The sequence below is a fragment of the Rhizobium sp. YTUHZ045 genome, assembly GCF_051124255.1.
In the GTDB taxonomy this organism is placed as follows: Bacteria; Pseudomonadota; Alphaproteobacteria; order Rhizobiales; family Rhizobiaceae; genus Rhizobium.
The window spans coordinates 3,477,803-3,535,473 of the sequence record NZ_CP101432.1 but is presented as its reverse complement, the minus strand read 5'-3'; the positions used below and the strand labels follow the sequence as shown (position 1 = coordinate 3,535,473).

General features: G+C 61.7%; 44 protein-coding genes and 1 tRNA gene (2 of these 45 running past the window's edge). 17 read left to right on the top strand and 28 right to left on the bottom strand.

The features are described 5' to 3' along the window. The 12 genes from NMA58_RS17510 to NMA58_RS17455 all read right to left on the bottom strand — a co-directional run. Positions 1-933 carry the 5' portion of an alpha-D-glucose phosphate-specific phosphoglucomutase gene (locus tag NMA58_RS17510; protein ID WP_085779474.1) on the bottom strand. The gene continues 699 nt to the left of window position 1, outside the view, so only the first 933 of its 1,632 coding nucleotides appear in the window; it begins with the start codon at positions 931-933; its stop codon lies beyond the left edge, outside the window. Between the two features lie 6 nt (positions 934-939). Then, positions 940-2,382, bottom strand: a complete 1,443-nt coding sequence (gene glgA, locus NMA58_RS17505) for a glycogen synthase GlgA (RefSeq protein ID WP_434711462.1) — start codon at positions 2,380-2,382, stop codon at positions 940-942. 3 nt (positions 2,383-2,385) lie between these two features. Further along, complete coding sequence (gene glgC, locus NMA58_RS17500) at positions 2,386-3,648, bottom strand: glucose-1-phosphate adenylyltransferase (RefSeq protein ID WP_085779472.1); 1,263 nt, start codon at positions 3,646-3,648, stop codon at positions 2,386-2,388. Positions 3,649-3,666: 18 nt separating this feature from the next. Next, positions 3,667-5,874 (bottom strand): 1,4-alpha-glucan branching protein GlgB, encoded by a 2,208-nt coding sequence (glgB, locus tag NMA58_RS17495; protein ID WP_434711461.1) that lies wholly within the window; start codon positions 5,872-5,874, stop codon positions 3,667-3,669. Beyond that, on the bottom strand, positions 5,871-8,333 hold the full coding sequence (locus NMA58_RS17490) for a glycogen/starch/alpha-glucan phosphorylase (protein ID WP_183698709.1): 2,463 nt from the start codon (positions 8,331-8,333) through the stop codon (positions 5,871-5,873). The genes glgB and NMA58_RS17490 overlap by 4 nt, the downstream gene beginning before the upstream one ends. 275 nt (positions 8,334-8,608) lie before the next feature. Further along, a complete protein-coding gene (locus tag NMA58_RS17485) occupies positions 8,609-9,856 on the bottom strand; it encodes a vWA domain-containing protein (protein ID WP_434711460.1) in 1,248 nt (415 codons plus the stop codon). 114 nt (positions 9,857-9,970) lie between these two features. After that, positions 9,971-10,858 (bottom strand): transglutaminase family protein, encoded by an 888-nt coding sequence (locus NMA58_RS17480; protein WP_434711459.1) that lies wholly within the window; start codon positions 10,856-10,858, stop codon positions 9,971-9,973. After that, entirely contained in the window at positions 10,855-13,272 is a 2,418-nt protein-coding gene (locus NMA58_RS17475) for a circularly permuted type 2 ATP-grasp protein (RefSeq protein WP_183698714.1), read from the bottom strand. Before NMA58_RS17475 ends, NMA58_RS17480 begins: the two co-directional genes overlap by 4 nt. A 37-nt stretch (positions 13,273-13,309) precedes the next feature. Then, the gene (locus NMA58_RS17470; protein ID WP_434711458.1) at positions 13,310-16,633 is read right to left on the bottom strand and encodes a DUF2126 domain-containing protein; all 3,324 of its coding nucleotides are present in this window, start codon (positions 16,631-16,633) and stop codon (positions 13,310-13,312) included. 110 nt (positions 16,634-16,743) lie between these two features. Continuing rightward, a complete protein-coding gene (locus NMA58_RS17465; protein ID WP_434711457.1) occupies positions 16,744-18,126 on the bottom strand; it encodes a sensor histidine kinase in 1,383 nt (460 codons plus the stop codon). Continuing rightward, the gene (locus NMA58_RS17460) at positions 18,123-18,800 is read right to left on the bottom strand and encodes a response regulator (RefSeq protein WP_085779464.1); all 678 of its coding nucleotides are present in this window, start codon (positions 18,798-18,800) and stop codon (positions 18,123-18,125) included. The genes NMA58_RS17465 and NMA58_RS17460 overlap by 4 nt, the downstream gene beginning before the upstream one ends. A gap of 93 nt (positions 18,801-18,893) precedes the next feature. Further along, positions 18,894-20,762 carry a TPR end-of-group domain-containing protein gene (locus NMA58_RS17455; RefSeq protein ID WP_434711456.1) on the bottom strand — a complete coding sequence of 623 codons (1,869 nt, stop codon included), beginning with the start codon at positions 20,760-20,762 and terminating at the stop codon, positions 18,894-18,896. 322 nt (positions 20,763-21,084) lie between these two features. Here NMA58_RS17455 and NMA58_RS17450 point away from each other — a divergent pair, with 322 nt between their 5' ends. From NMA58_RS17450 to NMA58_RS17430, 5 genes are all read left to right on the top strand, one after another. Beyond that, entirely contained in the window at positions 21,085-22,131 is a 1,047-nt protein-coding gene (locus tag NMA58_RS17450) for an ABC transporter substrate-binding protein (protein WP_434711455.1), read from the top strand. Between the two features lie 293 nt (positions 22,132-22,424). Next, positions 22,425-23,369, top strand: coding sequence for a Bug family tripartite tricarboxylate transporter substrate binding protein (locus NMA58_RS17445; protein ID WP_434711454.1), 945 nt, complete (start codon positions 22,425-22,427; stop codon positions 23,367-23,369). After that, the gene (locus NMA58_RS17440) at positions 23,366-23,857 is read left to right on the top strand and encodes a tripartite tricarboxylate transporter TctB family protein (protein ID WP_097597242.1); all 492 of its coding nucleotides are present in this window, start codon (positions 23,366-23,368) and stop codon (positions 23,855-23,857) included. The genes NMA58_RS17445 and NMA58_RS17440 overlap by 4 nt, the downstream gene beginning before the upstream one ends. A gap of 87 nt (positions 23,858-23,944) precedes the next feature. Continuing rightward, entirely contained in the window at positions 23,945-25,462 is a 1,518-nt protein-coding gene (locus tag NMA58_RS17435; RefSeq protein ID WP_011426797.1) for a tripartite tricarboxylate transporter permease, read from the top strand. Positions 25,463-25,619: 157 nt separating this feature from the next. Continuing rightward, positions 25,620-25,790 carry a hypothetical protein gene (locus tag NMA58_RS17430; protein WP_183698724.1) on the top strand — a complete coding sequence of 57 codons (171 nt, stop codon included), beginning with the start codon at positions 25,620-25,622 and terminating at the stop codon, positions 25,788-25,790. A gap of 114 nt (positions 25,791-25,904) precedes the next feature. Here the strand turns inward: NMA58_RS17430 and NMA58_RS17425 are convergent, their stop codons facing one another. Then, entirely contained in the window at positions 25,905-26,996 is a 1,092-nt protein-coding gene (locus NMA58_RS17425) for a DUF475 domain-containing protein (protein ID WP_434711453.1), read from the bottom strand. Between the two features lie 349 nt (positions 26,997-27,345). Between NMA58_RS17425 and NMA58_RS17420 the strand changes: the two genes are divergently transcribed. From NMA58_RS17420 to NMA58_RS17410, 3 genes are all read left to right on the top strand, one after another. Beyond that, positions 27,346-27,576 (top strand): hypothetical protein, encoded by a 231-nt coding sequence (locus tag NMA58_RS17420; RefSeq protein WP_176536215.1) that lies wholly within the window; start codon positions 27,346-27,348, stop codon positions 27,574-27,576. 59 nt (positions 27,577-27,635) lie between these two features. Beyond that, the gene (locus NMA58_RS17415; RefSeq protein WP_085779457.1) at positions 27,636-27,815 is read left to right on the top strand and encodes a hypothetical protein; all 180 of its coding nucleotides are present in this window, start codon (positions 27,636-27,638) and stop codon (positions 27,813-27,815) included. Between the two features lie 148 nt (positions 27,816-27,963). After that, positions 27,964-28,689, top strand: coding sequence for a hypothetical protein (locus NMA58_RS17410; protein ID WP_183698727.1), 726 nt, complete (start codon positions 27,964-27,966; stop codon positions 28,687-28,689). A gap of 6 nt (positions 28,690-28,695) precedes the next feature. On the opposite strand, the gene NMA58_RS17405 is transcribed toward NMA58_RS17410, so the two are convergent. From NMA58_RS17405 to cpdR1, 5 genes are all read right to left on the bottom strand, one after another. Further along, the gene (locus NMA58_RS17405) at positions 28,696-29,190 is read right to left on the bottom strand and encodes a hypothetical protein (protein ID WP_183698729.1); all 495 of its coding nucleotides are present in this window, start codon (positions 29,188-29,190) and stop codon (positions 28,696-28,698) included. 445 nt (positions 29,191-29,635) lie between these two features. Then, positions 29,636-30,679 (bottom strand): porin, encoded by a 1,044-nt coding sequence (locus NMA58_RS17400; protein WP_434711452.1) that lies wholly within the window; start codon positions 30,677-30,679, stop codon positions 29,636-29,638. A gap of 505 nt (positions 30,680-31,184) precedes the next feature. Further along, the gene (locus NMA58_RS17395) at positions 31,185-31,379 is read right to left on the bottom strand and encodes a hypothetical protein (protein WP_434711451.1); all 195 of its coding nucleotides are present in this window, start codon (positions 31,377-31,379) and stop codon (positions 31,185-31,187) included. Between the two features lie 172 nt (positions 31,380-31,551). Continuing rightward, positions 31,552-31,626 (bottom strand) — tRNA-Val (locus NMA58_RS17390). An 84-nt stretch (positions 31,627-31,710) separates the two neighbouring features. After that, positions 31,711-32,073: a response regulator CpdR1 gene (cpdR1, locus tag NMA58_RS17385; RefSeq protein ID WP_003542883.1), complete on the bottom strand. Its 363-nt coding sequence runs from the start codon at positions 32,071-32,073 to the stop codon at positions 31,711-31,713. A gap of 188 nt (positions 32,074-32,261) precedes the next feature. Here cpdR1 and NMA58_RS17380 point away from each other — a divergent pair, with 188 nt between their 5' ends. Both NMA58_RS17380 and hisN read left to right on the top strand, forming a co-directional pair. Further along, the gene (locus NMA58_RS17380) at positions 32,262-33,143 is read left to right on the top strand and encodes an N-formylglutamate amidohydrolase (protein ID WP_085779417.1); all 882 of its coding nucleotides are present in this window, start codon (positions 32,262-32,264) and stop codon (positions 33,141-33,143) included. Between the two features lie 267 nt (positions 33,144-33,410). Then, positions 33,411-34,184 (top strand): histidinol-phosphatase, encoded by a 774-nt coding sequence (hisN, locus tag NMA58_RS17375; RefSeq protein ID WP_430957994.1) that lies wholly within the window; start codon positions 33,411-33,413, stop codon positions 34,182-34,184. 68 nt (positions 34,185-34,252) lie between these two features. On the opposite strand, the gene NMA58_RS17370 is transcribed toward hisN, so the two are convergent. Continuing rightward, positions 34,253-35,227, bottom strand: a complete 975-nt coding sequence (locus NMA58_RS17370; RefSeq protein ID WP_097597248.1) for an alpha/beta fold hydrolase — start codon at positions 35,225-35,227, stop codon at positions 34,253-34,255. Positions 35,228-35,625: 398 nt separating this feature from the next. Here NMA58_RS17370 and NMA58_RS17365 point away from each other — a divergent pair, with 398 nt between their 5' ends. Then, complete coding sequence (locus NMA58_RS17365) at positions 35,626-36,096, top strand: Hsp20 family protein (protein ID WP_097597249.1); 471 nt, start codon at positions 35,626-35,628, stop codon at positions 36,094-36,096. Between the two features lie 71 nt (positions 36,097-36,167). On the opposite strand, the gene NMA58_RS17360 is transcribed toward NMA58_RS17365, so the two are convergent. Continuing rightward, the gene (locus tag NMA58_RS17360; RefSeq protein ID WP_434711450.1) at positions 36,168-37,172 is read right to left on the bottom strand and encodes a bile acid:sodium symporter family protein; all 1,005 of its coding nucleotides are present in this window, start codon (positions 37,170-37,172) and stop codon (positions 36,168-36,170) included. A gap of 92 nt (positions 37,173-37,264) precedes the next feature. On the opposite strand from NMA58_RS17360, the gene NMA58_RS17355 reads away from it, so the two are divergent. Beyond that, positions 37,265-38,119 (top strand): LysR substrate-binding domain-containing protein, encoded by an 855-nt coding sequence (locus NMA58_RS17355; protein ID WP_430957992.1) that lies wholly within the window; start codon positions 37,265-37,267, stop codon positions 38,117-38,119. 40 nt (positions 38,120-38,159) lie between these two features. Here NMA58_RS17355 and NMA58_RS17350 read toward each other — a convergent pair whose 3' ends face one another. Further along, positions 38,160-39,212 carry a threonine aldolase family protein gene (locus NMA58_RS17350; RefSeq protein ID WP_430957991.1) on the bottom strand — a complete coding sequence of 351 codons (1,053 nt, stop codon included), beginning with the start codon at positions 39,210-39,212 and terminating at the stop codon, positions 38,160-38,162. Positions 39,213-39,752: 540 nt separating this feature from the next. On the opposite strand from NMA58_RS17350, the gene gltB reads away from it, so the two are divergent. The 3 genes from gltB (at position 39,753) to NMA58_RS17335 (ending at position 46,990) form a co-directional block, all read left to right on the top strand. Next, positions 39,753-44,474, top strand: a complete 4,722-nt coding sequence (gene gltB / locus NMA58_RS17345) for a glutamate synthase large subunit (protein ID WP_434711449.1) — start codon at positions 39,753-39,755, stop codon at positions 44,472-44,474. A 220-nt stretch (positions 44,475-44,694) separates the two neighbouring features. Beyond that, entirely contained in the window at positions 44,695-46,149 is a 1,455-nt protein-coding gene (locus NMA58_RS17340; protein ID WP_434711448.1) for a glutamate synthase subunit beta, read from the top strand. A gap of 214 nt (positions 46,150-46,363) precedes the next feature. Beyond that, positions 46,364-46,990, top strand: coding sequence for a hypothetical protein (locus NMA58_RS17335; RefSeq protein ID WP_434711447.1), 627 nt, complete (start codon positions 46,364-46,366; stop codon positions 46,988-46,990). A 20-nt stretch (positions 46,991-47,010) separates the two neighbouring features. On the opposite strand, the gene NMA58_RS17330 is transcribed toward NMA58_RS17335, so the two are convergent. After that, positions 47,011-48,228, bottom strand: a complete 1,218-nt coding sequence (locus NMA58_RS17330) for an SGNH/GDSL hydrolase family protein (RefSeq protein WP_430957988.1) — start codon at positions 48,226-48,228, stop codon at positions 47,011-47,013. 64 nt (positions 48,229-48,292) lie between these two features. Beyond that, positions 48,293-49,516, bottom strand: coding sequence for a lytic murein transglycosylase (locus tag NMA58_RS17325; protein WP_085779407.1), 1,224 nt, complete (start codon positions 49,514-49,516; stop codon positions 48,293-48,295). Positions 49,517-49,720: 204 nt separating this feature from the next. Here NMA58_RS17325 and galU point away from each other — a divergent pair, with 204 nt between their 5' ends. Beyond that, positions 49,721-50,608: a UTP--glucose-1-phosphate uridylyltransferase GalU gene (gene galU / locus NMA58_RS17320; RefSeq protein WP_430957987.1), complete on the top strand. Its 888-nt coding sequence runs from the start codon at positions 49,721-49,723 to the stop codon at positions 50,606-50,608. A 56-nt stretch (positions 50,609-50,664) separates the two neighbouring features. Here galU and NMA58_RS17315 read toward each other — a convergent pair whose 3' ends face one another. Continuing rightward, positions 50,665-52,197 carry an outer membrane beta-barrel protein gene (locus NMA58_RS17315; RefSeq protein WP_434711446.1) on the bottom strand — a complete coding sequence of 511 codons (1,533 nt, stop codon included), beginning with the start codon at positions 52,195-52,197 and terminating at the stop codon, positions 50,665-50,667. Between the two features lie 140 nt (positions 52,198-52,337). Here NMA58_RS17315 and NMA58_RS17310 point away from each other — a divergent pair, with 140 nt between their 5' ends. Next, on the top strand, positions 52,338-53,333 hold the full coding sequence (locus NMA58_RS17310) for a KpsF/GutQ family sugar-phosphate isomerase (RefSeq protein WP_430957985.1): 996 nt from the start codon (positions 52,338-52,340) through the stop codon (positions 53,331-53,333). On the opposite strand, the gene NMA58_RS17305 is transcribed toward NMA58_RS17310, so the two are convergent. The 4 genes from NMA58_RS17305 to NMA58_RS17290 form a co-directional block, all read right to left on the bottom strand. Continuing rightward, entirely contained in the window at positions 53,334-53,789 is a 456-nt protein-coding gene (locus NMA58_RS17305) for an NfeD family protein (protein WP_085779403.1), read from the bottom strand. A gap of 3 nt (positions 53,790-53,792) precedes the next feature. Then, a complete protein-coding gene (locus NMA58_RS17300) occupies positions 53,793-54,824 on the bottom strand; it encodes an SPFH domain-containing protein (protein WP_085779402.1) in 1,032 nt (343 codons plus the stop codon). Positions 54,825-55,009: 185 nt separating this feature from the next. Continuing rightward, positions 55,010-56,044, bottom strand: a complete 1,035-nt coding sequence (hemH, locus tag NMA58_RS17295; protein ID WP_221112620.1) for a ferrochelatase — start codon at positions 56,042-56,044, stop codon at positions 55,010-55,012. 123 nt (positions 56,045-56,167) lie between these two features. Next, positions 56,168-57,671 carry the 3' portion of a 5'-nucleotidase C-terminal domain-containing protein gene (locus NMA58_RS17290; protein WP_434711445.1) on the bottom strand. The gene runs 494 nt beyond the window's last position, so the window shows 1,504 of its 1,998 coding nt (coding positions 495-1,998); the start codon falls outside the window, past its right edge; the stop codon is at positions 56,168-56,170.

Below are 57,671 nucleotides of genomic sequence, written 5' to 3'. Positions count from 1 at the left end.
ATAGCCGGGGGCGAGATTGGCGTTGGCGGCAAGGATCGCCAGGCTGTCGGAAGGGGTGACGAAGATGCCGCGGCCGATAATGAGGTTGCGGTCGCCGTCGCCGTCGGACGCGGCGCCGAAATCGGGGGCGTCCTCGCCCATCATCTCATCGAAGAGTTCCTTGCAGTGGACGGGGTTCGGATCGGGGTGATGGCCGCCGAAATCCGGCAGCGGCATGAAATTGCGCACCGAACCGAGGGGAGCACCAAGACGATTTTCGAAGATTTCCTTGGCATAGGGTCCGGTGACGGCGCTCATGCCGTCGAAGGCGATGCGGAAACCGAGGCTGATCAGATTGCGGATGGCGCCGAAATCGAACAGTTCTTCCATCAGCGCGGCATAGTCCTCGACCGGGTCGATGACCGAGAGGATCATGCCGCCGGGAAGCTCGTCCTTGCCGATGCGGTCGAGATTGACGTCGGCGAAATCGGCGATCTTATAGCTGTCGATTGTCTTGGAGCGCGCATAGATCGCGTCGGTGATCTTCTCCGGCGCCGGGCCGCCATTATTGATATTGTATTTGATGCCGAAGTCTTCGGTCGGGCCGCCGGGATTGTGGCTGGCGGAGAGGATGATGCCGCCGAAGGCCTTGTACTTGCGGATGATGTGGGAGGCGGCCGGCGTCGACAGAATGCCGCCCTTGCCAACCATGACCTTGCCGAAGCCGTTGGCAGCGGCCATCTTGATCGCCTTCTGGATGACTTCGCGATTGTAGTAACGTCCGTCGCCGCCGATGACGAGGCACTTGCCCTGATAGCCTTCCAGCGAATCGAAGATCGCCTGGATGAAATTCTCGGCATAATTCGGCTGCTGGAAGACCGGAACCTTCTTACGCAGACCCGACGTGCCGGGTTTCTGGTCCAGATAGGGCGTGGTGGGTACGGACTTGATCATTTTAGGTCACATGCCTTTCGAGACGAGGCTTGAATAGAGGGCAGCGTAGCGTTCGGCGCTCTTCTCCCAGGAGACATCCGATTTCATGCCTTGCTTTTGCAATTGGGTCCAGAGTTTTCGGTCCGCGTAAAAATGCATCGCACGGCGGATTGCCTGTAGCATGCCCGTTTCGGTCACGGGTGAGAATTGTATGCCGGTTGCCACTTTCGCCGCAAGTGCGGCGTGATTGGCGTCGATCACGGTGTCGTTCAATCCGCCGGTGCGGGCGACGATCGGCACGCAGCCATAACGCAGGCCGTAAAGCTGGGTGAGGCCGCAGGGTTCGAAGCGCGACGGAATGATGATGGCGTCGCAGCCGGCCTGCATCAGGTGCGACATCGGTTCGTTATAGCCGATCGAAACGCCGATCCGGCCGGGATGGCGGCTGGCGGAGGCAAGCAGCGCGCCTTCGAGCGCTGCTTCGCCGGAGCCGAGCACGACGAGTTTGCCGCCCATGGCGACAATCTGGTCGGCGACGTTGGCGACGATATCCATGCCCTTCTGCCAGGTGAGGCGGCTGATGACGCAGAAGATCGGCGCATCGTCATTGTCGAGGTGGAAGAACTCTGCGATCGACCGGCGGTTTTCCTCGCGGTTCTTCAGCGTCGTCGGGCCGTAATGGGTGTGGACGACGGGATCGGTCGCCGGGTTCCAGACATCGGTGTCGATGCCGTTGACGATTCCATGCAAATCGTCGATGCGGGTGGCGATGACGCCTTCGAGCCCCATGCCGAATTCCGGCGTCAGAATTTCGTCGGCATAGGTGGGGCTGACTGTCGTGACCGCATGGGCAGTCTGCAGGCCGCCCTTGAGGAAGCCGACGGTGCCGTAATATTCGATGCCGTCCATGGCGAAGGCATGACCTGGCAGACGCAGACCGGCAAAAATCTCCGGGCCGAACTGGCCCTGGAAGGCGATATTGTGAATTGTCAGCACGCTCGGCAGTTCCGGGGTCGGATAATAGCGCATGTAGACCGAGGTCAGCGCCGCCTGCCAGTCATGGGTGTGGACGAGATCCGGCCGCCAGCCGGGCAGCAGACCGGCTGCGATTTCGGAAGCGGCGAGCGACAGCGCGGCGAAACGGCGCCAATTGTCGGGATAATCCTTGCCAAGCGGATCAAGATAGGGACCGCCCGGCCGCTCGTAATAGGCGGGCGCGTCGAGGACGAGCAGATCGAGACCCTCATGTTCAACCTCGAGCACGGTCGCCCGCTCACCGAGCAGGTCCGGGAATTCGAGTCTGACGACAGGGTCGCGAATGACCTTCATGACGGCAGGGTAGCCGGGCAGGAGGGTCTTGGTCTCGACCCCGAAGGCTTTCAGAGCAATTGGCAGGGCACCTGACACGTCGGCCAGACCCCCTGTCTTGATCAAGGGGAAGACTTCGGACGAAACCGAAAGAACTTTCATACGTCAGATATCCAGCTTGTCGATCATCGGTTGGGTGATCAGGCAGATGCCCCCTTCCGACCGCCGGAAGCGTTTGGCGTCGAGCTCGGGATCCTCGCCGACGACCAGCCCTTCCGGAATGACGACACCATGGTCGATCACGACGTTCTTGAGCTGCGCCCGCCGTCCGATCTTCACATTCGGCAGGATGACCGCCCCTTCCAGCTTGGAAAAGGAATTGGCCCTGACGCCGGTGAAGAGCAGGCTTTTGTTGAGGCTGGCGCCTGAGATGATGCAGTCGCCTGACACGACCGAGGAGGTGGCCGAACCGCGGCGGTCGTCGTCGTCATGGACGAACTTCGCCGGCGGGGTGATCTCGGCATAGGTCCAGATCGGCCAGGACTTGTCGTAGATATCGAGCTCCGGGACGATGGCCGTCAGATCGATATTGGCCTGCCAGTAGGCGTCGATCGTGCCGACGTCGCGCCAGTAGGGCTCGTGCTCGAAATCGGAGCGGACACAGGATTTGGCGAAGCGGTGGGCGACGGCCTTCCCGTTTTTGACGATATAGGGGATGATATCCTTGCCGAAATCGCGGCTCGATGTCGGGTCGGCGGCGTCGCGGCGCAGCGCATCGAGCAGGAACTTAGTGTGGAAGACGTAGATGCCCATCGAGGCGAGCGCGAAATCCGGCTTGTCGGGAATGCCGGGGGGATCCGCCGGCTTTTCGATGAAAGCGAAGATCTCATCCTTTTCGTTGACATGCATGACGCCGAAGCCGGTCGCTTCCATGCGCGGCACTTCCAGGCAGCCGATCGTCACGTCCGCGCCGGAATCGACATGCTGCTGGAGCATGTATTCATAGTCCATCTTGTAGACATGGTCGCCGGCGAGAATGACCATGTATTCGACGCCGTAATCCTCGATAATATCGATGTTCTGATAAACGGCGTCGGCGGTGCCTTCATACCATTGCGTTTCGGAAACGCGCTGCGAGGCAGGCAGGATGTCGAAGCTTTCGTTTCGCTCCGGGCGGAAGAAGTTCCAGCCGCGCTGCATGTGACGGATCAGCGAATGCGCCTTGTATTGCGTCGCGACGCCGATGCGGCGAATGCCCGAATTCAGCGCGTTGGACAGCGCGAAATCGATGATGCGTGCCTTGCCGCCGAAATAGACGGCGGGCTTGGCACGCCGGTCGGTGAGTTCCTTGAGACGGCTCCCCCTGCCGCCCGCCAGAACGTAAGCCATTGCGTCGCGGGCAAGTGGCTGAATACGCTTCTCTACCATTTTCTCCTCCCACCAGTCTTAATTTTCAGGTTCAAGCATGATTGTCGCCAAGGGCGGCAGCGTGATCGAGCAGGTGATATTGCCGCCGGCATCGACGGCCTGCACGCGCCCGCCATTGCCCTTCCCGCTACCGCCATAGATGTCGGCATCGGTATTCAGAATCTCCCGCCAGCGGCCTGCGGAAGGCAGGCGTAACAAGTAGTTCTCGCGGTAGACGGGAGTAAAGTTGGTGATGACGACGATCGGCTTCTGGCCCGGCGCCTTGCGCTGCCAGGCGAAGACGGAATTCTCGCCGTCGTCGGCAATCAGCCATTCGAAGCCGTCGCCCTCGCAGTCACGCTCATGCAGGGCGGGCTTGCTGCGATAGGTGAAGTTGAGGTCGCGCACCAGGCGCCGCATGCCCTCGTGCATACGATATTGCAGCAGGTTCCAGTCGAGCGACCGATCCTCGCTCCATTCGCTCCACTGGGCGAATTCCTGGCCCATGAACAACAGCTTCTTGCCGGGATAGCCCCACATGTAAGCGTAGTAGGCGCGCAGATTGGCGAACTTCTGCCAGTCATCGCCCGGCATCTTGGCGATCAGCGAGCCCTTTCCGTGAACGACCTCGTCGTGCGACAGCGGCAGGACGAAATTTTCCGAATAGGCATAGAGGAGGCCGAAGGTGAGCTCGTTATGATGGTGTTTGCGGTGCACCGGGTCGCGCTTCATATAGCTCAGCGTGTCATGCATGAAGCCCATGTTCCATTTGAAACCGAAGCCGAGCCCGCCTTCATGCACGGGTTGCGAGACTTTTGGCCAGGAGGTCGATTCTTCGGCGATGGTCATGACGTTGGGGTGCTGGCCGTAAATGCGGATGTTGAGGTCCTGCAGGAAGCGGACGGCTTCGAGGTTCTCGTTGCCGCCATATTCATTCGGAATCCATTCGCCGTGCTTGCGGGAATAATCGAGGTAGAGCATCGAGGCGACGGCATCGACGCGCAGGCCGTCGAGATGGAATTTCTCGGCCCAGTAGAGAGCATTGTTGACCAGATAGGAAACCACTTCGGTGCGGCCGAAATTATAGATCGCCGTGTTCCAGTCCGGATGGAAGCCCTTGCGCGGGTCTTCGTGCTCGTAGAGCGCCGTGCCGTCGAACCAGCCGAGGCCGTGTTCGTCGGTCGGGAAATGCGCCGGTACCCAGTCGAGGATGACACCAATGCCCACCTTGTGGCAGCCGTTGACGAAGCGGGCAAAGCCTTCCGGCTCGCCGAAGCGGGCGGTCGGCGCATAAAGGCCGGTCGTCTGGTAGCCCCAGGAGGGGTCGTAGGGATGCTCGGTGATCGGCAGAAATTCGATATGGGTGAAACCCATGTCGACACAATAGGGGATGAGACTGGAGGCAAGTTCGTCCCAAGATAGCATGGTGCCGTCCTGCCGGCGCTGCCAGGAGCCGGCATGCACCTCATAGATCGAGATCGGCTGTCGGCGCTTGTCGGTTTCGCGCCAGTGCTTCAGATGGGCCTCATCCTCCCAGACCTGCTCCAGCTCGGCAGCGGCGATCGAGGCGGTCTTGGGTCTGAGCTCGCTGCGGCGGGCGAAGGGATCGGCCTTCAGCGGCAGCAACACGCCGTCGTGGCCGCGAATCTCGAACTTGTAGGCGACGCCGAGCGGCACATCGGGAGCGAAGATTTCCCAGATGCCGCTGTCGGCGCGAAAGCGCATGACATGGCGGCGGCCGTCCCAACCGTTGAAATCGCCAACCACGGAAACGCGCTGGGCGTTCGGCGCCCAGACCGCGAAGTGGATGCCCTGCGCGCCGTCATGTTTGATGAGATGCGCGCCCATCTTGTCGAACAGGCGCAGATGCGAACCTTCACGGGCGAAATAATCGTCCATCGGCCCAAGCACCGGCCCGAAGCTGTAGGGGTCGGTGACTGCCCATTCGGCGTCACCGCGCCGGGCGCGGTAGCGCACCGGCTGCAGCTTCGCGAGCGAAACCGGCCCGGCGAAGAGCCCATCGGCGTGGAGTTGATTCAATTCGCCGATGATGCCGCCATCGAGGGTCATGGCGGTCACTTCCTCGGCACCCGGGATGAAGCACCGGGCAACGAAAGCGTCGTCGGCTTGGTGCACACCTAGGATGGCAAAGGGATTGGAATGCGAGCCGGCAAGGATCGCCGTGATTTCATCTGCCGAAATTTCCCAGGAAAGCTTTACTTCAGGGAGGGTTTTCGGCGTTTTCATCCGGCTCTCCAGATTTCGTCTGCATATTGCCTGATCGTGCGGTCGGAGGAGAACCAGCCCATCCGTGCGGTATTGTTGATCGTCTTCGTGTACCAGGCCGCCTGGTTGGTCCAGATCTGGTCGACGTCGCGCTGGGCCTGGGCATAAGCGTCGAAATCGGCGGCGACCATGAACCAGTCATGCGAATAGATGCCGTCGATCAGCGCCGTGTAGCGATTACGGTCATCGGGCGAGAAGACGCCGGAACCGATGGCTGAGAGCGCCTGGGAGAGTTCGCGGGAGCCTTCGATAATGGCGCGGGGGTTGTGGCCATCACTGCGGACCTTGGCGACCTCGTCGGCCCTAAGGCCGAAGATGACGATGTTATCCTCGCCGACATTGTCACGCATCTCGACATTAGCGCCGTCGAGCGTGCCAATCGTCAGCGCGCCGTTGAGGCCGAACTTCATATTGCCGGTGCCGGAGGCTTCCATACCGGCGGTCGAAATCTGCTCGGAAAGGTCGGCGGCGGGAACCATGACCTCGGCGAGCGAGACATTGTAATTGGGCACGAAGACGACCTTCAGCAGGCCGCGCACCGACGGGTCGTTGTTGATGGTGCGGGCGACGTCGTTGATGAGTTTGATGATGAGCTTGGCGTTGTAATAGCTCGGCGCCGCTTTGCCGGCGAAGAGTTTTACGCGCGGCACCCAGTCCAGTTCCGGATGCGAGCGGATCTGGTCGTAAAGCGCGACGGCTTCGATGATGTTCAGAAGCTGGCGTTTGTATTCATGGATGCGCTTGATCTGGATGTCGAACATCGCCGACGGATCGAGCTTCACGCCCATGCGGCTGGCGACGAGATTGGAAAGGGCCACCTTGTTGGCCCGCTTCACTGCGGCAAACTTCTGCTGGAAGCTCGGGTCGGAAGCATGCGCCTCGAGCGGGCGCAGCTTCTCGGCGTCATCGAGGAACTCATCGCCGATCGCCTCGCGGATCAGACCGGTGAGGCTGGGATTGCACTGCTGCAGCCAGCGGCGCGGCGTTATGCCGTTGGTCTTGTTGTTGATGCGGTCGGGGTAGAGCTTGTGCAGGTCGGCGAACACCGTGACCTTCATCAGGTCGGTGTGCAGGGCCGAGACGCCGTTGATCGAGTGCGAGCCGATGAAGGCGAGATTGCCCATGCGCACGCGGCGGTCGCCGCTTTCCTCAATCAGCGAAATCGAGCGGATTTCGCTGTCGGAGAAGTTCTTGCCCTTGCGGGCATCGAGCAGGATCTTGGCATTGATCGCGTAGACGATCTGCATGTGGCGCGGCAGCAGGCGCTCGAAGAGCGGAACGGGCCAGCTTTCCAAGGCTTCGGGCAGTAGCGTGTGGTTGGTGTAGGAAAAGGTGCGGCGGGTAATATCCCAAGCCTGGTCGAAATCCATACCGTGCACGTCGCAGAGCAGGCGCACCAGTTCGGCGACCGAGACGGCTGGATGGGTGTCGTTCAGCTGAATGGCCACCTTGTCAGGCAGCGAGGTGAAATCGTCATATTGCTGCAGGTGGCGGCGCAGAATGTCTTGCAGCGATGCCGACGAGAAGAAGAACTCCTGGCGCAGGCGCAGTTCCTGGCCGGCAGGGGTGGCGTCGGCGGGATAGAGGACGCGGGTCAGGCTTTCGGCCTTGTTGCTTTCGCGCAGCGCGCCGATGTGGTCACCGGCGTTGAAAGCATCGAGCAGGATCGGGTCGATCGGCTGCGCCGACCAGAGGCGTAGCGTGTTGACTCGTTTTCCCCGCCAGCCGACGACCGGAGTGTCGAAGGCGGCGGCGATGACGCGCTCGGCCGGCTTCCAGACGTATCGCGGCTGGTCGTCATGGGTGGTGATGAATTCGACAGAGCCCCCGAAACCGATTTCATAGGAGCTCTCGCGGCGCTCGAATTCCCAGGGATTGCCGTGGGCGAGCCAGTTCTCGGGCAGTTCCACCTGCCAGCCGTCGGCCATCTGCTGCCGGAATAGGCCGTGGACGTAACGAATGCCGTAGCCATAAGCCGGAACATTGACCGTGGCCATGCTCTCCATGAAACAGGCGGCGAGGCGGCCGAGGCCGCCATTGCCGAGCGCTGCGTCCGGCTCCAGGCCGGCAATGACATTGACGTCGACGCCGAGCGAGGCCAGCGCATCGCGAACCTCTTCCATCAGGCCGAGATTGGACACGGCATCGCGCATCAGCCGGCCGATCAGGAATTCGAGCGAAAGATAATAGACGCGCTTGGCGCCGGTCGCATAGACCTCGCGTGTGGAGGCCATCCATTTGTCGATGATACGGTCGCGCACCACGAGGATCGTCGCCGTCAGCCAGTCATGCGGCTTTGCCACCTTGGCATCCTTGCCGATGCGATAGGTCAGACGTTCGATGATTTCCTCAGCGAGAATTTCCGGCCTTGAGCTGCGGGGAGCGGGAGAGGGGATAACCGGCTTGGAAACGGTATTCATGGTCAGATCTCGCCAATTTTAATTTTGTATCAGGCTGTTATGCCTGATTTAATCGATTTGTCGCCTGCGCTTGCGACAGTTTATGCATCGTTAGGAAGCACTTGCAACAAAGGATTTGGACAAACGAAAAATTTGCGAAACCTTCATGTTCGCGCGAATTGAGGGGGTTGATTTCAATTGCTTTTCCCGATCTGATGTGAGGATAGGGATAGCAAAAAGCCGCGCCGGTTTGCTCCGGCGCGGCTTTTTGTTCGGCATTTCACCTGGCGGTATCGCTAGTTAGTCAGACGCGTCAGTTGTGTGGAAGCCTTCGCTCCGATCGCCTTGAACGCGGCCAGGAGGTCTTCCATTTGTTCCGCCTGGAAATAATGGGCAGCATCGGAGGCGCAATACTGCAGCAGCGCCTGACCGCCCGGCGGCGCCATGAAGGCGATCGTATAGATTTCGATGCCCTTCGACTTGGCGATGTCACATGTCGCCTTGGTCAGGGTGTCATAGGAACGGCCGCCGCTGCTATCGTCGTTATTGTCGCCGTCCGTCATGAAGACGATGTACTTTTTGGGTATCTGCCCGGTCTTCAGCGTATGGGCGGCGTCCTCGGCATCGTTACCTGCGGCATTTTTTGCCGTCAAGGATGAATACGCCGTGCTCATCGCCCCGCTCGAATTGGTGCCACCTCCTGCCTGAAGCGCGTTGACGTAGCTCGAGGCACCGGCAGTTCCCCAGGCAAGAGTGCTGGGTGTGTATTGAACGATATCATAAGAGACTGCGCCGGTGCGTACGTATTGGGCGTTGGGATCGGCGCTGGTGAGCTGGCCAAAAAGATTGCCAGCGGCCATCTTCAGCGCCTCTATCTTCGTATAGTAGTTGGTGCGGCTGCCGGTGCAGGTGTCGTAAACCCACTTGCCCTTCTTGTTGAGGTGGGGGTTGCAGTCATAGGTGAAGGTTTCCGTCGGATCATCCTTGTTGACGGTTTCAGTAGGGTCTCCCATCGACCCTGACTTATCGAGCGCGAGAAACATGGAGATGGAGCCCTGGGAATTGGAGCCCGGGGTTTGAGAAGGACCACTGACCGTCGTGCTTGACGTCGAAAGATGCTGCGTGCTGAAGCCGACCGCCTGCATGAGCGGATTGACCGTGAGGTCGTAGCTCGGTGTAACCGTTACCTGGTAGGATGTCGAGCCGCCCGATGTACTCGTTTGGACATTGACGGCAGTCGCGTTCTTGATATCGACGCCGTCCTGCAGGTAATTCGCCATTTGCCCGGCGATGAAATTCCGCGCGAAGGCTTCCGCCTGAGAGGTTTGGATCGTGCCGTTCCCCAGCGCAGTCGCAGTTGCCAGCGCGGCTGAATCGGCCGCCTCCTGCAATTGCTGTTTCGAGAGCAGCATATCACCGACCTGGATTGCCATGCCGGCAGCGCCGAGCAGAACCGGCGCCAAGATCGCCGTCATGATACCGAAATTTCCGCCTCGATCGCTGAACATGCGACGCAGGCAGGGACGCAAAATGGATGTGCTCATCATGTTCACCCAACTGGAAACCCTGTGAGGTGATTTACGCACGCGGCTTCTTTACGCAGTCCTTACGGCGTCAATAGAATTTTAACGAATCGGCTAATTTTTCCAATTTTGGGATCATTTCAGCGGGATGACGTCGACCGCCTGAACGGCGCGCTGGCCGCCATAGCTTTTCAACACGCCGATGACGGGAACGACGTCGGAATAGTCACGGCCGTAGGCGACGACAATGTGGTCCATGCCGGCGGGGATGTCGTTGGTGGGGTCGAGTTCGATCCAGCCGATGGTCTCGCCGCACCAGACCCGCACCCAGGCATGCATGGCGTCCGCCCCTTCCAGCCGTTCCTTGCCGGGGGGCGGAATGGTGCGCAGGAAACCGGAGACGTAGCCGGCCGGAATGCCGAGGCTTCTAAGCGCCAGGATCATGACATGGGTGAAATCCTGACAGACGCCGCGCTTCAGCCTGAACGCTTCGAGGGGGGTCGTGTCCACCGCGGTTGCGTCGGAATCGTAGGTGAAATCCTTATTGATGCGGGCGCAGAGCGCATGGGCGATCTGCATGGCTGTCAGCTGGGGCGTGACGCAGCTTCGTGCGTAATCGCCAATCTCGCGCGTCTGCGTCAGGCGCGGGCTGTCGCCGAGAAAGTGATGCGGCGAATCCGGCGCAAGTGACCAGACGCCGGATATTTCCTCGGGCAAGTCGGCAAGCAGCGGCGAGAAATCTGCTGCGATCGGCAGGCTTTCGACCTGCACACGCGCCTGCATGCGAATGTCGAGCGTCTCATGCGGCGTCCGCAGCATGAAGGAGGTGGCGGGATGTTGGAAGAAATCGACGAAATGAGACTGCTCGTCCGGCGTCGGCGAGATGGTGATCGAGCCGGCGACCAGGCGTTGCCGATTGCTCAGCGACAGCGGCATCAATCGCATGATATGGCGAGCGCCGGAGGCCGGCACGTCGTAGCTGTAACCCATGCGGAGCGATAGATCGTAAAGCACTGCCGTCACCCGAGATAGGTCTGGGCGAGCAGATCGGAAAGCTGCTCCAATTCGCGTTCGAGCCGCTGGTAGACCTCGACCCCCATGCCCTCCGGCGTCATTACCGCCAGACCGGAATGAAGCCGCATCGCCTCGCGGTAGAAGGGCGACATCTGGCCGTTGATCAGGGCGTTCGGCAGTTGCTCGACCTCATGATGGATCTCGTTCACCTGGAAGAGAACCGAGCGCGGGTTGAGGGGGTCGAGCGCAAGCAGGTCAGTGACGGTCAGCCGCGCGGTGTTAACGTTGTAGCGTCGGCGATGGGTCATGACGCTGTCGCCGATCTCGAGCAGCATGTCGAGCGCGCCGTCGGGCGCTTCCGGGCCGGACATGTGCCCGAGCAGGCGCGTCATGTGCAGGCCGCGCTCGATATAGCGGCCGAGGGAGAGGAAACGCCAGCCCATGAAGCGGTACATGTTCTCGTGCACGAGGCCGGCAAAGCCCGCGAGCTTGCGCAGGAGGATCGTCATCGCATGGCTGGCGTCATCGCCGGCAGTGACGGTGGCGTGAAAGCGGCGGGCGGTCTTGGCGAGATCGTTGAGGGCGAGCCAACCATCGGGCGAGAAGCGGTCACGGATGTTGCTGGCGGAATAGACGGCGCTGTCGATGTTGCGCAGGAGCCTCTCGGGCACGGGCTCGGCGGTATCGATATCGACGGCCGCGAGATAGGCGGAGACGTCGGCGAGCAGCGGCTGGCTCGGATCGGCGGCTTCGGCATAACGCGCATGCCAGGCGCGCAGGATCCGCAACGCCCCTTCGGCGCGTTCAATATATCGGCCGAGCCAGAACAGATTGTCGGCCGCCCGGCTCGGCAGGCTGCCCGGCATGTTGCGGGTAAAGCTGCCCTCGGCCGGCAGCAGGGTGTGGCGCTCGACCGGCTTGTCGCTGACGATCCAGACGTCGGCGGCTGCTCCGCCGGACTGCATGGCGATCGCCGAGACGTCGGCGCCGGAGCCGATGCGGGCAAAACCGCCGGGCATGATCTGCCAGCCGTTTGCCGTGCGGGCAGCGAAGACGCGCAGCGACATCGGCCGCGGCATGAGTTTGCCATTCACCCAGGCGGGCGTCGTCGACAACGTGACGACTTCCTGACCGACCAGTTTCTGACCGTCCGAATTCAGCCAGTTGGCGATGGAATCTTTGGCCGTTGCCCGCAGCGACGAGCCGAGCACGGATTCGCCGTTGTCGTCGAAGAAGGGCGCACGGGAATAGGCCGGGCCGATCACCATTTTTTCGATGTTCTTGGCGACCTGTTCGCGCTCTTCCTTCTGGCCGCACCACCAGGTGGCAATCGACGGCAGTTTCAGATCCTGCCCCAGCAGATGCCGGCAGATGGTCGGCATGAAGGCGAGAAGCGCCCGGGTTTCGAGAATGCCGGTGCCGAGCGCGTTGACGATGGTGACGCTTTCGGCGCGCAGCGCTTCCACGAGACCGGGCGTGCCGATATGCGAATTCTGGTTCAGCTCCAGCGGGTCGGCAAAGGCCGAATCGAGGCGGCGCCAGAGCACGCCGATCGGCTTCAGGCCGGCGACGGTGCGGACCATCACGCGGCCCTTGACGACGGCGAGATCCTCGCCCTCGAGCAGCATGAAGCCGAGATAGCGGGCAATGTAGGCGTGTTCGTAATAGGTCTCGTTGGCAGGACCTGGCGTCAGGACGGCGATGCGGTCGTCGCCTGAATGTTTCATGTCCTGCAGCGCATCGCGGAAGGCGCCGAAGAACGAGGCGAGGCGGTGGACGGGCGTTTCGGCATAGATGTCGGAGAAGGCGCGGGTCGTCGCGACGCGGTTTTCAAGCGCGAAGCCGGCGCCGGAGGGAGCCTGGGTGCGGTCTGCCAGCACCCACCAATTGCCGTCAGGCCCGCGGCCGATTTCGAAGGCGCAGAAGTGCAGATAGTGGCCGGATGCCGGCCGGATGCCGGCCAGCGGGCGCTGAAATTCGGGATTGGCGGCGATCAGCGCCGGCGGCAGGAATCCTTCCTCGACCAGCCGGTTCTCGCCGTAGATATCGGCAATGATCGCCTCCAGGAGGTCGGCGCGCTGGACGAGGCCTGCCGACAGCGCCTGCCATTCGCGCTCGTCGATCAGCACCGGGATATGCGAGATCGGCCAGGCGCGTTCGCCGGCTCCCTTGCTGCCATAGGCACGGTAGAAGACGCCGGCGTCTCTGAGGTAGCGGTCGGCGCGGGCGAAACGCTCCGCGAGATCCTTTTCCGGCATTGCGCCGAGATGCGAGAGGAAACGCTGCCAGACGGGGCGGACCGTGCCTTTATTGTCGACCATCTCGTCGGCGGTGCCGGGAAGCGGCGCATAGCCGAAGGCCGCATCCTTGCCGATGCTGCTCTCCGCCTCTTGCCTGCGCTCCACTGCCGGTCTCTTACCCATCAAACCCAACCTCACCCTCGGCCTCTGCCCCCGGGTCTCAAATGCCGGCAGGCCGCCTCAGATCCAGCGTCAGCGGGAATTCCGGCGAACCCGTCTCGGCGCGCGGGATGAAACCGCCCGCCGTATGCCCCCACGGCTCGAAGCGGGCCAACCGCCTTGCTTCCGCCTCGTTGCCGTTGACCGGGAAGGTGTCATAGGTCCGGCCGCCCGGATGGGCAACATGATAGATGCAGCCGCCAATCGAACGCTTCGACCATGTATCATAAATGTCAAAAGTCAAAGGTGTGTTGATCGGCAGCACCGGATGCAAGCCCGAAGCCGGCTGCCATGCCTTGTAGCGAACGCCGGCGACCGATACGCCCGACGTGCCGGTCGGCGTCAGCGGCAGGACGCGGCCGTTGCAGGTGACGGTGTAGCGCGCGGTATTGCTGGTTTCGAAGCGTACCTGCAGGCGTTCGACGGACGAATCGACATAGCGAACCGTGCCGCCGATCGCGCCTTGCTCACCCATGACGTGCCAAGGTTCCAGCGCCTGACGCAGTTCCAGCTTCGATCCTTCATAGTCGACCTCGCCGCAGAAGGGGAAGCGGAATTCGAGCTGGGCCTTGAACCATTCAGGGCTGAGATCGAAGCCGTTTTGACGCAAGTCCGCCAGCACATCGAGGAAGTCGGCCCAGACATAATGCGGCAGCATGAAGCGGTCGTGCAGCGAGGTTCCCCAGCGCACGAACTTGCCGTCGGCCGGTTTCATCCAGAAGCGGGCGATCAGCGCACGCACCAGCAGCTGCTGGGCCAGCGACATGCGGGCATTCGGCGGCATTTCGAAACCGCGGAACTCCACCAGGCCGAGGCGGCCCGTCGGGCCATCGGGGGAGAAGAGCTTGTCGATGCAGATTTCGGCGCGATGGGTATTGCCGGTCACGTCGATCAAGAGGTTGCGGAACAGGCGGTCGACGAGCCAGGGCAAAGGCTGCTGGCCGCGGCCGGGCGCCGGGATCTGCGCCAGTGCGATTTCCAGCTCGTAGAGGCTGTCGTGGCGGGCTTCATCGATGCGCGGCGCTTGGCTGGTCGGGCCGATGAACAGCCCGGAGAAGAGGTAGGAAAGCGAGGGATGGCGTTGCCAGTGCAGCACGAGGCTCTTCAGCAAATCCGGGCGGCGCAGAAAGGGGCTGTTGTTCGGATTGCTTCCGCCGACGACGACATGGTTGCCGCCGCCGGTGCCGGTATGGCGGCCGTCGATCATGAACTTGTCGGCGCCGAGACGGCTTTGGCGGGCCTCCTCGTAGATGGCAGTGGTGATGTCGACCGTCTCTTTCCATGTCGAGGACGGATGAATGTTGACTTCGATGACGCCGGGATCCGGGGCGACGCGGATGACGTTGATGCGCTCGTCTTGCGGCGGCGGATAGCCTTCGATGTGAACGGCGAGACAGAGAGCGGCGGCCGCTCGTTCGGTCGAGGCGATGAGATCGAGATAATCTTCGAGCGTTTCTGTGGGCGGCATGAAGACGCAGAGGCGGCCGTCGCGCGGCTCGACGGAAATCGCGGTGCGGACGTGGCCGCCGATCTCGTTCGACGATTGAGGTGCCGCCGGTTGCTGGCCGGTGAAGGGCTGGAAGTGCGCGGCCAGTAGCGGACGCCCGCTATCCTCGGCGAAATCCGGCAGTTCCGGGCGCTGCACAAACGGATCGAGCGGGTTGATATAGGGATATTGCGAGGGCGGGATATAGGCGAGCGAATTGAGCGGCAGACGATAGCCGACCGGGCTGTCGCCCGGCACGAGGAAGATGCGGCCGCGCCGCGTCGACCATTTCTCGCTCGTCCAGGTGCGGCCGCTGGCGCGCGCGTTCCAGGCCTGAACAGGCAGGACATAACCGGTCGGCCGGGTCAGTCCGCGATTGAAGACACGGGCGATACGGCTGCGCTCCTCGGCGTCCTTGAGCTTGGAATTCGCCGGATCGACATTCTCCGGCAGGTTCGCTTCCTTAGTAAGCCATTCGGCGGGATCCTCGAAGGCCGGCGCGACATATTCCGGGGACACATCCAGCTCGCCGGCAATCGCCGTGAGCAGCCGGCCGGCATCATCCTCCGTGACCTCATAATTGCGGCCCTCGGTGGCGACGAGATTGTCATCGGACCAGATCGGCAAGCCATCTTTGCGCCAGTAGAGCGAGAAGGTCCAGCGCGGCAGGCTTTCGCCCGGATACCATTTGCCCTGGCCGTAATGCAGAAAGCCGTTCGGGGCGAAGCGGGTGCGAAGCCGGCGGATGAGCGCGTCCGCCTTTTCGCGCTTGGTCGGGCCGACGGCCTCGGTGTTCCATTCGGCGGATTGAAAATCGTCGATCGAAACGAAGGTCGGCTCGCCGCCCATGGTGAGGCGCACATCCTCGGTTTCGAGGATACGATCGACTTTCTCGCCGAGTTCGTTGAGTTCGTTCCAGCTGTCATCGGAGAAGGGCTTGGTGATGCGCGGATGCTCGGCAACGCGCGAGACCTTCATATCGAAGGCGAATTCGGTTTCGGCCTCGCCGAAATAGCCGCCCGAGATCGGCGCAGCGTTGCGGTAATGCGGCGTCGCTGCAAGCGGGATATGGCTTTCGCCGGTCAGGAGGCCGGAGGTCGGATCGAGGCCGACCCAGCCGGCACCCGGCAGATAGACCTCGGCCCAGGCATGCAGGTCGGTAAAATCGACTTCGGTCCCGGAGGGGCCATCGAGCGCCTTTAGGTCAGGCGTCAGCTGAATGAGGTAGCCGGAGACGAAGCGCGCGGCAAGGCCGAGATGGCGCAGGATCTGGACGAGCAGCCAGCTGGTGTCGCGACAGGAGCCTTTGGCGTTTTCCAACGTCTCTTCCGGCGTCTGCACACCGGCTTCCATGCGGATGACATAGCCGATCTGCCGCTGCAGGCGGGCGTTCAAACCGACGACCATATCGATCGTCGGCTGGCCCGGCGACCAATCGAGCGTCGGCAGCAGTGCCTTGAGACGCGGGCCGGCGGGCTCCGGCGTCATGTAGATCGACAGATCCTCACGGATGGTTTCAGGATAGTCGAACGGCCACTTGGTCGCCTCCTCCTCTACGAAGAAATCGAAGGGATTATAGACCGTCATGTCGGCGACCAGGTCGACCTCGATCTTGAACTCGGTCACGGGATCGGGGAAGACGTAGCGGGCGAGGTAATTGCCGTAGGGGTCCTGCTGCAGGTTGACGAAGTGGTTGGAGGGCGTGACCTTCAACGAGTGGCTGAGCACCCGCGTCTTCGAATGCGAGGCCGGTTTCAATCGGATGATCTGTGGGCCGAGGCGGACCGGTTTGTCGTAGGTATAATGCGTCAGATGATAGATGCTGGCTTTGATCGACATATTTCTCTTTTTATCCGGCGCGCATCATTGTGCGGCTTGCTGTTCCCGAAGTCAGTGTGTGCAATGCAGCGAAAGAAAGCAAGGGCCGAACTTCGAGGACGCGGCGGCTTTTAGGCCGCTTTGGCGAAGGTGACCGCCGCCTTCAGACCCTTGCCGCCCGCGCCCGGTTCCAGCGTCAGAGCCGCGTTGAAAAGATTGGCGATTTCTTCGACGATCGGCAGGCCGAGGCCGGCGCCGGGCGCGCCGGAATCATTGCCGCGCGAAAAGCGCCTGCGAACCGCCTCCAGCTTCTCGCTGGGAATACCGGGACCATTGTCCTCGACTTCGAGGCGAACCGTGTCGGCGGCTGCGATGATGCGGACGGTGACCTCAGCCCCTTTGCCGGCATAGGCGATGGCGTTGCCGGCGAGATTGCGCAGCATCTCGCCGATCAGCAGCGGCTCGGCGCGGATCATGGCCGGGCTTTCGCCTTCGAAGCCGAGATCGATGCCGGCGACGCCGGCCGCCGGGATCTGCTCGCCGGTGATTTCCTGAGCGATTGCCGCAAGGTCGATGGCGGAGGCGGTCAGCGCCTCCTTGGCCGTGGCGGCGTCGATCTTCGCCATCAGGAGAAGCTGAGCAAGCATGCGCTCGGCATGCGCCACGGCCTGGTCTCCCTTCAGCGCCGCCGCCTGGGCTTCATCGAGCGTGCCGGCGCGGGCGGAAAGGGCGAGCTGGGTGCGGATGATCGCTAAGGGCGTGCGCAACTGATGGCTGGCGTTGCCGGTGAAATTGCGCAGCGCATCGAGGGCCGACTGCAGGCGGACCATGAAAGAGTTCACCGTATCGACCAGCGGCTCGACCTCGCTCGGCACGGTTTGTTCGATCGGATGCAGATCGTCAGGGCTGCGTTCGCCGATAGCGTCGCCGAGCTTGTAGAGCGGGCGGAGCGCCACCGTGACCGATATCCAGACGATCACCGCCGCGCCCAGGATCATGAAGGCGAGACGTAGCGCCGAACGTACGAGAATCGCCTGCGTCAATTGCCGACGGGCGATGGTGGTTTCGGCGACCGTCACGACGAAGGGCACGGAGCGGATGCCCGTCGAGGCCGAGCGCTCGAGAGTGGCGATGCGGATCGGTTCGCCGCGGAAGCTGTCGTCGGCAAAGGCCGCTGCATTGCCGGGCGTTTTCTTCAGGACCGGCAGGGATTGATAGCCGGTGATGAATTGACCCGGAGGGCCGTCAACACGGTAGAAGACCCGGTCCTGCGCCGCCGAGGTCAGCATTTCAAGAGCGACATAGGGAATGTCGACCTGCAATGTCCCGTCTTCGGCGACGACGACGCGTTCGGCAATTGCCAGAGCGGAGCCGGCGAGCACGCGGTCGGAGACGATATTCGACGTCTGGACCGCTTCGCGATAAGTATCGGCGAGCGCCAGCGTGCCGATGACGGCGGTCGAGATCAGCAGCCAGAAGAGCAGCCGGCGCCTGAGGGAGTAGGCGGCTTTCATGAGGCCCCGGGCAGCTTGTCGAGATAGTATCCGATGCCGCGGGCGGTCTTGACCGTCAGGCCGTGCGGCGAGAGGCGTTTCCTCAGCCGGCTGACATATTGCTCGATCGCGTTTGCGGAAATATCGTCGTCGAAGGCCGTCAGCGACTGGATGATCGCCTCCTTGGCCACAACCTTGCCGGCCCGCATGAAGAGGATTTCGAGCAAGCCGAGTTCGCGGGCGGGAATATCGAGCGGGGTATCGCCTGATGAAAAGGTGCGGGAATTGAGGTCGAAGGAAATGCCGCCGAAACCGACGGTCGCCGAACGCAGCCCGGCCTGGCGGCGCAGCAGCACGCGTACGCGGGCCTCGAATTCGGTAATATCGAACGGTTTGATCAGATAATCGTCGGCGCCGAGATCGAGACCCTTCACCCGTTCTTCCGGCGTGCCCCGCGCCGTCAGGATCAGGACGGCTGCTTGGTTCTGCCGGGCGCGCATGGCGCGCAGCACGTCGAGCCCGTCCATCTCGGGCAGGTTGAGGTCGAGAATGACAAGATCGAAATTTTCCGCGGCGATAACCGCATTTGCGGATGCGCCGTCATGGACGACATCGACGGCATGGCCCGTGCCGCGCAAAATCGCCGACAGGCCGTCGGCCAACGCGATATTATCTTCTGTGAGGAGGATGCGCACGGATGTTCCCTCTGTTTTCAAAGGAGATTACAGAGGTGACCGAGCGATGTCATAGCGATTTTCAAAATTAAGTGAATGGCCGGGGACGAGATTTCAGCTCCCGGTCCTCTCGACCCGTTCACGTTCCGTCATTGCGATCGCCAACAATTTCCGGAAGCGGGGCTCCTCGCGGATGTTGTCGAGGTCGGAATCATTGTCGAACCATTTGATATGATAGACGGAGCTGTGCGGCAGCAGCTTCTCGAGCAGGTCGATTGCTCGGTCGGTATCGCCGAGGACGGAATAGACGCAGGCAAGATTGTACTGGGCGACAATGTCGTCGGGATCGATGGCGATCGCGCGGGCGGCCCAGTCGCGCGCCCGCTTCGCATCGCCGAGATGGGCAAGCGCCAGCGCGCCGCGATGGGCCGGGCCGGAGTTTTCGGGATTGAGATTCAGCGCACGTTCGGCGCGCAGCAGGCCGAGTCGTGCCCAGTTTTCCGTATCCACCGGACGGCCGAGGGAGCGGTAGGCCGACATCAGATGGATCGGCGAGACGTAGTCGTCAGGGCGGATTTCGGCGGCGCGGGTGAAATATTGAACGGATTTGGCAAAGTTGCCGCGCATGAAGAAGAACCGGGCGTAATGGAAATTCGCCTCGAAAAGGTTCGGGTCGAGCGTGAGGGCACGTTCGAAAGCGGCCGCCGCACGATCATCGAGGCCGCTCTGATGCAGGGCCAAGCCATGCGAGGCGTGGGCCTCGGGAAGATCGGGGTCGAGCTGAAGGGCCCGTGCGCTCATATCGAGAATGCGCCTCAGCGGCACATCGTCGGGCGCCCAGTCGCGGATCGCAGCGTCGCAATCGGCGATGCCGGCATAGGCCCGGGCATAATCAGGGTCAAGTTCTACGGCCTTGCAGAACATGCGCCTTGCGAGCTCGAGGTAGGATTTTGTCCAGGTGTGGGAGAGCTGGCGACCCCTGAGATAATAGGTATAAGCCTCGACATTGGCCGTCGGTTCGTTGGCGATTGCCTTCTTCTCCTCCGGCAGCAGGCGCACCTTCAGCTGACTGACGATCGCCTGTGTGATCTCGTCCTGGATGGCAAAGATGTCGGTAAGGTCGCGGTCGTAACGTTCGGCCCAGAGATGGTCGCCATTGGCAGTGTCGATCAGCTGGCCGGAGATGCGTACGCGCTTGTCGAAGATGCGTACGCTTCCTTCGAGCACATAGCGCACACCGAGTTCCTGGGCGAGGCGCTTCAACTTCACCGATATGCCCTTGTAGGTAAAGATGGTGTTGCGCGGCACGACGTGCAGGCTCGAGATCTTGGAAAGATCGGTGATGATGTCTTCGGTGATGCCATCGGAAAAATAATCCTGATCGGCGTCACCGCTCATATTTGTGAAGGGCAGCACGGCAATGAAGCAGGTATTGCGGTTCTCAGCCACCAGCCTGGTGGAGGAGGGTGGCGCCAAGGTGACGGTGTAGACCTGAACGGGCTGCCTGATATTCTTCAGCATGTGCTCGCCGATGAACTCGAAGCCGAGATTGAGGCGCGAGCCGACCTGGTCGCGCACGGAGGCCGACACGGCGATGCCGCCCGGTGCTGCGATACGCTCAAGCCTTGCGGCAAGATTGACGCCGTCGCCGAATATGTCGCCGTTCTCGACCACGACATCGCCGAGATTTATGCCGATGCGGAATTCAACGCGCTCGTCCTTCGGCACGTTCTCGTTGCGGGCCGACATGCTGCGCTGTATTTCGGCAGCGCAGGCGACGGCATTCACCACGCTCTGGAATTCGGCAAGGATGCCATCGCCGGTGAGTTTGACGATCCGGCCCTTGTAGTCGGAAATCCGAACGTCAATCAGCTCGCAGCGATGGCGGTTCAGCGCCTGCAAGGTGCCTGACTCATCCATGCCCATCAGTCGGCTGTAGCCGACGACATCCGCAGCGAGAATAGCGCTCAGTCGTCGTTCCATGACCCCTCCCATGGATCTTCCCAGGATAGTCTAGCTTTTTCTAGAGTTTTTGTCGCGTAGAGTCGTCCCCGAAAACAAGTTCGGGCGGCTTCGACGTTTTGACGCGGCAGCGCGACCATATATCGTCGCGGTTCTTCATCAATACTCTAAAGGGGTGAAGCATGGAACTGATCGCTAATCCTTTGTGGTGAAGAGGCCGTTCCCATTGAGGAAAGCGACATTATTGTCCGGATTGATGTTTCCCGGTCGGCAGCTTCGATCCAGCGCCCTTGCTCCTCTCTGTGCGCTCAGGCATTGTTGCTGCATGAGGAGAATTTGCATTTTGCTGCTGGCGTTCTGGCCGGGTTGCGTCCTGGCGGACCAAGCCTTCTTTCCGGCGAAGTCGGGCGATGCCGCCGCACCGGTGCTGACGGTCTATTCTTCGCTTGACGAGCCCTTGGCACAGCCGATGATCCGCGGTTTCCAGGAGGCCAATCCCGATGTCGCGGTAAGATATGAAGACATGCTGACCGGTGAAATCTACGACCGGATCGTCAGAGAAACCGATGCGGGCGGCAAAACGGCGGATTTTGCCTTTTCCTCAGCGATGGACCTGCAGGTGAAGCTTTCCAACGACGGCTATGCGCAGGTCAGCAATCTGCCGATGAGTGCTGCCTGGCCGAAATGGGCGAACTGGCGCAATACCGCCTATGCGCTGACCTTCGAGCCGGCGGTCTTTGTCTATCACAAGCCGAGCTTTGCGCACGAGCCGGTGCCGAGCTCGCGGGCGGAATTCGTGGACTATCTGAAGCGCAAGGGCAATGCGGTCTATGGCCGGATCAGCACCTACGATATCGAGCGCTCCGGTGTCGGCTTTCTTTTCATGGCGCGCGACCAGGAGCAATTCGGCGACATCTGGTCGGTGATCGGCGCGATGGGCGCGGCCGGCGTCAAGCTCTACTCGACGAGCTCGGCGATCCTCGAACGCGTCGCCGACGGGCGCTTCGTGCTCGGCTATAATATTCTCGGTTCCTACGCCGCCGACTGGGCTTCGCGGCACCCCGATGTCGGCATCGTGCTGCCGAAGGACTATACGGTGGTGATGTCGCGCATCGGGCTGGTGCCGCAGGCTGCAGCCGAGCCGGAGCTCGGCCGCCGCTACCTTGCCTTTTTCATGTCGAAGGAGGGCCAGACGACCATGGCGCGCGAGCTGCAGATCCCGGCCGTCAGCCCGGAGGTGGCGGGGGAGAACACTGCCAATACGCTGCAGGAACTGCTCGGCGCCCAACTTCGGCCGGTGCCGGTCAGTCCCGGGCTGATGGTCTATCTCGATCAGGTAAAGCGTGCGCGGCTGATCGCGCACTGGAACGAGGTTCTGCGGGCACAGTGAAGAAGGCCAGCTTTCGGCCGGTTCATGACCTCAATATCTGTTACACCTTCGGCGGGCTGCTGGCCCAATTACGGCAAAAAAGCGGCTTCTCCTTCTGGATATCTGGCCCATGTCAGCTAGATGACAGGTTGTTGTGGTGGCTTTGGCTACTTCTTCTCCGTGGAGGCGGAGAATTGAAGTTTGGGAGGCATTCCGCTCGTCATTCAGGACAACTGCGTCCGCTGGCCGGCCACCCCTTCCGATTCACTCGAGAATAACAGGCGGTTCGCTCAACCGCCCACGGAGGACACATCGTGAAGCATACGTTCATCGCAACCATTCTTGCAGCCGCCATCGCGCTGCCGGCCTATGCTGCCGACTACACCATCATCGCGCCGGCGGCTCCCGGCGGCGGCTGGGACCAAACGGCCCGTTCCCTGCAGGCTGCGCTGCAGCAGGAGAAGATCGCCGGCAACGTACAGGTCCAGAACGTTCCCGGCGCCGGCGGCACCATCGGCCTTGCGCAGTTTGCCAGCCAGGCTGCCGGCAATCCGAATTCGTTGATCGTCGGCGGCTATGTCATGGTCGGCGCCATCCTCACCAACAAATCGCCGGTGACGCTCAAGGATGTGACGCCGATTGCCCGTCTGACCGGCGAATATGAGGCCATCGTCGTTCCCGCCGCGTCCGACATCAAGACCATGGCCGATCTGGTCGCGGCGCTGAAGAAGGATCCGGGCTCGGTTTCCTGGGGCGGCGGCTCGGCCGGCGGCACCGACCACATCACCGCAGGACTGATTGCCAAGGCTTCCGGCGTCGACCCGACGAAGATCAACTATGTCGCCTTCTCCGGCGGCGGTGAAGCGCTCGCAGCCATTCTCGGCAACCAGGTCACAGCAGGCGTTTCGAGCTACAGCGAGTTCGAATCGCAGGTGAAGGCAGGCATGCTGCGTCTCCTCGCCGTCTCCAGCGACAAGCGTATCGACGGCGTCGACGCCCCGACACTGAAGGAGGCCGGCACCGACGTCAGCATCCAGAACTGGCGCATGGTCGCCGCAGCCCCCGGCCTGTCGGACGAGGAGGTAGCCAAGATCACAGCCGATTTCGAGAAGCTACACAGCTCCGCCACCTGGCAGGAAACGCTGAAGACCAAGGGCTGGGCCGACACCTATCTGTCCGGCGACGCCTTCAAGGCGCAGCTCGAAAAGGACGTCTCCGCCACTGAGGGCATTCTTAAAGAGATCGGACTTGTTCAATGAGCGAGGATAAGACCTCCTCGGCAACCGAGCGCCGCCCTGATCGGGCGGCGTTCATCATTGCCGTTTTTCTCTTCGCCATCGCCGGTGTGATGGCCTGGGATGCAACGCATCTGAAAACGATCGCACAGTACGCCCGCATCGGTCCGGCGACGGTGCCTGAGGTTGTGGCGTTCGGGCTCTTCTGTCTTGGCGTCTGGACCGCCGCCGAAGCTTGGCGCGGCGAGTTTCCGGAACGAGAAAAGCAAGAAGTGGCACCCGTCATCTGGATCGTCGCCGGTCTTGCCTGCCAGATGCTGCTTCTGCGCGTTGCCGGCTTCTCGATTGCGACCGGTATCCTGTTTGCGTTGACGGCACGCGGCTTCGGCAAACGCAAGCTCTGGATCTCGCTGCCGATCGGCATCGTTTTCAGCTTTGTCGTCTGGGCGATCTTCTCGCAGCTCCTACAGCTGACGCTGCCGGCCGGCCCGCTCGAACATCTGTTCTTCTGACAGCGCGGGACGCGCTGTCAGCTCTTTTGATTTTTCGCGGCGACCGATTGCGAAGGCACGGACGGGAACGCCGCCTGGGACACCAAGATGAGCACATTCGAATTCCTATGGCAGGGTATCCTGGTTGCGATGCAGCCGATGAACCTGGTTTACGCGCTGGTCGGCGTGACGCTCGGCACGGCCGTCGGCGTCTTGCCCGGCATTGGCCCGGCGCTCACCGTGGCGCTGCTGCTGCCGGCCACCTACAAGCTCGATCCGGGCGGCTCGCTGATCATGTTCGCCGGCATCTATTACGGCGGCATGTATGGCGGCTCGACGACGTCGATCCTGCTCAACACGCCGGGTGAAAGCGCCTCGATCGTCACCGCGCTCGAGGGCAACAAGATGGCGCGCGCCGGGCGCGGCGGACCCGCATTGGCGACGGCAGCGATCGGCTCCTTCGTCGCCGGCCTCATCGCCACGCTCGGGCTCGCCTTCATCGCGCCCTACATCGTCAAGCTGGCGCTGGTCTTCGGGCCGCGCGAATATTTCGCGCTGATGGTGCTCGCCTTCGTCACCGTCTCCTCGGCCTTCGGAGATTCGGCGCTTCGGGGCCTGACCGCGCTGTTCATCGGTTTCGCGCTTGCCATGGTCGGCATCGACCAGCAGACAGGGCAGGCCAGGCTTTCCTTCGGCATTCCCGACCTGCTCGACGGCGTCGAAGTGACGACGCTGGCGGTGGCAATGTTCGCGATCGGCGAGACGCTCTATATCGCAGCGCAGGGCAATCGGGTCGCGGAGCAGGTGGAGGCGGTCAAGGGTTCGCTCTGGATGAACGCGCAGGACTGGTCGCGCTCCTGGAAGCCCTGGCTTCGCGGCACGCTGATCGGTTTTCCGATCGGCGCCATGCCGGCGGGAGGCGCTGAAATCGGTACCTTCCTGTCCTACTCGACCGAAAAGCGGCTGGCGAAGAACCCGGAAGAATTCGGTCATGGTGCGATCGAAGGCGTGGCCGGACCGGAGGCGGCGAACAACGCATCTGCCGCCGGCACGCTGGTGCCGCTCCTGACCCTCGGCCTGCCGACGACGGCGACGGCGGCGATCATGCTCGCCGGCTTCCAGCAATACGGGCTGCAGCCGGGGCCGCTCCTGTTTGCCACCAATCCGCAGCTCGTCTGGGGACTGATCGCCAGCCTGCTCATCGCCAATGCAATGCTGCTCGTCCTCAACCTGCCGATGATCGGGCTCTGGGTGCGGCTGCTGACCATTCCGAAGCCATGGCTCTATGCCGGCATCCTGCTGTTTGCGACGCTCGGAACGATCGGCGCCAACCCTTCCGTGTTCGAGCTCGGCATGCTGCTCGCCTTCGGCCTGCTCGGCTATGTGATGCGGCTCTTCGGCTATCCGATCGCACCTGCCGTCGTCGGCCTCATCCTCGGGCCGTTGGCCGAGCAGCAGCTGCGCCGCGCACTGGCGATCAGCCAGGGCGATGTGACGACGCTGGTGATGTCACCAATCGCAGCAGGCCTTCTCATCGTTGCGGCGGCTGCGTTCCTGATCCCGCTGATCCTGCGCATCCGCGGTCGGGGCCAGGTGCTGTCGCAGCTGGCGGCAAACGAAGACTAGAAGAAAAAGACAACCTTACCCCTGCCTGGAGGCCGGCCATGGAACCATGCGCCGGCCTCTTCTTTTTGCATGGCTGCGGTGATTTTCCGTGCATTGTCGATGCGACAGCGCACCGCCATCTATGAGTGGTCAATCATAAAGCAAGAGGAACAGGACAATGTCCGCCATCCGCAATTCAGTCCACGCCGGCTTCCTGGGCCGCGCATTTGCTGCGCTGAGCGCCGCCAACGCGGTCAGCGCCGCTGTCGAAGCCGGCCGTCGTCCGCGCGCCCGCGACCTCAAGGAGCTTGGCATCGATCCGGCTTTGTTCGGTCAGGTCATCCGCTAAGCCGCTCAAGGCATGCAGGAATGAAACAGCCCGCAACCGGATGGTCGCGGGCTTTATTTATGTCGGAGTAGCCGCAACGCTGAGGCGCGTTGCGACCCGTAGTTGTCTGCCACGTCAGGCGTGCAGTTCCTCCCGCCGGTCGGCGTGATCTTCTGCCCGCTCGCGCCTGTTGTGGCGAATGGACGACCAGAGCGACAGGCCGATCAGTGCCGCGCCGCCGAGACCGGTGATTGCTTCGGGAATATGCACCAGGGTTTGCGCATACATGATCACTGCGAGGATTAGGATGGCGTAGAAGGCGCCATGTTCGAGGTAGCGGTATTCGGCAAGCGTTCCCTTCTCGACCAGCATGATCGTCATCGAGCGCACGTACATGGCGCCGATGCCGAGGCCGATCGCAATGACGAAGAGGTTCTGCGTCAAGGCGAAGGCCCCGATGACGCCGTCGAAGGAGAAGCTGGCATCCAGCACCTCCAGATAGATGAAGGCGCCGAGGCCGCCCTTGGCGGCAGCGCTCATCGTCTGCTGCGACGCGTCGAGCAACTCGCCGACGACCTCGACCGCGAGGAAGGTGAGCAGGCCGTAAATGGCGCAATGGACGAAGATGCTGGCTTCCTCGCCGCCGATCAGCCAGGAGAAGACAAGCATCAGCGCCAGCACGAAGGCGATCTCGATGCCCCTGATGGTGGCCGAGCGCGCCATCACCTTTTCAAGGCCGCGAAGCCAATGGATCGTCTTCTCATGGTCGAAGAAATAGCTGAGGCCGACCATCATCAGGAACGTGCCGCCGAAGGCTGCGATCGGCAGATGCGCATCGTTCATGATGCGGGCATACTCCTCGGGTTCGCGGGCGGCGAGCACCAGAGCGTCCCAAGGGCCGATCCGTGCGGCGATCGCGACGATCGCCAACGGAAAGACGATGCGCATTCCGAAGACGGCAATGATGATGCCCCAGGTGAGGAATCGTTTCTGCCAGACCGGCGTCATCTCCTTCAGCTTGTTGGCATTGACGATGGCATTATCGAAGGAGAGCGAGATCTCCAGCACCGCAAGCACGGTGCAGATGAAGAAGACGGTCGCCATGCCGCCGGTCGTGCCGGTCGTCTGCCAACCAAGCACGGCGCCGAGAACAAGGCCGAGAGCCGTGACGATGAACGCCCAGCGGAAATAGCCGAGCGAGGATTTAGTGGTCTGGGGCTGGTTCATGGCCGCACCTCGCGGCCGCACAGCTTGTTGGAGAGGGTGGAGATTTTGTCAAAACGCCGCATGCCACAACGGGCATGCTGACGAGGCATGGTGAGCTTTTTCATCGATGAAAAATCCGCCGGCTGAGTTGCAGGCGGTACCGACATCACGAGAGCGCCGTAAAAACTCTCGCCAGAGGGGCCCGGCACCAATGTTTCCCGTAGCCGATGTCTGGAAGGCTGCGGGATGGGCCTTAGGTAATCTACTTCCCAAACCAGTCAAGGCCAAACGCCCCACGGAAAACCGCATAATTTCGGGAACCATCCGCGCCTCCGCTCGTTAAACCCTGGTTGAGCTGAAAAGGACGCCGATGATGCACACTTCGACCCATATTCCCGACAAACGCACAGAGGCATCCGACCGCATGAAGCGGGCAAAGCCGAACCGCATGCAGAAGGCACAGGTGCTGCCGCCGCATCACGTCGATCTGACGCTGACGCCCGGCGTCTATCACGACATTCACGTGCCGGCACATGTGAGCGGTGCGGACCTCTCCAAAGGAGGCCCCGACATCAAAGCTCATACGAAAACGAAGAAATAGCGGCTCCGAGGGCTTTTCGGCGCACTGACAGTTGATTTGAAACACAGGGTGAGAAGCACATGACAATGAACTTTGTGCCCCGGGATATTGTTATCCGGCACGAAAATGAATGGCAGGCCATCCGCGAGGGGGCGGACAACCGCATCGAGATCGGTAAACGCAAACAGCCGATCGGTTCCCCCATCAGCGGCGCCGCATCGGCCGGAAAAAACGAGTCTTCAGCTCAACGTCCGGACTAGGCGAAAGACAAACCTCTGGAGATAGGCGCCCGGCGATGCCGGGCGTTTTGTCGTCTAGCGCATCGGCCCGCGTCAAAGATAACGGCCCTCGCCAACCTTTCGGAAAGGATTGGGCAGCGATAATCCCGGCCTCACGGGATTCGGAAAGATGGTCAAGACAGCGACACGCGGCCGCCGCAAGGCGCCGGCGAGAGGAAAGAGCAGAGCACGCAGCAGTGGCGGATTGCTGCCCTGGGCGGTGATCGGCATTGCCGCGGTCGGCGGCATCGTGGCTCACGACAATTGGAAGAGCCTTCAGCCGCTGCTTGAACGGCAGTCCACGCCGATCGCACGCGAAATGGCGGAGCCGAGACCTGTCGCCAGGAAGGATGTGCCGCCGAAGCAGGTGGCGCTTGCCGCACCGACGCCGAGAGCCGCGCCGACGGCGCTACAGGCGCCGCCGCTGCCGCCGGCCGCAATCCCGACGCCGGCCATCCAACCGATCAAGGCGGTGCCGGCCCCGGCCTCTCCCGGAGCCCAGCAGACGGCGACGGGCGCCTTCGGCTATTGCGGGCAGGGCGCGCACATCAATTGCGTCGGCGACGGCGGCGTTTTCTGGTACAAGGGCGAAAAGATCGTCATTGCCGATATGGCAAGCCCGGTGGCCGACCAGGCGCGCTGCGATGACGAACGCAGGGTGGCCTTTGCCGCGAAGCTGCGCCTGCTGGCGCTTCTGAACGCCGGCCCGTTCACCATCGATGCGGCCGGAAAGACGGAGTCCCCAGGCGCGCCGCGGATCGTCTCGCGCGACGGACGCTCTTTTGGCGCACAGCTGATCAAGGAAGGGCTGGCGCGCAAGCCGGGGGCTGCCGGCGGCGCGTGGTGCGCTGCCTGACGGCAGCTATTTTCCCTTTTTCACCAGCTTGCCGCCGGTACGGAAGCTGCCGGTGAAGGAGGAGTCCTTGCTTTCGGCGGTGCATTCGATCGCGATCGGCTTGCCGGCGTAGGGATTGCCGAAGGTGCAGAAACCGGCGACCTTGACTTGGCCGGTCATCTTGTTGCCGACGCCCGTCGTGACGAGGCTCAGCGGCAGGCGAGCATTGCCGTTCGAGGCCGGCTTGATGCCGCTGCCATCGCCCTGGAAACCGAGCGCCTTTCCGTCCGAAGTGAAGATGAAGGTCACCGAGCCGTTGGCCAGGGTGACGCTGGCAAGCTCATTTTTGCAGCCCTTCGTGGCGTCGAACTTGGCGACGACCAGTTTGGCGCATTTGCCGGAAAGCGTAATGACGCCGGGGGCGCCGGGAAATGTCTCTGGCGGGGAGGCGGGCGCAGCAGCGGCTGGCAAGGCGAGGACGGCGGCAACAAGGCCGGCGGCGACAAGCGCGGATAATTTCATTTCGATCTCAAACCCCATCTCGTGGCGAAGCGAATCAGTGCTTCAGCCTCGGTTCGCCATGGCATGGTTCTGTGTCCGAATTTGGCTCTGTTGTCGACGGCACCAGGATTTCGCCGACGACCGGGCCGGATCGGCGATCGGTGGCGGATGAGCGGAAGGTCTTTTGAACTGAGTGGGTACAGATGGCTTGGGATGCTCGAGATCGACAGCGACCCGATGCGACTTGACGGTGGCAAGGCGCTCATCGAGCGCCTGCCGTCTTGACCGTATTTCTGGGTTGGACGCACTTCGGATCAAGGGGAATGGGCCCAGGCAGGGAAGTCCAGGCCCATTCTTTCCCGATCGGAGGTCAGTCAGATCAGGAATTCGTGGCCGCCGGCCCGCAGCGCCGCGCGTCTTTTCAGATGCACAAAGAGCGCTGTGGTTGATTGCCAGCAGCCTTTTATTAGAACGTGCGCTGCAGGCGGAAGTAGCCCGAGGTGACGTCGTCAGCATTGTCCGGATCGAGGTACTGAACCGAAACCTTTGCCGAGAAGTTGTCGACGATCTGGTAGTCGACCGTTACGCCGGCCTTCCAGGCGTTAACGTCATCCTTGAACTCGCCGGCAGTGATGCCGTAGTTGTCGTAGTACTGAACAGCCGGGGTGATCTTGAGCTTGTCGGTCGCCTTGATGGCGTACTCGGCAGCAATCGCCCATTCAGCCTTGTTGTAATAAGCGTTCGGATTGCTTGCGTAGACAACTGCGAGGCCGAGCGTGCCTGGACCGACGGCAACCGTACCCATTGCACGGACGGCACCTTCTTCGTTGTCGGTGTCGTAACCAGCCGTGATCTGGTAGCTGAAGATACCAGCCTTGCCGCCGAGACCGACTGCAACGCCGACGTTGTTAGCGGTTTCGCCGTTGTAGAACGGGCTGTCTTCCAGCTCGTCGACGCTGATGCCGGCGTAGAAGGCGTCGGTTTCGTACTGATAACGCAGCGAGTTGTGCAGCGTGACCGGAGAGCCGATATCGTCGGTTTCGCCGGAGAGGCCGTCGTCCCACCAGCTGTAGAACAGACCAGCGCGGAAGCCGGCGATGTCGAGGTAAGCCGAGTCGAGCTGGGCCCTCTGTGCCGAAGCGTTGTCAGCGTTGAACTGCATGACGATGACGCCGGTCAGCGGACCATATTCGGTGTCGCTCTTGGCCGTGAATTGAACCTGGCCGCGGGTACGGGCGTCCCAATCCGAGTCGTTGGCGACAGAACCGCCGCCGCCGGCGCCGATCGAGCTGGCGTTCGGAGCAACGTCCACCTGGAAACGGACGTAACCGTTGATCTTCAGGCAGGTTTCGGTGCCCGGGATATAGAAGTAGCCGGTGCCGTAAGCGTCGCAGACGCGAACATATTCAACCGGTTCCGGTTCGGCGGCGACGATAGCGTCAGCGGCCTGAGCGCTGGATACTGCTGCGAGAGCAGCAGCGGAGCCGAGAAGAAGGCTCTTGATGTTCATGGAATAACCTCCAGTTCAGATGCGAGAGGATGAAGACCGTTGCCATCGGCAGTCCCTACATGTCTTCACCCCGTGTGATCGAAGCGGCACCTTTTTAGCTTGGTGTCTGCCTCGCCGCGGAAGTTACAGAAGGGTTGTTGCACCGCAACGTGATTGTCGATCATGACAACACACTGGATAGCTATGTTGCTGAAATCACACGCGTTTTGTCACAAATTCGTCATCTGTTTGTCGCAAAAATCATACTTTTGAATTTTGAACAACGAGGGCTGAGCATTCAGCAATGGTATGCAATTGATGCTCGAATGAACGCATCCTCATATGAGAGCGCGCCGTAACTGCAATCTGCGTGAGTCGGCGCAGGGCCAGGCGACCGGATTGCCTGGACATGCCGATCAATCGGAGCAAGGGACGGATCTAAATGATTGCGACATCCTCAAACGGAGACAGCAATCGCCTCGCTCCCTAAAGCACGTCACATGAATCAGGTTTGATGCGACGTGCCTTAAGGACTTTTGAAGTCGTCCCAGAGGATCGCCGCCCCAGCCCCGAACATCGTGATCGGAATCAGCCAAAACTTGATGCTGATCGGTTGAACGACATGAAACTGCATGTAACCGAAACCGAAGAGGCCAACCCCAGCCAGGACGAGCCCCAGAATTATGGATATCGCTTTACGTGTCAGCGTCCTTTGCGTCATGCGTCCCCTGCTTCCCGCATGGATGGTCGTCCCACAGCCGATAGATCCCGCCCGATCTGGTCGGAGCTAATCACGCAAGCCCCCTCGCGCTAAAGTCCGGATTCAGGCGCACGCCGGTCTTGATAAATAAAATCCCGATCGGAGATCTGTCAATGATGTCAGGGAGATCGGATGGTGGGCGTGACAGGGATTGAACCTGTGACCCCTACGATGTCAACGTAGTGCTCTCCCGCTGAGCTACACGCCCATCCGATGGCGGCGCATAGATCACAAAACCTTTGGAGCCGTCAATAGGCTTTTTTCAGTTTTGTGACGCGCCGCCCGACAAGCCTTACGCGGCAAGCATTTTATTGACCTCATCGACGAGATCGCGCAGGTGGAAAGGCTTGGAAAGGACCTTGGCATCCTTCGGCGCCTTCGAATCGGGGTTCAGCGCCACGGCGGCAAATCCGGTGATGAACATCACCTTCAGGTCGGGGTCGAGTTCGGTGGCGCGGCGAGCCAGCTCGATGCCATCCATTTCGGGCATGACGATATCGGTCAGGAGCAGAGAGAACGGCTCCTCGCGCAGGCGGTCATAGGCGCTGGCGCCGTTGTCGTAAGAAAGGACCTTGTAGCCGGCCTTTTCGAGGGCTTTCACCAGGAAACGGCGCATGTCATTGTCGTCTTCGGCGAGAAGTATCTTCTGAGTCATCAATCCAGACCGCTAATCAATAGGTTTTGGGTGGGCTGCCAGCCGTTTACACTAGTCTTTGTCCGGTAAACAACCGGTGAATTGCCTATGCGCGACCGCCATCCCTCCTACATAGTATGGACTTGCGGCCGGGCAACTGGCAACATGGGCGAAGCAGTCAGTTCATGACATGGTAAAGAGGGCCAGAAGTGCCGGAAATCCGCGAATACGAGCTTTTTGAGGTTCATGAGCCCGTGTCGCAGACCATTCCTTTCGTCTACAACTCCCCCCATAGCGGCCGCGTTTATCCACCGGAATTCATCGCGCAGTCGAGGCTGGAAGGCATAGCGATCCGCCGTTCCGAGGACCATTACGTCGACGAGCTGTTCGGCTCGGCCGTCGAACTCGGCGCGCCACTGCTCGCCGCCAATTTTCCGCGGGCCTATCTCGACGTCAATCGTGAGCCCTACGAGCTTGATCCAAGGATGTTCGACGGGCTGCTGCCGCCCTATGCCAATGTCAATTCGCTGAGGGTCGCCGGCGGGCTTGGAACCATTCCGCGCATCGTTGCCGAGAACATGGAGATCTATGCACGGCGGCTGCCGGTGCAGGAGGGGCTCGATCGGGTCGAGGCAGTCTACAAGCCTTACCACGCGGCGCTGCGACGGCTGATCGCCCGCACCCATGTGCAGTTCGGCTTCGGCGTTTTGATCGACTGCCACTCGATGCCCGGCAATGTTCGGGTCGCGGGCTGCACCGGGCGGCCCGATTTCATCATCGGCGATCGCTACGGCACCAGCGCTTCGGCCGAACTTTCGCGCGCCGCCATCGCCATCCTCGAGGAAATGGGCTTTGCTGCGATCCGTAACAAGCCTTACGCCGGCGGCTTCATCACCGAACATTACGGCCGTCCCTCGCGCGGTCTGCACGCGCTGCAGATCGAAGTGAACCGGGCGATCTATGTCGACGAGGTGACGCTGGAGAAGCGTGAGGATTTCGCCGCGGTGGCCGACGCCGTCGCGGCCTTCATGCGGCAGATGGCGGATCATGTCGAAAAATTCGCCGGCGATCGGGCGCTGGCCGCCGAGTAAACCTGCGATTTCCTGATCTCGGCTTGCCTCCCCAGGCCAAAAAAAACCGCGCTTGTCAGCGCGGCTAAGTCTAGGGAGGAAACACCCAAGGAGGGTATTTACAGTCAGAAGACTGTAATGACGACGCTACTATTGCGTTGCACAAATGTCAAGCAATATATTGCGCTGCGATATCTTTGGGCAATTCGCCCGAAGTCGCCCTCGTCGTTTGCATTCCCGCTCGTTTTCGCTATGAAAGCGCATTCCCGCCAGCCAAACGGTGTCACCATGCTTCCTGACCGTTCATTCTTCAATCGTCTGGCGGAGGTCGCCCGCGCCGAGACGCTGCCGCGCTTCCGCTCCGGCCTCGACGTCACGAACAAGCTTTCTTCCGGCTTCGATCCGGTGACGGAAGGCGATCGGGCGGCCGAGCTCGCCATCCGGGCGCTGATCGAGGAGAATTTCCCCGACCACGGCATTCTCGGCGAGGAGCATGGCGATGTCGGGCTCGACCGGGACTATGTCTGGGTGATCGATCCGATCGACGGCACGCGCGCCTTCATATCGGGCGTGCCGGTCTGGGGAACGCTTATCGGTCTGCAGAGGCAAGGCCGGGCGATCATGGGCATGATCGAGCAGCCCTTTACCGGCGAACGTTATTTTGCCGACGAGAACGGCTCGATCTATATCGGGCCGGAGGGTGAGCGACGGCTGGTGACCCGCCAGTGCGAGGCACTTTCGAGCGCCATCCTGTTCACGACCTCGCCACATCTCTTCACCGGCGGCGAGATGGAGAAATACCGGGAGATCGAGGCGCAGGTGCGGCTCTTCCGCTATGGATGCGACTGTTATGCCTATGCGCTGCTTGCCGCCGGTCATATCGATCTCGTCATCGAAAACGGGCTGAAGCCCTATGACGTCGGCGGCATTATTCCGGTCATCCAGGGGGCGGGCGGTATCATCACCACCTGGGACGGCGGACGGCCGGAAAATGGCGGCTCGATCATCGCCGCCGGCAGCCGCGCGGTCTATGAGCAGGCAATCGCCATCCTGCAGCGCTGAAGCCGGGCTCGGCAAAGCCGATGCCCCGGGTCGGAAAGGCCGATGCCAGTCAGCTCGGTTGCTCCGGCTTATGTGCCGAGGGCGGCGACATCATGGTTTTCCTCGGCATCGCTGCCTGGGATGAAGGCGTGGAAGGCCGCCAGCGCCGCGGCGCGATAGATATCCCGTTCCTGGAAGATCTCATGGCGGGCGCCGTTGATCGGCACCAGCTGGCCGGCGCGGAAATAACGTGAGAGCCGCTCCTGCGCCGTGTAGGGCACGACGCCGTCTCGTGTCGGGGCGATGACGATGGTCGGGATGGTGATCGAGAAGAGATGGTTGGGCGAGGTGACCCGGTCCATGGTCCGGAAGGCTTCGGTCAGCCAGCGGGCCGTCGGCGGCCCGAGCGTCAGTTCCGGATGAGCCTTCATCATCGCAACATTGCGCTCGAAGCGCGCTTCGTCCGAGGTCAGCGGATTGTCGCGGAAATCCGGATCCTTCAGCCTCGAAGTCAGCGGCATGAAGCCAAGGCCGGCGGTCGTAAGCGCGCCGGCGAGGGTGCGGATGACGCGAGGCGAGGCCGACTGACCGGTCAGGCCGATGAAGGGAGCCGATAGCACCATGCGATCAATGCGGGTAGTCAGATAGGGAGCGGCCGACAGCGCGATCAGCCCGCCGGTGGAATGGCCGAGCAGGTAGAACGGCAGGCGGGTATCCGGCAGCACTATCTTTTCGAGGAAGGTGTCGAGGTCGCGCTCGTAATCGGAAAAGCGGCGGATATGGCCGTGATTGCGGCGCTTCAGGAGCCGCGACGAACCGCCTTGGCCACGCAGGTCGAAGGTCGCGACCCAGAGGCCCTTGCCCGTCAAGTCACGGATCGTCTCGAAATATTTTTCGATATATTCGTTGCGGCCATGGATGATGACGACCGTGCCCTTGGCGACTTGGCCACCGGAGCGGAAAACGGCGTAACGCAGCCGGTGGCCGTCATGGGTTTCAAAGAACCCTTCGGTGCGGTTTTCCGGGGCGGGATTATCGGGCGTCGAATAGAGAACCTGATCCATGACTTACCAATGCGCCGCTGCTGAATGCTTCCCTCAGGGATAGCGCATGGCGACCAGCTTGGAAAGCCGGGGAAAAAGGGCCGGCGGGAGCGTGAGGGCGCTCGCGGCCGGCCCAAGTTTAGACTGAAGAAGAAGGGACGATGCACTTCAGCCATCGGGGCCAGTGTCACCCGACATCGTCATTTCTAGACCGGCATGTCTGAACGCGCTCCGAACCGGCCGTTCACGCGGGGTTCACGGCCGGTCGAGGTGATTTCGAAAAGGTCTTGAACTCCTCGAATCGCATCACCATCTCCATTCTGCGGGTGCCAAAAGGGCCCGCGCAACCGTCCCGAGACTGCCAAGATGGGGTTTCAGGGGCATTTTACCGCAACACGTCGCTTCCCTAGGAGGACATCATGCGTCACGTAGACTTCTCTCCCCTCTATCGTTCGACAGTCGGTTTCGACCGGCTCTTCACCATGCTCGACAGCCTTGCTCAGCCGGAGCAGGCGCAGACCTATCCGCCCTATAATATCGAGCGCACCGGTGAAAACACCTATCGCATCACCATGGCGGTCGCCGGTTTCGACGAGACCGAGCTTTCGATCGAAGCTCATGCCCATGTGCTGTCCGTGAAGGGTGAAAAGAACGAGGAAACCGCCGAAGGCGGCGAATTCCTCTATCGCGGCATTGCCAAGCGCGCCTTCGAGCGCCGCTTCCAGCTCGCCGATCATGTCGAGGTGTCAGCCGCTTCGCTGAAGAACGGCCTGCTTCACATCGATCTTCTGCGCAACATTCCCGAGGCCATGAAGCCCCGCAAGATCGCGATTGCCGCCGAGCCGGTCGAGGCTCCGAAGGCGATCGAGGCGCAGGTCATTAACGGTTAACAGCTGTCCCTCTGGGACACCGGACGGCGCCCCGATCGGGGCGCCTTTTTTGTTGCCGTTCAGCTTATTGTTCAGGCCGGGCTTGCGGCATCCTTCATCTGCTGTTCCGTTACGCGCCGGGCTGCTGCTGCGGCATATTTCTGGGCGATGACGGCGCAGACCATCAGCTGAATCTGGTGGAAGAGCATCAGGGGAAGCACGATCGCGCCAATCGACTGGCCGGCGAAGATGACGTTTGCCATCGGCACGCCGCTTGCCAGGCTCTTCTTCGAGCCGCAGAAGGTGATGGTGATCTCGTCGGCCTTGTCGAAGCCCAGCCAGCGGCTACCGAACATCGTCAAAACAAGGACAAAGGCCAGAAGCACGACGTCGGCGACGACGACGACGGCGATGTCGGCAATCGAGAAAGTGTTCCACAGTCCTTCGACGACCGCCGTCGAGAAGGCAAGATAGACCACCATCAGGATCGAGCCGCGGTCGACCGGCATCAGGATCTTCTTCTTGGCGCGAATCCAATCGCCGATCCAGGGCTGCAGGATCTGGCCAACGATAAAGGGGGCAAGCAGCTGCAGCAGGATCTGCTGAAGCGCGTCGAAGGAGAAGCCGCCATGGCCGCCGACGGAAAAGAGCAGGCCGACCAGCAGTGGCGTCAGGAACATGCCAAAAATGTTCGAGGCCGAGGCCGAGCAGATCGCGGCGGGCACGTTGCCGCCCGCCATCGAGGTGAAGGCGATCGACGACTGCACCGTCGACGGCAGCACGCAGAGGAAGAGAATGCCGAGATAAAGCGGCCGTGGCAGGATCGTGTCGGGGATGAAGCCGAGCCCAAGCCCGAGCAGTGGGAAGATGCCGAAGGTCGTCAGCAGGATGATCAGATGCAGCCGCCAGTGCAGCAGACCAGCAATGACGACGTCACGGGAAAGGCGCGCGCCGTGCAGGAAAAACAGCGCCGCGATGGCAAGATCGGTGGCGATGCCGAAATAATCCGCAAAACTGCCGCTCGCCGGAAAAAGGGAGGCGAGGATGACGGCGCAGACGAGCAGGATCGTGAACGTATCGGGCAGAAAGCGTCGCATCGCGGTCTCGCAGCAATAAAGTAACCATTGTTCTGTCCTCCATTATGATCCAGGATGCAAGAAATAACAGTTATTGAGATTCTGGATTTCCTATGCTCGACCTCTCGCAGTTGCGCAGTTTCGTCGCCGTCGAACAGATGGGCAGCTTCACCCTTGCCGCGGAAAGGCTGGGCCTCGGGCAATCGACGGTCAGCCAGCATATCCAGCGGCTGGAGGCGGCACTCGGACGCAAGCTGCTCGCGCGCGACACGCACAAGGTGATGCTCACCGGTGATGGCGAGGCGCTGCTTTCGCGTGCGCGCGCCATGCTTTCGATCGAGGGGCAAGTGCAGGCGCTGTTCAAGAGCACCAGCCTGCGCGGCAGCCTCCGGCTCGGCGTGTCGGAGGATTTCGTCACCAGCCAGCTACCGGCGGTGCTGGAGGATTTCGTTCGGTTGCATCCGTCTGTGGACCTGGAACTGACCGTGGCGCTCTCCGGCGTTCTTTACGAAATGCAGGACAATGGCGAAATCGATCTGGTGCTTGCCAAGCGCCGACTTGGCGATGGGCGCGGAAAGCTGGTCTATCGCGAGCCGCTCGTCTGGCTGGCGCGCGATCCTGAACGAGTACTCGCCTCCGGCCCGCTGCCGCTGATCGCATTTCCGCCACCGAGCGTCACGCGGGCGATCGCCCTAGAAGCGCTCGGGCGCAATGGCGTGCCGTGGCGAATCGTCTGCACTTGCGGCAGCCTGAGCGGGCTGACGGCAGCAGCGCGGGCGGGAATGGGTGTGCTGGTGCAGCCGCGCAGTATGGCTCCCGCCGAACTGAAAGAGATCGCCGCGGGGAAACTGCCGGTGCTCGAGGACGTGGAATTCGTCTTGGTGCCGCGCAAGGGCGCGGATCAGGTGCTGGTCGCGGCGCTGTCCGACGATATTCTGCAAAAAGTAAGGGGGCTGAGGTCCGCATGACCCGTCGCCGTCACCGGTCGGAAGCCCTACCGATCGGCGCTCAGGCAGCCAGACACCTCAGGAAACCATCCACGTCGGCTTCTGTGGTTGCGAAGCTGGTGACAAGGCGGATTAGGGTTTCGCTTTCGGAAACGAGTTCCGAGGTTGCCGCAGGCACAGGCCATTCGTAGAATTTCGCGCCTTTTTCCTCTGCGGTTCTTGCAGCACTCTTGCTGATGACGGCAAAGACCTCGTTGGAAGCGGTCGGCCAGGCGAGGCGCCCGGCGCTGCTGGCGGCAATTCCGGCGCGCAACCGGTCGGCCGTGGCGTTCGAATGGCGGGCGAGATCGAGCCAGAGACCGTTTTCGAAATAGGCATCGAACTGGGCAGCGATGAAACGCGACTTGGAGAAAAGCTGGGCGGCGCGCTTGCGAATGAAGGGCATTTCCATTGCCTGATCCGGATTGAAGAAGATGATCGCTTCGGCGCACCAGCAGCCGTTCTTGGTACCGCCGAAGGACAGCATGTCGACGCCGCGTTTCCAGGTCATCTCCGCCGGCGTGGCGCCGAGCGCGATCAGCGCATTGGCGAAGCGGGCGCCATCCATGTGGAGCGGCAGGTTGCGCTTCCTGGATATTGCGGCAATCTCGCCGATCTCCGGCAGGGAATAGACGGTGCCGATCTCGGTCGCCTGGGTAATGGTCACAGCACTGGCCCGGCCCTGACGGAGGGCGTCCTCGGGGAAGTGGGCGATCTTTGCCGAAAGCTTCGCCGGATCGATCTTGCCGGCTTCACCGTCGACGGCCACGAGGCGGGCGGAGCCGGAGAAGAATTCCGGCGCGCCGCATTCATCCTCGATCACGTGCGCTTCCGAATGGCAGAAGGTAATCCCGCCGGGACGCTGAACGCTCGCCAGCGCCAGGGAGTTGGCGGCCGTGCCGGTGGCGACGAAGAAAACGGAAACCTCACGTTCGAAGATCTCGGAGAAACGAGCCTCGACCTTTTTGTCGAGGTCGCCGGCGCCATAGGCCGGAGCAAATCCGGCCGATTCCCTCAGCAGGCGTTCGGCAATGGATCGGTGGGCGCCGGCCCAATTATCGGAAGCAAAGAACATGGTGGAGACCTGGGGAGTGGAAGGAGCTGGGAGGTTCGCAGCGGACCTTACGCCAAAGCTTCACGGGATCAAGGTTGCCGGCACTAACACATCACGAAAATTGAGGGACGCAATTAATAAAAATAATGAGGCTACCTGGCGTAATTTTATTTCGCAACTGGGGTTTTTCTGGCAATCTTCCGTCGCAAAATCACGATTTTTGGCGTGACGCTCTTGCGGACGGAGAAGGTTTCTGGCATAGAGCTGATGAATTAGGACAGTGTTGCTGTCCTATTCTGGCCTTAGTGGCCGAAGAGGCGCCGAAAACCCTGGCAGCGACGGGCTTTCACGCTATAGTTCTTCCGAGCGTCAGCCCTCCGGCTGGCGCACGGGGGCGAATGGCAGGCGTGGAACGCGACGGTTTGCTTTCCTCAAGAAGCAGATGTCTGCGGCCGATCTTCACCATGCAACAGCGCTGTCATGCGACGGACCTATTTTCAGGTTGCGACGCAAGACGAAAAGCCGCCCGCGGCCCCGCGGGCTTCGACAGGAGGAAAGACGATGACGAAGACGCCATCCATGGAATTTGACCGGTTTGCCGCTGCAGAGGCGCGCGCGACGGCCAATACGTCCAAATCCGCTTCCGGCCTGCCGAAGAAGCAGGGGCTTTACGATCCTGCCAACGAGCATGACGCTTGCGGCGTTGGCTTTGTCGCGCATCTGAAGGGCGAGAAGTCGCACCAGATCGTCAAGGACGGCCTCTTCATCCTCGAGAACCTGACGCATCGCGGCGCCGTCGGCGCCGACCCGCTGATGGGCGACGGCGCCGGCATCCTGGTGCAGATTCCCGATCGCTTCTTCCGCGAGGAAATGGCGGCGCAGGGCATCACCCTGCCGCCCGTTGGCGAATATGGCGTCGGCCATATCTTCATGCCGCGCGACGAAAAGCAGATCGAGCACTTCAAGAAGGTGATCAGGGACGTCATCGTCGAGGAAGGCCAGGTCTTCATCGGCTTCCGCGACGTGCCGGTCGACAATTCCTCGCTTTCCAAGGCGCCTGATATTGCCGCGACCGAGCCGCATCACGTGCAGGTCTTCATCGGCGCCGGTGAAGACGCCGAAAGCAACGACGAGTTCGAGCGCCGGCTGTTCACGTTGCGCAAGGTGATCTCCAACCGTATCTATGACGAGTTCGACGGCGAGGAGAGCAACTTCTATCCAGTGTCGCTGTCATCGGCGACAGTGGTCTACAAGGGCATGTTCCTGGCCTATCAGGTCGGCGCCTATTATAAGGACCTGTCGGACCCGCGGTTTGAAAGCGCGGTCGCTCTCGTGCACCAGCGCTTTTCGACCAACACCTTCCCGTCGTGGAAGCTCGCGCATCCCTACCGCATGGTCGCCCATAACGGCGAGATCAACACGCTGCGCGGCAACGTCAACTGGATGGCGGCGCGCCAGGCGTCGGTCTCCTCACCGCTGTTCGGCGAGGACATCTCCAAGCTTTGGCCGATTTCATACGAGGGACAGTCGGACACGGCCTGTTTCGACAATGCACTGGAATTCCTGGTCCGCGGCGGTTACTCGCTGGCGCATGCGGTGATGATGCTGATCCCGGAAGCCTGGGCCGGCAACCAGTCGATGGCGGCCGAACGCAAGGCCTTCTACGAATATCACGCCGCGCTGATGGAGCCGTGGGACGGACCGGCTGCCGTTGCCTTCACCGACGGCAAGCAGATCGGCGCCACGCTCGACCGCAACGGCCTCAGGCCGGCGCGTTATCTCGTGACCGATGACGACCGCGTCATCATGGCATCCGAGGCCGGCGTTCTGCCGGTTCCTGAGGAGAAGATCATCCAGAAGTGGCGCCTGCAGCCGGGCAAGATGCTGCTGATCGACATGGAAGAAGGCCGCATCATCTCGGACGACGAGGTGAAGTCGAAGCTTGCAACGGCGCATCCCTATCGCAACTGGCTCGACCGCACCCAGCTCATCCTCGAAGACCTGAAGCCGGTGGAGCCGAGGGCGCTGCGCCGCGACGTGTCGCTGCTCGACCGCCAGCAGGCCTTCGGCTACACGACCGAGGATACCAAGATCCTGATGTCGCCGATGGCGACGACGGGTCAGGAAGCGATCGGCTCGATGGGCACGGATACGCCGATCTCGGCAATGTCGGAAAAGCCGAAGCTGCTTTATACCTATTTCAAGCAGAACTTCGCGCAGGTGACGAACCCGCCGATCGATCCGATCCGGGAGGAGCTCGTCATGAGCCTCGTCTCCTTCATCGGCCCGCGCCCGAACATTCTCGACCACGAGGGCATGGCGAACGCCAAGCGCCTCGAAGTGCGCCAGCCGATCCTGACCAATGGCGATCTCGAAAAGATCCGCTCGATCGGCCATACGGAAGACCGCTTCGACACCAAAACGCTCGATTTCACCTATGATATCGAGCGCGGCGCGGCTGGCATGCCTGAAATGCTCGACCGGCTCTGCGAGCGCGCGGAGGCGGCCGTCAAGGGCGGCTACAACATCATCGTGCTCTCCGACCGCCAGATCGGTCCCGACAGAATCGCCATTCCGGCGCTGCTGGCGACGGCTGCCGTGCACCATCACCTGATCCGCAAGGGGCTTCGCACCTCCGTCGGCCTCGTCGTCGAGACGGGGGAGCCGCGCGAAGTGCATCACTTCTGCCTGCTCGCCGGCTACGGCGCCGAGGCGATCAACCCTTATCTCGCCTTCGACACGCTGCTCGACATGCATGCCAAGGGCGAGTTTCCGAAGGAAGTCGATGCATCCGAAATCGTCTACCGCTACATAAAGGCGGTCGGCAAAGGCATCCTCAAGGTGATGTCGAAGATGGGCATCTCGACCTACCAGTCCTATTGCGGCGCGCAGATCTTCGATGCGATCGGCCTGTCGTCGGAACTGGTCGATAAGTATTTCTTCGGAACCGCGACCATGATCGAAGGCATCGGCCTCGAAGCGATCGCTGAAGAGACCGTTGCCCGCCACACCGCAGCCTTCGGCAAGGATCCGCTGCTGGCGACAACGCTCGATATCGGCGGCGAATATGCCTACCGCATGCGCGGCGAAAGCCATGCCTGGACGCCGGACGCGGTTGCAGCCCTTCAGCATGCCGTGCGTGGCAATGCCGAGGATCGTTACCGCGAATTCTCCGAAATGGTGAACAACTCGGCGCTGCGGATGAACACGATCCGCGGGCTCTTCAACATCAAGAGCGCCGAGGCGCTCGGACGTAAGCCGGTATCGATCGACGAGGTCGAGCCGGCCGCCGATATCGTCAAACGTTTCTCGACCGGGGCGATGTCCTTCGGCTCGATCTCCAGAGAGGCGCATACGACGCTGGCGATCGCCATGAACCGGATCGGCGGGAAGTCGAACACCGGCGAAGGCGGCGAGGAATCCGACCGCTACATGCCGCTCTCCGATGGTTCGATGAACCCGGAACGCTCGGCGATCAAGCAGATCGCATCGGGCCGCTTCGGCGTCACCACCGAATATCTGGTAAATGCCGACGTGCTGCAGATCAAGGTGGCGCAGGGCGCCAAGCCCGGCGAAGGCGGTCAGCTTCCGGGTCATAAAGTCGACGCGACCGTTGCCAAGACCCGCCACTCGACGCCGGGTGTCGGCCTGATCTCGCCGCCGCCGCACCACGACATCTATTCGATCGAGGATCTGGCACAGCTGATCTACGATCTGAAGAACGTCAACCCGACCTCCGACGTCTCTGTCAAACTCGTCTCCGAAGTCGGTGTCGGCACCGTCGCCGCGGGTGTCGCCAAGGCGCGCGCCGACCATATCACGGTCGCCGGCTTCGACGGCGGCACGGGTGCCTCGCCGCTGACCTCGCTCAAGCATGCCGGTAGCCCCTGGGAGATCGGCCTTGCCGAAACCCAGCAGACGCTGGTGCTGAACGGCCTGCGTTCGCGAGTCGCGCTGCAGGTGGACGGCGGCCTCAAGACTGGCCGCGATGTCATCATCGGGGCGCTGCTGGGCGCCGACGAGTTTGGCTTTGCCACCGCGCCGCTGATCGCGGCCGGCTGCATCATGATGCGGAAGTGCCATCTCAACACCTGTCCGGTGGGAGTGGCGACGCAGGACCCGGTGCTGCGCAAGCGCTTCAAGGGCACGCCGGAGCACGTCATCAACTACTTCTTCTTCGTCGCCAACGAAGTGCGCGAGATCCTCGCCTCGCTCGGGTTCACCCGGCTCGACGACATTATCGGCGCTTCGGAGCTCCTGGAGAAGGACGAGATGCTGGCGCACTGGAAGGCGAAAGGCCTCGATTTCAGCCGCATCTTCCACAAGGTCGAGGCTGCCAAGGAGGAGACTTTCTGGACGAGCCGGCAGCAGCACCCGATCGATGATATCCTCGATCGCAAGCTGATCGAGCTCGCGCAGCCGGCGCTGACCGACAAGACGCCCGTCGCCTTCGAGGTCGGCATCAAGAACGTCGATCGTTCGGCGGGCGCAATGCTTTCCGGCGAAGTCGCCAAGCGCTTCCGCCATCGTGGGCTGAAGGAAGACACGATCAACGTGACGCTTCGCGGCACTGCGGGGCAGAGCTTCGGCGCATTCCTGGCGCGCGGCGTCACCTTCAACCTGATCGGCGACGGCAACGACTATGTCGGCAAGGGGCTTTCGGGAGGCAAGATCATCATCCGGCCGCCGGAGAATTCGCGGATCGTCGCCGAAAACTCGATCATCGTCGGCAACACCGTGCTTTACGGTGCGACCGAGGGCGAATGCTATTTCCGCGGCGTTGCGGGCGAACGTTTCGCCGTGCGCAATTCGGGTGCGATCGCCATCGTCGAAGGTGTCGGCGACCATGGTTGCGAATACATGACCGGCGGCGTCGTCGTCGTGCTCGGCGGCACTGGCCGCAACTTCGCGGCCGGCATGTCCGGCGGCGTCGCTTACGTGCTCGATGAAACAGGCGATTTCGCCAGCCGCTGCAACATGGCGATGGTCGAACTCGAGCCGGTGCCGGAGGAGGACGACATGCTGGAGAAGCTGCATCATCACGGCGGCGATCTCATGCACAAGGGGCGTGTCGACGTCTCGGGTGACATGACGCGCCATGACGAGGAGCGCCTCTACCAGCTGATCTCCAACCATCTGCATTATACAGGCTCCGCCCGCGCCAAGCAGATCCTCGACAATTGGGCCGACTACCGTCCGAAGTTCCGCAAGGTCATGCCTGTGGAATACCGCCGTGCGCTCGAGGAAATGGAGCGTAGCCGGATGGGTATCGCCGCGGAGTGATTTGCGCCGGATATCGGCCGCCTGCCGAGCGCAGATGGCCGATGTCGGAAACGTCTCGATGACCCGTGACGATCATGCCGGTGAAGGCCGCCTGGATCGCGCGGATGTTTCAGGGGATATGTTCCAATGACGGTCAAGAGAAGCAACCCGCCCGGGATACCGGGACTGACGACAGAAACTGGCCGCGGGTGAGGCGGTCATGAGGGTAAGGGACGAAGAAATGGGTAAGGTAACAGGATTTCTGGAAATCGACCGGCAGGTGGCGAAGTACCAGCCGGCGTCGGATCGCATCCGTCATTTCCGCGAGTTCACGATCCCGATGTCGGACCCGGAAGTGCAGAAACAGGCGGCGCGCTGTATGGACTGTGGCATCCCCTATTGCCACGGCCCCACAGGCTGCCCGGTTCACAACCAGATTCCCGACTGGAACGACCTCGTTTACAACAACAACTGGGAAGCGGCGATCCAGAACCTGCATTCCACCAACAACTTCCCGGAGTTCACCGGCCGCGTTTGCCCCGCCCCCTGTGAGGAAGCCTGCACTTTGAATCTCGAGGATGCGCCGGTCGCCATCAAGACAGTCGAGCAGGCGATTGCCGACAAGGCTTATGAACTCGGTTTCATCCGGCCGCAGCCGGCGACGGTCCATACCGGCAAGAAGGTCGCCGTCATCGGTTCCGGCCCCGCCGGTATGGCTGCCGCCCAGCAGCTCGGTCGCGCCGGCCACGACGTGCATGTCTATGAGCGCGAGACCAAGCCGGGCGGCCTGTTGCGCTACGGCATTCCCGACTTCAAGATGGAGAAGAACTTCATCGACCGTCGCGTCGAGCAGATGAAGGGCGAGGGCGTGACCTTCCATTGCGGCGTCAATGTCGGCGTCGACGTCAAGGTCGGACAATTGCTGGCTGAACACGACGCCGTCCTTTACTGCGGCGGCTCCGAGACGCCGCGCGAGGCGGGCATTCCGGGCACCGACCTTGCCGGGGTGCATGATGCGATGCCCTATCTGGTGCAGCAAAACCGCCGCGTCGGGCGGGAGAACATCGATAGTGTCGGCTGGCCGTCGGATCCGATTCTTGCCGGCGCCAAACATGTCGTCGTCGTCGGCGGCGGCGATACGGCTTCGGACTGCGTCGGCACGGCCTTCCGCCAAGGCGCCGTCAAGGTCACCCAGCTCGATATCCGGCCGCAGCCGCCTGAGAAGGAAGACAAGCTTGCTGTCTGGCCCTTCTGGGCGACGAAGATGCGCACGTCCTCCTCGCAGGCTGAGGGCGCAGTGCGCGAATTCCAGGTTGCGACGCTCGAATTCATCGGCGAGGACGGCGTGCTGACCGGCGTCAAGTGCTGCGAGGTCGACGAGCGCCGGCGGCCGGTCGCCGGTACGGAATTCGTCATTCGCGCCGATCTCGCCTTCATCGCCATCGGTTTCCGCGGCCCGTTCACGACAAGCGTGCTGAAGGAGCTCGAAGGCAAGCTGACGCTCAACACCGACAAGCGCGGCTCGACCAACGTCGTCGCAAACGACCGCGACTACAAGACTTCGGTCGACAAGTTTTGGACGGCGGGCGATGTGCGCCGCGGCCAGTCGCTGGTGGTCTGGGCGATCCGCGAAGGCCGCCAAGCAGCGCGCGCCATCGACGAGGCGTTGATGGGCTCGACCGTCCTGCCGAACTGATCGCACCTCATATAGACTGACGAAGACACGAACTCCGCCTTTCCGGCGGAGTTTTTTATTGTGCGCGGCGCATCCGGCGGGACCTCTTTTCGCCGGTGCGACCGCTTGACGCGCCAGGCTGGGGCGCAAGCTTGAAGCAATGCCGGAGGGTGAGGCTTATGCCTGACGCGGGCTCAGGAGGAGCCGCCGCGAATGATCGACAAGGATTATTCAAATGGTTTCTGCACTCGATAATACCAGGATGGTTTCGGCCCAATACGCATTGAAGAATCTTCGTAGCTCCGATGAAAGCTCAGAGGATACGCAGAGTTCGTCGGCGGGGAGCATTCTGAGCAGCTATGGACTCGATTCGAGCTCGGCGTCGCTTCTTTCCAATCAGGCGCTGTCGGGGCTGCTCGGCGCGCTTTCGTCCGAGGACGACACCTCAGATGAGACCGACACGACTGACGACAGCGCCGATGTGACCAGCGCCTCCTTCATGTCGATGCTGAAGCAGCAGCTGCAGGAAGCAGCCGCGGCCGAAGGCGAAAGCGGCAAGGCTCACGATATGCTGGCTGCGCTCGAAGCAGGCACGCTCACCATCTCCGATCCGACGCAGGGCGTGTCGGTCCCTGCCTGGGACATCGATGATCCGGACGAGGCAGACACCGAAAGCAAGGCCGGCGAGGCGATCAATGTCAGCGGTTGGAGCGACTTCCTCGATGCGCATCTGGAGCGCGGCAGCGACGGCGCCTTCGTCAAGGAGAACGGCAGCTATGTCGACCAGACGAATGACAGCCATGCCTTCTTCGGGCTGATCGGCTCCAATTACTATTATCTGAGCTGGCCGCAGGCAGCGTAAGAAGGCCGCCTCGCCTAGTTTTACTTCACCGAGACTTCGGCCGGCGTCTTGGCCGCCGGCATGCGATAGTCGTCGACGCGACCGACAGGTGCCGGCGTCATCTCGCCCTGCTCGACCAGGAGATCGCGCGGCGATTTCGTCAGCGTCACCGGTGGCGGCCTTGCGCCGAGGAGCTCGGCGCCGCCATCAAGATTGGGATCGGAGAGGCTGATCGGCACGGTATGCTCGACCGGATTGGTGGGAAGGCCGAGGCCCGGCAGGTTGCTTTCATCGAGGCGCACCAGATCGGGACTTGCCTGGGTGCCGAGAATCCGGCGGGCAGGTTTTTCCACATAGAAGGCAAGCTTACGCCGGCCGGCCTGCGTAAGATTGATGCCGTCGGAGGTGCGCAGACGCACCTGCTGACCGTTCACGTCGGAACCGGTGACGATGAAATTGCCGTTTTCGTCTACGAAGCCATCCCAGATGTCGACGAATTCGCCGCCGATGCTCTCGACCTGGTTGCGATAGAGCTGGTTCATCTGGACAGCATCGGCCGTCATTTGATCGGATTCGAAGGCAGGAAGACCGACCCAGAGCAGCGGTATCTTGCGGCTGGTGACTTCCTTTCCGAAAGAAAGGACACGACGGCGATATTCGGCAAACCAGCCGTCAGTGCGGAACTTCTCCTTCGCGCCGTCGGTCACCATCTGCTGGCGGTCATTGGCGCCGATCATGACGACGACCATTGCCGGCTTCAGCTCGTCGATCATCTTCGGTAACTGTTCCGGCCAGTCGTAATAGTCGTCGCGGACAAGGCCCGAGGAAATGTTGCCGCGGGCTTCGACGACGACGCCCGGCGAGGTCTCGAAGGCGGCGGTGAGCCCGTCGCCGAGGCCGCTGGCAAGGAAATCGCCGACGATCAGGATTTTCCGGGCGTCGCCAAGCTTCTGAACGACCGGCTCTTCCTGCACCGGCGGGCGCACAGGCGATGCGGTGCGGGTATTGATCACGGCTTTCTGGGCTGGCGGCGGGCGCTTGCGCTGCTGGCGTCTCGGCTGCGGCACATCAGGAGCCTGCGGGCTGTCGTCGAGATAGCGCCTGCCGAGGAAGAAATCCAAGATCGACCGGCGCTGATAGCGCTGCTCCTGAGCTTCCGCGACATGCACCGGCGCAACAGCGCCGAGACAAAGCGAAGCCGCCATCAATGCGAGCATGAGCCAGCGGATTTTAGGGGTCCGGTCAGTTTTCTTCATCATGGGCAGTTCCGCAGAGGGCAAGCCAGCTTCTACCCCCGCTATGTAGGTCACGGTTGGGCCGCTTCTAGCGGCGAAGCGCGTTCAGAAGCGGCAACGAGGGCTCGCCGTCCGGCTGCATGCCGATTCGCTCCTGCACGGCCGATATCGCCGCTTTCGAACCTGAGCCGAAATTGCCGTCGACCTCGCCATTGTAATATCCGAGCGTCTTGAGACGAGTCTGCAGCTCGAATTTCTCGGTGATGTCGAGCGCGCCGTCGGGACGCGGCCAGCGCTGCTGCATGCCGCCATAGCCGGCGATCTGGTCGGCCAGCAGGCCGACGGCAAGCGCATAGCTGTCCGACGCATTATAGTTCTTGATGGTGAAGAAGTTTGCCGTCATCAGAAAGCCGGGGCCGCCGGCTCCGGCCGGCATTTTCAATACGGCTTTGGTGCCGCCGTCGCGGAAGGCCTTGCCATTCGGCCGTTTCAGGCCGAGCTCCGCCCATTGAGCGAGCGTATGGGTCTTGCCGATCTGCTTGGCGGCTGCCGCGGGGACGACGACCTCGTAGCCCCAGGTCTTGCCAGTATCCCAGCCGTTCTTCATCAGGAGATTGGCCGAGGTCGCCAGCGCGTCCGGCACCGAATTCCAGATATCGCGATGGCCGTTGCCGTCGGCATCGACAGCGTAGAGCAGATAGCTTGTCGGGATGAACTGAGTGTGGCCCATGGCGCCCGCCCAGGAGCCGGTCATCTGACGTGCCGGCACATCGCCGTTCTGGAGGATCTTCAGCGCGGCAACCAGCTGCTTCTTGGCGAATTTGGCCCGGCTCGGATCAGCATAGGCGAGGGTTGCCAGTGCGCGCGGCACATAGTGCAGTCGGTCGTCCTTGTCGAGGATCGCGCCGTAATTCGATTCCATCGACCAGATCGCGAGCAGAATGGTCTTGTCGACGCCGAAGCGCTGCTCGATCGCATTGAGCGTCCGCGCATGCTTGACGGCCATCTCGCGGCCTATCCTGACGGTGTAGGGGTTAACGCGGGAATCAATGTAATCCCAGATCTTCGAGGTGAATTCCGGTTGATAGGCCGCCTTTTCGAGCACGGTCGGGTCGGGTTCGCTCACCCCGGAAAAGGCCTTTTGATAAGTTGCCTTACTGATGCCACTCTCAGCGGCTGTTTGGTAAAAGTCCGCGATCCATTTCTGGAACCGGGAATCGGCTTTCGCGTTGTCGGGGGCCAGCCCCACCTGGGCGGCGACAACGAGGGCGAGAGCAAGGCCACGAAGGGAGTTTTTGTGATTCTGGATCATCGACAGTCGTATCCGTCATCTTCAGTTTTCGGTGTAGCAGGGGGCATCATGTCCGCCCAGACCCGAGACTACAGGAACGGAGTCAACAAATTCTTTACCATGGCGGCCCGCGGCGGTCACCATTGCAAAACAGTAGCAATTCTATACTAGTCAGACATGAACGGCTTTATTTAAAAGGCGATTTAGTCAAAGCAGGAGGCCTGTGTGGCGCATCACAATAAAGTTCGTAAGGCAGTTTTTCCGGTGGCAGGGTTGGGAACGCGGTTCCTGCCGGCAACGAAGGCTGTTCCGAAGGAAATGTTGACCGTTGTCGACAAGCCTATCATTCAATATGTCGTCGATGAGGCGCTCGAAGCCGGAATCGAGCATCTGGTCTTCGTTACCGGACGCAACAAGCACATTATCGAAGACTACTTCGACATCCATTTCGAGCTGGAACAGACGCTGCGCGAGCGCGCCAAGGAAGCGGAAATTACCCTTCTTGCCGAGCAGTTGCCGAAGGCAGGAACGGTAAGCTTCACTCGCCAGCAGGAGCCGCTCGGCCTTGGCCACGCCGTATGGTGCGCCCGCGAGATCGTGGGCGACGAACCTTTCGCGCTGCTGTTGCCCGATATGATCATGAAGGGCGACAAGGGCTGCATGAAGGGGATGATCGATCTCTACGGCCAGAGCGGCGGCAATATCATCGCCGTCGAGGAATGTGCGCCCGATCAGGCTCATAAATACGGCATCGTCGGCGTCGGCGAAGCGATCGGCGAAGGCTTCCGCATCACCGGCATGGTGGAAAAGCCTGCCAAGGGAACGGCGCCGTCCAACTTCTTCATCAACGGCCGCTACATCCTGCAACCGGAGATCTTTAAGATCCTCGAAACTCAGGAACGTGGCGCCGGCAACGAGATCCAGCTCACCGACGGCATGCTGAAGCTACTGAAGGAACAGGATTTCGCCGGCTACCATTTCCGCGGCACGACCTACGACTGCGGCGCCAAGGACGGCTTCATCCTGGCGAACGTCGCCTACGCCCTCGAACGTGCTGATATCCGTCCGTCGGTCGAAGGCGGCTTCAAGGAACTGCTTGCCGGGCTGAAGTAAGGCTTCACTCAGACTTGTCATTGATAAACGCCGCGCCTTCCATCGAAGCGTGGCGTTTATCTTTTCAGCTTGAGGCCGACCCCCGCGCGCCATTGCCGCGAGTCGTCGCCGTCCTTGCGCGTCGTCAGCTCGTAGCCGAGCGTGCTGGTCAGATCGAGATAACGGTTGATGTTCCAGGTCAGTCCGGTCGCCGCGGTATAGACGAGCTCGTCGTTGATGGTGCTGTCAGTGGGATAATCGCGCCATATGACGCCGCCGATCATGGTTCCGACCAGATTGTCGCGCAACTGGTGGGTGACCGTCGTCGTCAGCGCATGCGAGACGTAGCCGCTCTCGCCGGCGGTGGTCGAGGGCTGGATGCTCGTCTGCAGGTCGAGATTGACGTCGGTGCCGCGGATCGGAGACCAGAGCAGGCTCGCATCGAGCGTGGCCGTATCGATCGAGGCCAGCCGGTTGTCTTCGAAATCCGCCCTTTCGTAGCCGACGCCGACTTCACCCTTCAGCTTTTCGCCGAGGTCGACCTCGACGCCGGCTTTGGCGCCATAACTATGGCTTGAGCGCTCGTAACCGGCGGAATCGCGCGTCTCGTCGTAGATCGTACGGCCGATCGTGGCCTCGATGAATGGGATGAGCGCCGGCGACAGCTCGTAGCCGACGCGACCGCGCAGCGTACCGGTCGTCTGATTGCGATCGCTCAACGCCACGGTCGTGCCGTTCGCAAGCGTGGCGTCGGAATAGATCGAACGGTTCAGGGCGAGCGCCGTCGTGCCGCGCAGGATGCCGAAATCGCGCTGGACGGAGGCGCCGGCGGTGAACTCCTGCACGTCGGACTGCTGTGTGGCATCGGCGATGGCGTCGGGATCGTCCGTATCCTCGCGGTAGAAATTATAGCCGGCCGTGAGCTGCGCGACCGTGTCGTCGGGAAGGTCCAGCCGGAGATCGCCGTTGACCTTGAAGGACGGCTGCTCCTCGCCTTCACCGCTGATATTCCTCTGCCAGGCGCCTTCCGAGGTCACGGTCAGCTGGTGCCGTCCCCAGTCGGAGGTGAGCGTCGCGGCTGCGTCCGTTTCGAGGAAAGCGCGCCGCTGCTTGGTATTGCCGTCCTTGGTGGTCTCGGTGTTGATGCTTTGGGTCACGCTCGGGCGGAGCACGAAAGTGCCGATCGGAATACCGGGTGTTTCTGCCGTCGAGGCATTTTCGCCAGCCCTGCGGATCGGCGGCGTCTCGTCGATCCGCGCTTCACGGGTGTTCAGTCGGCGCATGTCCTCATCGAGGATGGAGCCGGTAATGTCGTCACCGGATTGCGCGTCCGGTATGGCGGGCCTCTGCTGGGTATCGTCCGGATCTCCCGCCGCACCCGTTGCCACAGGAGTGGTAGAAACGCTGATTTCGTCATCGAAACCGGCTGCGGCATTGTTCGTAGTGCGATTGTCCGGGCTGGCGGAGCGGCTTGCGACAGGCTGCTGTGAGGCGGACTGTGCGAGTGCTGCAGTCTGGCCGAACAGCAGTGTGCCGAACGCAGTAAAGCAGACGACACGCCTCATCGCGCGGAGCGGCGTCACACTGCTCGTCTGTTTTGGCTGGCCCATTCACTCGCCTGACATGCTTTCGGTTCTTACTCAAAGGTAAAGCCTTGTGGTTAATCATTCGTTGTCGCCGGCGGGCGCTGTTCACAATTCGGAAATGGTGCGGGGTGGACTTGGAAAGTGAAAAGGTCTAACGCATCTCCATGAACAGAAGAGCGATCAAACTCGTTGAAAACAGCGTGCTCGAATCGGCAAAACGCACGATAGAGACCGAGAAACGCGGTCTTGAAGCGCTCGAACGGGCCTTTGACAACGGACTGGCCGGCCCTTTCACCCGCGCCGTCGAAATCATCGGCGACATCTCCGGCCGGGTCATCGTTACCGGCGTCGGCAAGAGCGGCCATATCGGTACCAAGCTCGCGGCGACATTCGCCTCGACCGGCACCCCCGCCTTTTTCGTGCATGCGGCCGAAGCCAATCATGGCGATCTCGGCATGATCGCGCGCGATGACGTCGTCTTGGCGATTTCCAAAGGCGGCGAGAGCGCCGAGCTCAAGAGTATCATTTCCTTCACGCGGCGCTTCTCGATCCCCTTGATCGCGATCACCTGCAGCGAAGCTTCCTCGCTTGCGACGGCCGCCGATATCGTGCTTCTGGTCCCGAATGAACAGGAAGCCTGCCCCAACGGGCTGGCGCCGACGACCTCGACGCTGATGCAGCTTGCACTCGGCGACGCCTTGGCGGTCGCACTCCTGGAGGCGCGGGGCTTTTCCGCCACCGATTTCCACGTTTTTCATCCCGGCGGCAAGCTGGGTGCGAGCCTGATGCATGTCGCCGATATCATGCATACCGGCGAGAAGGTGCCGCTCGTTGCCAAAGGCACGCCGATGCCGGAGGCGATCACGGTGCTGTCGCGCAAGCATTTCGGCTGCGTCGGCGTGCTTGACGAGGATGGGCGGCTCTGCGGCATCGTCACCGAAGGCGACATGGCTCGGAACCTGAGCCGCAATCTTGCTGAGCTTGCCGTCGACGACATCATGACGACGACGCCGAAGACGGTGAAACCCACAGTGCTGGCGACGGCGGCTCTGGCGCTGCTCAACCAGCACCACATCGGCGCCCTGATCGTCATCGATGAGGATATCAGGCCGATCGGGCTGGTGCACTTCCATGACCTGCTGCGGATCGGCGTCGCCTGATCAGACCGGTTCGACCCGCAGGTCGCGGCCATGACATGAGATGACCTTCACCTGTGTTCCTACGGGCAAATCGGGCCCCATTACCTGCCATAGCGTATCGTCGAGGCGGATGCGGCCGCGGCCCTCGCGGATCGGCTCCTGCAGCGTGGCGGTGCGTCCGACAAGACTTGCGCCGCGCTGATTGAGGAAGGGCTCGTCGGTCTCGGCGCTGCGCAGCGTCAGCCGGCGGCCGGCAAAGGTCGTGGCGACGGCCAGAACCGCAAAAAGGATCGCTTGCAGTTCCCAGACCCAGAAGGCGCTGTCCCAGAAAAGCAGCGACAGTGCGCCGACGATCAAGGCCGCGAGGCCGATCCAGACGAGGAAGAAACCGGGCACGATCATTTCGGCGGCGAGCAGCACGAGGCCCGCAACCCACCAGTTCCATGGACCGAGTTCGGCGATGATCTTCGCCAGCATGGCTTATCGCTCCTGATCCGGATTGAAGGGATTGGGGGCAGGCGGATTGATCGGCGGCGTAGAGCGGATCGGCGCGGGACGCGGACGCGGCGGGGAAGGCGGCGGCGGATTGCCGGCGTCCCCGAAGACTTCGCGGGCGATGGCGCCGATGCCGCCGAGCGAACTCAGGATGGAAGAGGCTTCCATCGGCATCAGCACGATCTTGGAATTGGGCGCCGAGCCGACCGAGGCGAGCGCTTCGGTGTATTTCTGGGCGACGAAATAGTTGATCGCCTGAACATCACCGGCGGCAATCGCTTCGGAGACCATCTTCGTCGCCTTGGCTTCGGCCTCGGCCAGTCGCTCGCGGGCTTCGGCGTTGCGGAAGGCGGCTTCGCGCTGGCCTTCTGCCTGCAATATGGCGGATTGCTTGGCGCCCTCGGCCCTGAGGATCTGCGCGTTGCGCGCTCCTTCGGCTTCCAGTACCTGGGCGCGCTTCTCGCGCTCGGCCTTCATCTGGCGGGCCATCGCATCGACGAGGTCGCGCGGCGGCTGGATGTCCTTGATTTCGACGCGGGTGACCTTAATGCCCCAGGGCTGCACCGCCTCATCGACGACGCGCAGCAGCCGGTCATTGATCGCGTCGCGGTTGGAAAGCAGTTCGTCGAGATCCATGGAGCCCATGACCGAGCGGATGTTGGTCATGGTGAGATTGAGGATGGCATTTTCGAGGTGGGAAACCTGGTAGGCGGCCTGGGCAGCATTCAGAACCTGAAAGAAGGCGACGGCATCGGCTGAAACCGAGGCATTGTCTTTGGTAATCACTTCCTGGGTCGGCACATTCAGTACCTGCTCCATCACGTTCATTCGCGCTCCGACGCGCTCGATGAAGGGAGTGATGAGGTTGAGGCCCGGCTCCAGCGTGCGGGTATAACGGCCGAAGCGCTCGATGGTGTAGCGATAGCCCTGCGGTACGGTCTTGATCCCGGCAAAGAGCACCAAAATGACGAAGATGACCAGCACGATCACGACGATGTCGAAGCCGCCGAACAGCATGAAAAATTCCTCCCATCGGCGCATGCGCGCCTGCCCAACTGATGTGGTGAGTTAGCACGTTATTTGCGAGGAAGAAATGAGGGCGCAACCGCCCCGACTCCAACTGAGAAGGAGGTTCCGCCTCGGCTACGTCACCCGACTGTTACCGGCGACTTGTCCGGCCCCAGCTTTCTGTCGAGAGTCTCTCAGACCCAGCCCTGCAGCTCGCGGCGAACGACCTTTTCCAGCACCGTCATGCCGTCCTCGCTGTCGTTGAGGCAGGGGATATGCGCGAACTTCTCGCCACCATTCTCATGGAATGAGTGGGCGGCCTGTTCGGCGATCTCCTCGAGCGTTTCCAGACAGTCGGAGACGAAGCCGGGATTGATGACGGCGATGCGCTTGACGCCGTCCTGAGCGAGCTTCTCCACGGTCTTGTCGGTATAGGGCTGCAACCATTCCTCCGGCCCGAAGCGGGACTGGAAGGTGACCATGAAGTTTTCCTTGGTCAGCCCGAGGCGCTCGCGCAGCAGCCGGCCGGTCTTCTGGCATTGGCAGTAATAAGGATCGCCCTGTTTGAAATAGGACATCGGAATGCCGTGGAAGGAGGCGAGCAGCATTTCCGGCTTCCAGTCGAGCGTCGAAAGGTGCTTTTCGACGGATTGGGCGAGCGCCTCGATATAGGTCTCGTCGTCATGATAGTCGGGCACGGTGCGCAGCGCCGGCTGCCAGCGCATGGTGAGCAGCTGCTGGAAGGCCTTGTCGTTGACCGTCGCGGTCGTCGCCGCCGCATATTGCGGATAAAGCGGGAAAAGCACAATACGATCGCAGCCTTCTTGCTTCAGCGCGTCGATGCGCGAAGCGATCGACGGCGTGCCGTAGCGCATCGCCCAGTCGACCTTGACATTTTCGAGATCCCGCAGGCGCTCGGTCATCAGTTCCGACTGGTTGCGCGTGTAGGTGCGGAGATAACTTTCGTTTTTCTCCTTGTTCCAGATCAACTGATAGGCCTTGCCGACTTTCTGTGGACGGGTGTTGAGCACGATGCCAAAGAGGATCGGATACCACTTCCAGCGAGACCATTCGATGACGCGGCGATCGGTCAGGAACTCCTTGAGATAGCGGCGCATTGAGGTGTAGTCGGTGCCGTCGGGCGTGCCGAGATTGACCAGCAGGACGCCGATCTTGCCTGATTTGATGGCTGGATGATCTGCCGGACGGAGTGAAATATCTGCTGTCATTCTGGCCCCAACGGTCGTTGTCTCGTCGGCTGATACGCAGCCTCGAGAACATGGTTCACCCTATAGAAAGAAAAGCCGACCCGGGAAACCCCGGGCCGGCCTATGGTGTCGAGACAAATCGTCTTACTTTGCGGGAACCTGGATCTCCTTGCCGACCGTCAGATGACGTGGGTTGGGCTTGCCATTGGCATCCGAAAGCTTCCGCCACAGCGTACCATCGCCATAGAAGGTCTCGGCGAGATCCCAGAATGTGTCGCCCTCGGCGATGACGTGGGTGGACGGCGTGGCGGATGCGGGAGCGGCGGTCGGGGCAGGCTCCGTGGCTGGAGCAGCGGCGCTCGGGGCCGGTGCGGGCTCTGCAGCGGGAGCCTGTGCAGAAGGTGCTGGCGCCGGTTCTGCGGGAGCGGGCGTTGCCGGAGCCGGGCTCGGTTCGGCAGATGGAGCGGGAGCTGCAGGCGCAGGGGCCGCGGGTGCCGGAGCGGCGGGCGCCGGTTCCGCGGAGGGTGCGGGCGCGGCCTGCGCCACCTCGTTGATACGGCCATCGGTATAGGGCTTATAGGGCGAATGCGCGGCCACGTAGTCGGCAGTCACGTCGGCGAGATCTGGACCGTAATCGTAAGCGTTCTTGCCTTCCTTGAAGATCGAATAGCCATCGCCGCCTGATCGCATGAAGTTGTTGGTGGCGATCTTGTAGGTCTTGGCCGGATCGATTGGCGCGAAATTGTCGCCCTCCTTCACCTGAACATCGCTGACGCGGCTGCCGACAGGCTTCGATTGGTCGAACGAGAACTTCAGGCCGGCGACCTGCGGGAAGCGGCCGGCGCCCTGATCGATTTGGCTGACGCCGTTCTCAAGCGCCTTGACGACTTCCGCGCCAGTGGCTTCAAAAGTGGCGAGGGTGTTCTGGAAAGGCAGGACGGTGATGACTTCGCCCTGCGTGACATCGCCGCCGTCGATAGACGCACGCAGGCCGCCGCCATTCTGAACGGCGATGGTGACGCCCTGGCTCCTCGTACGGTCAAGCATGGCGTCGGCCACCAGATTGCCCATCGAGCATTCCTTGACGCGGCAGACCTTGCGATCGCCCTCGATAGGACCTTCGGAGGAGCCGATCACCTTTTTGCGCAGTTCTTCGATCGGTTTTGCCAGTTCGGCGACGCGGGTGACGACGGCCGGATCGGGTGTAAAGGACGAGTCGATCAGGATTGGATCGCCCTTGGCATCCTTGACGACGCCATTGTCGTCGAAGTTGACAACGATGTCGCCGAGATACTTGCTGTAAGAGGCGGCCTGAACGACCGGCACCTTATAGCCACCGGGGTTGTCGACCATCGTCGGATACGGGCCTTCGGCCTTCGGATCGGTATTGGAAAGCAGGCTGTGGGAGTGGCCGCCGACCACGACATCAACGTCCGGGATCTTGGCGATGAACGCTAGGTCGCGGGGATAGCCGACATGGGTCAGCGCGATGATCTTGTTGACCCCCTGGCTTTTCAGGTCCTGCACGGCTGATGTGATCGTCTGAACGTCATCTTCGATCGTGACATTCGGGCCGGGCGAGGAGAGCTCCGGCGTATCATTGGTGACGGCGCCGACGATGCCGATCTTCTGGCCGCCGACATCGAGC

What these genes read in the sequence shown, in the direction of transcription:
- glgA (WP_434711462.1), bottom strand. Translation starts at nt 2,382, where the DNA reads ATGAAAGTTCTTTCGGTTTCGTCCGAAGTCTTCCCCTTGATCAAGACA.
- glgC (WP_085779472.1), bottom strand. Translation starts at nt 3,648, where the DNA reads ATGGTAGAGAAGCGTATTCAGCCACTTGCCCGCGACGCAATGGCTTAC.
- glgB (WP_434711461.1), bottom strand. Translation starts at nt 5,874, where the DNA reads ATGAAAACGCCGAAAACCCTCCCTGAAGTAAAGCTTTCCTGGGAAATT.
- NMA58_RS17490 (WP_183698709.1), bottom strand. Translation starts at nt 8,333, where the DNA reads ATGAATACCGTTTCCAAGCCGGTTATCCCCTCTCCCGCTCCCCGCAGC.
- NMA58_RS17485 (WP_434711460.1), bottom strand. Translation starts at nt 9,856, where the DNA reads ATGAGCACATCCATTTTGCGTCCCTGCCTGCGTCGCATGTTCAGCGAT.
- NMA58_RS17475 (WP_183698714.1), bottom strand. Translation starts at nt 13,272, where the DNA reads ATGGGTAAGAGACCGGCAGTGGAGCGCAGGCAAGAGGCGGAGAGCAGC.
- NMA58_RS17470 (WP_434711458.1), bottom strand. Translation starts at nt 16,633, where the DNA reads ATGTCGATCAAAGCCAGCATCTATCATCTGACGCATTATACCTACGAC.
- NMA58_RS17465 (WP_434711457.1), bottom strand. Translation starts at nt 18,126, where the DNA reads ATGAAAGCCGCCTACTCCCTCAGGCGCCGGCTGCTCTTCTGGCTGCTG.
- NMA58_RS17455 (WP_434711456.1), bottom strand. Translation starts at nt 20,762, where the DNA reads ATGGAACGACGACTGAGCGCTATTCTCGCTGCGGATGTCGTCGGCTAC.
- NMA58_RS17440 (WP_097597242.1), top strand. Translation starts at nt 23,366, where the DNA reads ATGAGCGAGGATAAGACCTCCTCGGCAACCGAGCGCCGCCCTGATCGG.
- NMA58_RS17435 (WP_011426797.1), top strand. Translation starts at nt 23,945, where the DNA reads ATGAGCACATTCGAATTCCTATGGCAGGGTATCCTGGTTGCGATGCAG.
- NMA58_RS17430 (WP_183698724.1), top strand. Translation starts at nt 25,620, where the DNA reads ATGTCCGCCATCCGCAATTCAGTCCACGCCGGCTTCCTGGGCCGCGCA.
- NMA58_RS17425 (WP_434711453.1), bottom strand. Translation starts at nt 26,996, where the DNA reads ATGAACCAGCCCCAGACCACTAAATCCTCGCTCGGCTATTTCCGCTGG.
- NMA58_RS17420 (WP_176536215.1), top strand. Translation starts at nt 27,346, where the DNA reads ATGATGCACACTTCGACCCATATTCCCGACAAACGCACAGAGGCATCC.
- NMA58_RS17415 (WP_085779457.1), top strand. Translation starts at nt 27,636, where the DNA reads ATGACAATGAACTTTGTGCCCCGGGATATTGTTATCCGGCACGAAAAT.
- NMA58_RS17410 (WP_183698727.1), top strand. Translation starts at nt 27,964, where the DNA reads ATGGTCAAGACAGCGACACGCGGCCGCCGCAAGGCGCCGGCGAGAGGA.
- NMA58_RS17405 (WP_183698729.1), bottom strand. Translation starts at nt 29,190, where the DNA reads ATGAAATTATCCGCGCTTGTCGCCGCCGGCCTTGTTGCCGCCGTCCTC.
- NMA58_RS17400 (WP_434711452.1), bottom strand. Translation starts at nt 30,679, where the DNA reads ATGAACATCAAGAGCCTTCTTCTCGGCTCCGCTGCTGCTCTCGCAGCA.
- NMA58_RS17395 (WP_434711451.1), bottom strand. Translation starts at nt 31,379, where the DNA reads ATGACGCAAAGGACGCTGACACGTAAAGCGATATCCATAATTCTGGGG.
- cpdR1 (WP_003542883.1), bottom strand. Translation starts at nt 32,073, where the DNA reads ATGACTCAGAAGATACTTCTCGCCGAAGACGACAATGACATGCGCCGT.
- hisN (WP_430957994.1), top strand. Translation starts at nt 33,411, where the DNA reads ATGCTTCCTGACCGTTCATTCTTCAATCGTCTGGCGGAGGTCGCCCGC.
- NMA58_RS17370 (WP_097597248.1), bottom strand. Translation starts at nt 35,227, where the DNA reads ATGGATCAGGTTCTCTATTCGACGCCCGATAATCCCGCCCCGGAAAAC.
- NMA58_RS17365 (WP_097597249.1), top strand. Translation starts at nt 35,626, where the DNA reads ATGCGTCACGTAGACTTCTCTCCCCTCTATCGTTCGACAGTCGGTTTC.
- NMA58_RS17360 (WP_434711450.1), bottom strand. Translation starts at nt 37,172, where the DNA reads ATGCGACGCTTTCTGCCCGATACGTTCACGATCCTGCTCGTCTGCGCC.
- NMA58_RS17355 (WP_430957992.1), top strand. Translation starts at nt 37,265, where the DNA reads ATGCTCGACCTCTCGCAGTTGCGCAGTTTCGTCGCCGTCGAACAGATG.
- NMA58_RS17350 (WP_430957991.1), bottom strand. Translation starts at nt 39,212, where the DNA reads ATGTTCTTTGCTTCCGATAATTGGGCCGGCGCCCACCGATCCATTGCC.
- gltB (WP_434711449.1), top strand. Translation starts at nt 39,753, where the DNA reads ATGACGAAGACGCCATCCATGGAATTTGACCGGTTTGCCGCTGCAGAG.
- NMA58_RS17340 (WP_434711448.1), top strand. Translation starts at nt 44,695, where the DNA reads ATGGGTAAGGTAACAGGATTTCTGGAAATCGACCGGCAGGTGGCGAAG.
- NMA58_RS17335 (WP_434711447.1), top strand. Translation starts at nt 46,364, where the DNA reads ATGGTTTCTGCACTCGATAATACCAGGATGGTTTCGGCCCAATACGCA.
- NMA58_RS17330 (WP_430957988.1), bottom strand. Translation starts at nt 48,228, where the DNA reads ATGATGAAGAAAACTGACCGGACCCCTAAAATCCGCTGGCTCATGCTC.
- NMA58_RS17325 (WP_085779407.1), bottom strand. Translation starts at nt 49,516, where the DNA reads ATGATCCAGAATCACAAAAACTCCCTTCGTGGCCTTGCTCTCGCCCTC.
- NMA58_RS17315 (WP_434711446.1), bottom strand. Translation starts at nt 52,197, where the DNA reads ATGGGCCAGCCAAAACAGACGAGCAGTGTGACGCCGCTCCGCGCGATG.
- NMA58_RS17310 (WP_430957985.1), top strand. Translation starts at nt 52,338, where the DNA reads ATGAACAGAAGAGCGATCAAACTCGTTGAAAACAGCGTGCTCGAATCG.
- NMA58_RS17305 (WP_085779403.1), bottom strand. Translation starts at nt 53,789, where the DNA reads ATGCTGGCGAAGATCATCGCCGAACTCGGTCCATGGAACTGGTGGGTT.
- NMA58_RS17300 (WP_085779402.1), bottom strand. Translation starts at nt 54,824, where the DNA reads ATGCTGTTCGGCGGCTTCGACATCGTCGTGATCGTGCTGGTCATCTTC.
- hemH (WP_221112620.1), bottom strand. Translation starts at nt 56,044, where the DNA reads ATGACAGCAGATATTTCACTCCGTCCGGCAGATCATCCAGCCATCAAA.